Below are 54074 nucleotides of genomic sequence, written 5' to 3'. Positions count from 1 at the left end.
CGGGCCTGAGGTGTCGGGCCTGAGGTGTCGGGCCTGAGGTGTCGGGCCTGAAGCGTCGGGCCTGAAGTGTCGAGCCCCCAGGTTTTGGGCCTGAGGTGTCGGGCCTGAGGTGTCGGGCCTGAGGTGTCGGGCCTGAAGCGTCGGGCCTGAAGTGTCGAGCCCCCAGGTTTTGGGCCTGAGGAGGTCAGGCCTGAAGCCGAAGGGTCAGCAGGAAGAAGAGGCCGGCCAGGGCTCCGGCCGACCAGCGGACCAGGCGGGGATGCTCCGCCTGTACGCCCACCAGGGCCACCGTGAACACGACCAGACCTGTGAACCCGAGTCGTGTCTGCACCAGCTGGGACACGCAGAATTCGATTCCTATGCCTACCAGTTGAAAGAAGATCATGGTTCCCACCCCCGTCCACTTCAGTGAATCGATCAACTAACTGTCCAATTGGACTGGTTGCCTTGAATCTGGTCTGCCCTATCTCTTTGATCCCTTAACGAGTCAGTCCACTTCAAGCTTTTCGGCGGCCGAATCCAGCCGCCAATGTGACTGGAAGCGGTTTGTCCGTGAGGTGAGCGAGGTACGGTCGCGGTGTGACGGAAGAACGCGGCGACGGAGGCGGAACGGAGTTCGAGCGCGTCATGGAGACGCTGCGCGCCCGGATCGCCGACGGCACGTACGCGGTGGGATCCCAGCTGCCCCCCCAACGTGAACTCGCCGAGGAACTCGGGGTCTCACGCGACACCGTGCAACGCGTGGTGCGGGAGATGAACAGCGAAGGCTGGATCAAGTCCCGTCAGGGCAGCGGAACGCGTGTGGTGAAGAGCCCGATACACCTGGGCGCGCCGCAGAAGGAGGCACCCAGGGTGCGTGCGGCCCTGGGCCCCTTCATCGCGCGCGCCTTCACCCAACCCGTCGTTCAGTTGGACGTGTTCACCCTCACGTCCGAGTCCCTGGACACTCACATCCGCCTGCAGGCCGAGAGCATCCGCCTCGGCACGGTGCGGCCCGACCGCATCGAACTGCGCATGCTGCTGCCCTCGGAGTCCCTTGTGCTTCCGTATCCGCGCGCCAAGGAGCCGGAGGACGGTGCGGAGCCTCAGGATCCCGGCCGACTGGAACGCCTGCACGGGCAGCTCCAGGAACGGCTGCGCGCCATCACCCGCCGGCACACGATGTCGCTGCGTGCCGCACTGCGTGATCTCCAGGGTGAAGGTCTGGTGCCGTCCGTACAGGTGGAGATCCGGCACGTACCGCTGGCCCCGGCGTTCAAGCTCTATCTGCGCCCCGGGGCCGAGGCGTTGTTCGGGCCGTACGAAATAGTGCGGCGACCTGTCCTGCTGGACGACGGCATGGAGGTCGACGCCACGGACGTACTCGGTCTGGGGGCGACCCTGACCCGTCACGTCAACGACGAGGGTGATCCGGACTCTCCAGGTTCTGTGTTCATGGAGAGCATGCAGGCCTGGTTCGACTCCTGCTGGCGCCTGCTCGCGGAAGCGCCCTGAGGGGACTGGCATTCCAGCGGGCCTCCAACGGAGTAACGCCGAGGAGAGATACAACTCTCTTTCAAGTAGGCACAGATTCCGCGGTTGGTTCTGCCGTACCCGCGGGTGGGCACTAAGGTGTGCTCACCCCGGTCGGGGCGCATGAACATATGCGATGGCGCACAGTTATTCAGGAGTGACCCGTGGGCGTTCCGCCGATGCCGGGACCGCCTGGCCCACCTGCTCTGGAAAGGGCGGCGGACGCGGCGTACGACGACTTCGTGCGCTATGCCAGGGCGCTCGGCTCGTTCGGCCGAGGACACCACAACCTGAACTACATGGTGCGGCCGCTCACGGAGGACGAGTCCCGTCTGGTGGCGTGCGACGACGGGGCGCCGGTGACGGTGCGGGCACGGATTCCCTCGGCGCTGCCCGTGGTCATCAGGACATGGCAGGACGAGGCGGAGATCCTCAACACGGTCAGCGGTGTGCTGCCACACGTTCCGCGGTGCCTGGTCAAGCACGCGGACGTGACCATCCTCAGCTATGTGGACGGCGTTCCGCTGTCGAGGGTCTGCCCCAACGGCACCTACGTGGACCCGGACCTGGTCGCCGCGCTCGCGGAGCTCCTCGCGGACATGACGCAGGTGCGCAGGCAGCATCTTCCTCCGCTGCCGGCGTCCTGGCCCCGGTCCAGCCGGGACAGCAGAGCCTTTCTGCGGGCGTTGGCCTTCGCGGCGGAGGAGCAGATCCGGCAGCGCAACCGGGCCGAGTTCGGCGGGCTCTTCGCGATGCTGGGCATCCCGGAAGACGCGATGGTGCGCTTCGCGGAACGGCTGCCGGCGCTCGTCAGCCGTCCCTTCAGCCTCCTCCACACGGACCTGCACCGGGACAACGTGATCGTCTCCTACGCCGGTGATCCCCCCTTGATCTGCGTCGACTGGGAGCTGGCGACCTACGGGGACCCGCTGCACGACCTCGCCACGCATCTGGTGCGGATGGAGTATCCCGATCACCAGTGGCCCGCGGTGATCGAGGCGTGGCGCGAGGCCATGGGAAGGCGGCGCCCCAAAGCCGTGCACGGTCTCGACCGCGACCTCAAGCACTACCTGGCGTTCGAGCGCGCCCAGTCCGTCTACCCGGATGTGATGCGGGCCGCCTCCTCGCTCGGTGACTCCTTCGACCAGCAGAGGCTGGACACCGCGACCCGTGCGGTGCACCGGGCGCTGCTGGAGGCCGAGGCGCCACTGCGGCTCATGAGCGTGCCTGACGAGAGCGAGATCGAGCGCACCCTCTTCCGCTGGAACGAGTCCCGTGGAGGCCTGAACAACCGCGAGCGGTCGGTCTCGCAGATCGTCTGGGAACGCGACCACCGCGTACCCCCGCATCCGGAGTTCCCCGCTTCGGCTGTCAGCAAGGCACTGTTCGAGGAGGGGGCGGCGGCCGCGGACCGTGTGTTCAAGGGAACGGCTCATCTCAACACGGCCGTGCGGGTGCCAGAAGTGACGTTTCCCGTCATGGTCCGCCGAAAGGTCGGCGCGGCGAACGCCCGGGAGCGCCGGTTCCTCAATGAGCACGCCGTCCTGGAGGCCATCGAGCGGTCAAACGTTTCCCCGCGGGTCCCGGGTGCGAGTCCGCGGGTGCGTGCCCCGCGCGTGCTGGCCCTGGGCACCAGTGGACTGAAGGAACAGTTCACCATCCATTCGTACGAAGGGTCGGCCGACGAGTTCCGGCCACCGGAGCACCCCGCGGACGGACTCCGGCCGCACGAGGCGGACGACCTCGTGGATCAGCTCCTGGCGCTCACCTTCGTCGACTGCGAGCGGCTGGACCCCGAGCTCCGGGGGTGGGATTTCTACCGGGGCCTTCGCGACGAACTGGTCCGCATGGTGAACCACCTGCCCAAGGCCACCGGTGACTTGGCGCGGGAACTGGGTCTGCCCAACGGCTACCGGCTCGGTGAGATCCTGGACCGCCACACCCTGGTCCCGCGTCGGCCCGTGTTGCTGCACGGCGATCTCAACCCGTGGAACCTCGTGCGCCAGGACAACGGCGGTCTGATCCTCATCGACTGGGAGATGGCGATCGTCGGTGACCCGCTGTACGACCTGGTCCGCCACATGCACCTCACCCCCACCCGTCCCGAGATCCGCGAGCGGCTGTTCTCCCGCTGGGATCGGCTGCTGCCGGAGGAGTGCACCAAGGGCTGGCGCGAGGACTGGCGCGTGTACCGCTGGATGGAGGTCGTCCGTTCGGCCTACGTGGATCTCGACCGTCTGGTGACCGGTGACAGTCTGGACGCCCCCAACGTCCGCCGGGCGGTGGACAGCTACGCGATGACCTTGGCCGAGGCCACGGCGGCGCTGGGACTGTCGGGGAAACTGACGGCGAATCCCTATCTTGCCCGCGCCCTGCCGCACGGGGACCGTGGAGGCCGACGGACAGCCGGGGTCTCCGCGGACTTCTGACCCTCCGCGGTCGTCCGACTGCCGTCGGCCCCGAGCCGACGCTCTCTCACATCTGCAACACCCCTGGGTCGGCGCTCTCTCACACCTGCAACACCCCTGAGCCGGCGCTCTCTCGCACCTACAACACCCCTGAGCCGGCGCACCCCTGAGCCGGCGCTCTCTCACATCTACAACACCCCCTGAGCTGGCGCTCTCTCACACCTACAACACCTACGACACCTCCAGCACCACCTTCCCCACCAACCCCCGCCCCTCAACAGCCGCGTGCGCCTGTGCCGCCCGTCTCAGGGGGAACACCTCACCGATCACCGGCCGCAGCCGCCCCGCCGCGGCCGCGGCGTGGACGTCGGACGTGAAGCGTCGCAGGTCGGCGGGGCTGAACTGGACGTCAGCGATGCCGAAGAGCTGGATCTCCCGGCGGGCGGCCTCCTCCGTGTCGAGGGGGGAGAAGCCGCCCGACGCCGCCCCGTGGGCGGAGAACCGGCCGCCGTCGGCCGTCAAGGGCAGGGCGGCGGCTCCCAGGTCGCCGCCCACACCGTCCAGGACGACGTCCGCCCCCTCGACGGCCCCGCCGAGCATCTTGCGGGCGGCGGACACCCAGTCGTCCCGGGTGGCGTCCACCACGTCGTCCGCCCCCAGGTCCCGTACCAGGTCGAGTTTGGCGTCTCCGCGGGCCACACCGATCACCCGCGCCTCGCGCTCATGGGCCAGTTGGACCAGCAGCGTGCCCATGCCGCCGGAGGCGCCGAGGACCAGTACGCGGTCGGTGGGGCCCACGGCGGTCAGTTCGAGCAGGCCGGTGGCGGTGACGCCGTCGTGGACCAGGGCCGCCGCGCTGCGCAGGTCCAGGGCGTCGGGCACCAGCGTCAGCGCCGACACCGCCGCCACGGCCCGCTCCGCATAACTGCCCGTGACATAGGACGTGACCCGGCGCCCCAGCCACTCGCCGGGAACGCCGGCCCCCAGGGCGCCGACGACACCGGACACGCCACCCCCGGGGATGTACGGCGGAGCCACCCGGAACCATTCCCGGCCCCACCCCGTCCGCACCTGCGTCTCCACGAAGATCGTGTCCACGTACGCCACGTCGATCACGACCTCCCCCGGCCCCGGAACCGGATCGGGAAGCTCCACGGGAACCAGGACCTCGGGGCCGCCGAACTCCTTCACCTGCACTGCACGCATCGGAACGCTCCTCGAAGTCGGAAAGAGGTATGGCCGAACGCCGGACAGTCTTCGACCTGAAGCCTGGTTGAGGTCAAGGAGTGCCGAGGAGGGTCAAAGGAGGTGCCGGGGCGTGCGTAGGCTCGGGGTATGGGTGAGATCGGACTGCGCGAGCGCAAGAAGCAGCGGATGTACCAGGCTGTCTCCGACATCGCGATCGGACTCTTCCTGGAGAAGGGGTTCGACGCCGTGTCCGTCGCGGAGGTGGCCGCCGCCGCTGAGATCTCCAAGCCGACCCTCTTCCGGTACTTCCCGGCCAAGGAGGACCTGGTCCTGCACCGGTTCGCCGATCACGAGGACGAATCCGCGCGCGTGGCCGCACACGGGCCGTCCCCGTTGACGGCGCTGCGCCGTCACTTCCTCGACGGGCTGGAGCGCCGCGATCCCGTCACCGGCCTCAACGACGCCCCGCAGGTCCTGGCCTATCACCGCCTCCTCTACGGGACGCCCTCCCTGGCCGCCGGGATGTTCAGATACCTGGAGCGGTCCGAAGCCGCGCTCGCCGGGGCGCTCGGCGGCGACCTCGGCGCCCGCCTCGCCGCCGCTCAGATCATCGCCGTACAGCGCGTCCTCGCCCTGGAGAACTGGCGGCGGATCGCCGACGGTGAGGCCGTCGAGCAGGTGCGCCCCGACGCGGTCGCCGCGGCCGAGGAGGCGTTCGCGCAGCTGGGGGTGGGTCTTCCGCGCTATGCGTAGCCCCTGGGGCCGGGTGACCGACAGGGAGAGCTACTGAGTAAAGAATGTTACTCGGTAACGTTATTCGGTATCCTTGGTCGAGTGACGTCTACCGACCCCGCCCTCGCCCGATCCCTCACCCATGAACGCGCCCACCACGACGCGTGCCGTGCCGGCCTCGCCGCGATGGTCGACGGCGCCGAGGAGCAGGTCGTCACCGGCGAGGACGTCTCCGCCTCCGGTGCCGACGCCGAAGTCCTCGGCCGGCAACTGCGCGGCCAGGCCAGGGATCTGCGCGAACTCCCCGAAGGCCCGCTGTTCTTCGGCAAGCTGGACTTCGCCCCCGGGGGCGGTGAACACGCCGGGCAGAGCTACCACATCGGCCGCCTGCGCATCACCGAACACCCCGCCGCCCCACCCCTCGTCGTCGACTGGCGCGCCCCCGTCTCGCGCGCCTTCTATCAGGCGAGCGCCCGCGATCCGCAGGGTGTGTCCGTGCGCCGGCGCTTCGGCTGGGCGCCGGGGAGCAAGGGGGACTCGGCAGACCTCACCGGTCTGGAGGACGAACACATCGGAGGGGGCCGACCGGAGCGGGACGGCGACCGGGACGGGGACGGCCGCCGGGATCGGGACCATGAAGGCCCCTCGGTTCCGGAGAGCCGCATTCTCACGGGCGAGATCGAGCGCCCCCGTGTCGGCCCCATGCGGGACATCGCCGCGACCATCCAACCCGAGCAGGACCACCTCGTCCGCGAAAACCTCGCCACGTCCGTGTGCGTACAGGGCGCCCCCGGCACCGGCAAGACGGCCGTCGGCCTGCACCGGGCCGCGTACCTCCTCTACACCCACCCCCAGCGCATCCGCCGCGGTGGACTGCTGATCCTCGGCCCCAACCCCACCTTCCTCGCGTACATCGCCGAGGTGCTGCCCGCCCTCGGCGAGACCGCCCGTCGCGGAGCGACCGGTTGGAACTTCCGGCAGTCGACACTCGAGAGCGAGATCGCCCGACACCCCGTCACGACGCGCGACGACGAGCACGCCGCCGTCGTCAAACACGACGCGCGGATGGCGGAGGTGCTGCGCCGGGCCCTGTACGGGAACATCGGCAGGTACGCCGACCCCCTCGTCGTGCCCGACGGTTCGTACCGGTGGCGGGTGCCGGCCGAGGAACTGAACCGCATCGTGGACGCCGTACGGGCGGAAGAACCCCCGTACGGCATCGGACGCGAGCGGGTACGGACGCGGGCCGTTCGCCTTCTGCGGGAACAGGCCGAATGGCGCGCCGGACCCCAGACGAACGCATGGGCGCGGAAGGTCTCCGGATCCCGTCCGGTCGGCACGTACGTCGACGCGGTCTGGCCCCGGATGCGGCCCGAGGAGGTACTCGCTCGGCTCCTCACCGACGCCGAGGCGCTGGCCGGCGCCGCGGACGGGCTGCTGGACGCCGACGAGCAGAAGGCGATCCTGTGGACCGAGCCGCCCCGCTCGTACAAGTCGGCCCGGTGGTCGGCCGCCGATCTCGTCCTTCTCGACGAGGTCGCCGGGCTCGTCGAACACCCGGAAGGCCACAGCCACGTGGTCGTCGACGAGGCGCAGGACCTGTCGCCGATGGAGTGCCGGGCGATCGCGCGCCGGGCTCCTTTCGGATCGCTCACGGTGCTCGGGGATCTCGCGCAGGGCACGACACCGTGGGCGGCCCGGGAGTGGGGCGAGCTGCTCGGGCATCTCGGGAAGCCGGATGCGGCCGTGGTGCCGCTGACGATCGGGTTCAGGGTGCCGGAAGCCGTCGTAGGGCTGGCCAACCGGCTGCTGGCACGGCTCGACGTGCGCGTACCGCCGGCTCGCTCACTGCGCCGGGACGGGGAGCTGACGGTCCGCGCGGTTCCCGACGCCCGGGACGTACTGCCCGCGACCGTCGACGCGGTGCGCGGCGCGCTCGCGCACGAGGGGTCCATCGGCGTCATCGCGGCCGACCCGGACGTCGGGGGGGTGCGCGCGGCGCTGCGCGCCGCCGGGATCGAGGCCGCGGGGCCCGAGGAGCTGGGCGCACGTGTCGCGGTGGTGCCGGCCACGCTCGCCAAGGGGCTCGAGTACGACCATGTGGTGGCCGTCGAACCGGCGGCCGTCGCCGAGGCGGAGGCGCGCGGCCTGCACCGGTTGTACGTGGTGCTCACCCGGGCCGTGTCACGGCTGGAGGTCGTACACGCGCGGCCCCTGCCCTGGTGACCCGGCGGCCACCGGGGCGAGGACCGGCCGTGTGACCCGGCGGCCACCGGGGCGAGGACCGGCCGTGTGACCCGGCGGCCACCACGGCAGGGGCCGCAGGCCGGCCTCAGGAGCGGGTCAGGGGGTGGCCGCCGCCTCCAGAACCGGGATCAACTGCTCCTCCTCGTAGGAGAGATGGGCTTCCAGCTCCTCCGTCAGGCGCACCACCTCGGGGAGTGCGCGGGCCGGGTCCGCGGGCCGCTCGCCGACCACCCGGCGCAACTCCCCGACCAGCACCGCGATCCGTTCGTGTTCGACGCGCAGCCGGTCCAGGACCGGGGTGAGGCCGGGGCGGCCGTCGGCGAGGACACGGAAGAGACCGAGGTCCTCGCCGGCGTGGTGCCGCTGCAGGCCCTGGCAGAGGGAGAGGCAGTTGACCCGGAGCTGGGCGCCGAGGGAACTGCCCGAGGCGGCGAACTCCTCGCGGATGAGCGCCAGTTCGCGCCGGAAGGCGTCGTGGATGATCCTCAGTGCCTCGCCCGTCGAGCCCGCGTTGACGTGCGGCGGACCGTCCCGCGGGATCTCGCGGAGCGCGACGACGGGGATCACCCGGTCCGTCTTCGCCTGGTACTGAGCCCATCCCTGATCGGCCTCCACCGCGCGGGCGAAGAGCCGGTCGCGCTCGGAGCCCTTGAGGACGACCGCCTCGGCGTCGTAGGTGAAGACGCCGCTCTCGACCCGCACGCGCGGGTGGGCGACGAGGTTGCGGTACCAGTCCGGGTGCCGGTGCGCGCCCCCGGCGGAGGCGATCACGACGACGCGGTCGCCGCCGTCGGGGTAGTAGCCGACGGGGGTGGTGTGCGGGTTTCCGGTGCGGGCGCCGGTGGTGGTGAGCAGAAGGAGCCGGGCTCCCTCGAAATATCCGCCGACTTTCCCGTGGCGGGCGCGGAACTCGTCGATGATTTGCTGATTGAAGGGGTTGGGCATGCGTCGCTTTCTTTTGTTTTCGGGCAGGGTGAATTGCCGCGGGGCGTTTTGGGGCGCAGCGCGGTAAGGGAATGCGGGAGAGCGCGCGGAGTTCCGGAGGAAGCGGACGCGCGGTGCGGTCAAGAGGTGACGCCAAGAGGTGACGCCAAGAGGTGACGCCAAGAGGTGACGCCAAGAGGTGACGCCAAGAGGTGACGTGAAGAAGGGGGTGGTCGGGGTGGGCGGGGCTCTACCCCGCCTCGGCCTCACTCGGAGGCCGGGCAACCAACTCGCTCACGGCACAAGGCCGACCCGGCAGTCATGGGCGCAACGGTAATGCCGTAGGCACGTCGAGGCAATCCCGTATCGAGTGAAATACGGGATTGCCTCGGCGGATTTCCTTGCTGTCAGTCGTCGAGAACGGCGATTTCGAGTCGGCCCAGCCGGTCCGGCTCCGCGAGCACCTCGATTTCGGTGATCAGACCGTCCGCGATCGTGAAGACGAGCACCACGGAAAGCCGGCCGCGCGGGGCCATCGCCAGCCCGATCGTCCCGCCGACGGCGGGCAGGGGCTCAACCTCGGCGTGCAGGACGCGCTCAACCTCGGCTGGAAGCTGGCCGCCGCGGTCAACGGCTGGGCACCGGAGGGGCTGCTGGACAGCTGCTACGCCGAACGGCACCCGGTGGGCGCCCGTGTGCTGGACGACACCCGCGCGCAGATCACGCTGCTGGGGACCGATCCGGGTGCGACCGCGCTGCGGGAGCTCCTGTCGAAGCCGATGGACTTCGAGGAGGTGAACCGGTACGTGACCGGGATGATCACCGCGGTCGGGGTCCGCTACGACTTCGGCGAGGGCCATGAACTGCTCGGCCGACGGCTGCGGGACGTGGGGCTGAAGCGGGGGCGCCTCTACGAGCTGATGCACGGTGGCCGCGGGCTGCTGCTCGACCAGACCGGCCGGCTCTCGGTGGCGGGCTGGGCGGACCGGGTCGAGCACGTCGTCGACGTCAGCGAGGAACTGGACGCGCCCGCGGTGCTGCTGCGGCCGGACGGCCATGTGGTGTGGGTCGGTGAAGTCCAGCAGGATCTGGTCGGCCGGCTGCCCGAGTGGTTCGGCGCTGCCACCGGCTGAGCGCGCGGAGCCCCTTTGTGGCGCGGCCCGCGGGCATCCCTTCGTGGCGCAGCGCACTTTTGCAAGCGGGTGCTTGCAATTGTTAGCGGAAGTGCGGCAAGGTGGAGGCATGGCATCGCTCAACGTCGGCAATCTCGGTGAGTACCTGCGCGAGCAGCGGCGCAACGCGCAGCTGTCGCTGCGGCAGCTCGCCGACGCCGCCGGGGTGTCCAACCCGTATCTGAGCCAGATCGAGCGCGGGCTGCGCAAGCCGAGCGCGGAGGTGTTGCAGCAGGTCGCGAAGGCGCTGCGGATCTCCGCCGAGACGCTGTACGTGCGAGCCGGCATCCTCGACGCCGAGCGGGACCGGGACGAGGTGGAGACACGTGCCGTCATCCTCGCCGATCCCACGCTGAACGAGCGGCAGAAGCAGGTGCTGCTCCAGATCTACGAGTCCTTCCGCAAGGAGAACGGATTCGAGATCACGCCGGACCTGGCCCAGGGCATGGCCCAGAACGTGACCCAGGAGATGGCGCAGGACGAGGCACAGGGCATGGCAGAGAACATATCGGGCACCCAGCAAGCGCCGGACACCGCCGTCCGGGGCCCCCGCACGGCCGACGGCAGCGATGCCGATCCGCAGCAGACCGCCAGTTGACGAGAACTACGGGCAACACCGCCGGCCCCCGAGCGGGCCTGCCGGTCTCGCCGCGGAACACCAAAACCCTCAGCTGAAAGCGACCGGAGGACCATCACCATGGCCATCACCGACGACATCCGCAAGGCCGCCACGGACCCCACCCCGCTGTACTTCCTGGCCGGCACCGCCGACCTGGCCGTCCAGCAGGCGAAGAAGGTCCCCGGCCTCGTGGAGCAGATCCGCACCGAGGCCCCGGCGCGGATCGAGACCGTGAAGAACATCGACGCGAACACCGTCCAGGAGAAGGCCGCCACCCGCGCGAAGGAAGCGCAGGAGACCATCCAGGCCAAGGTGACGGAGTTCATCAGCACCCTCGACACCGACCTGAAGAAGCTCGGTGAGTCCGCTCAGGACTTCGCCCTGCGCGGTGTCGGTGTCGCCGCCGAGTACGCCGTGAAGGCGAAGGAGACGTACGAGAAGGTCGCCGAGCACGGCGAGCAGACCGTGAAGACCTGGCGTGGCGAGGCCGCCGAGGAGATCGAGGAACTGGCCATCGCCGTCGAGCCGAAGGCCGAGCCGGTCGAGGTCAGGTCCGAGGAGAAGCCGGCCGCGGCCGCCTCCGTGCCCGCTCCGGCCACGAAGCCCGTGGCGAAGAAGGCCCCGGCGCGCAAGGTCACCGCCAAGAAGCCGACGCCGCCCGTGAAGTAGCCGCCCGTGAAGTAGGAGACGACGAGACTCTTCGTCTCAGGACTACGGATCAGGCCGAACGGTCGGGCCGAAGGGCAGGACGACGGGCCGGGCACTCTCAGAGTTCCCGGCCCGTTCTGCGGGTACGGTGGCCGTAGAGATGAATCGACTCGGGCGGTGGGCATAGTGCTGTTGACGGCATTCGGCGGCTTCTTGTCGCTGATCTTCCTTGCCATGCTGGTGCTCGCCGTGGTGGCACTGGTGATGGCCGCGGTGGCCCGCGAAGACGCGTACCGCGCGGCCGACAAGCAGAACAAGATGTTCTGGCTGATCATCCTGGGCATCACGGTGGCGGTGAACCTGCTGGTCCCGATCATCTTCCTGCAGATCGCGGGGCTGGTCGCCACGATCGTCTTCTTCGTGGACGTACGCCCCGCGCTCCGTCAGGTCTCCGGCGGTGGCCGGGGCCGCGGCGGCAGCAGCAGCGACGGCCCGTACGGCCCCTACAACGGCGGCCGCTGACCACCGGAGGCCGCAGGACCGACCCTCGGGCGGACACGGGACAGTCGGCCACCGGCGGTCAGTCCTGCGGGTGCGACGGTTACGCGGGCCGGGCCGTCGGACGGGCCCGACCGCCACGCGGCCGTACGGCGGTTACGGCGTCCGGTCCAGCAGGAGTACCGCCACGTCGTCCGTCAGCTCTCCGCCGTTGAGGTCCCTGACCTCGTTCACCGTCGCCCGCAGCAGTTCCTCGCCCGCCAGGCCCTGGGCGAGCCGGCGGCGGACCAGGTCCACCATGCCGTCCTGGCCCAGCCGCTCCCTGCCCTCGCCGATGTGACCCTCGATCAGGCCGTCGGTGTAGAGCATCAGACTCCACTCGCCGCCCAGCTCCACCTGCCGGCGCGGCCAGCGGGCACCGGGGAGCAGGCCGAGCGCCGGGCCGCCGTTCTCGTAAGGCAGCAGCTCGGCGGGCCGGCCGGGGCGGGAGAGCAGTGGGGACGGGTGACCCGCCAGGCAGAGCCCGGCGCGGCGCCCGTCCGGTGCGATGTCCACCGTGCACAACGTCGCGAAGATCTCGTCGTTCTCGCGCTCGTGCTCCAGGACCTGCTGGAGGGTGGACAGGAGTTCGTCGCCGCACAGGCCCGCGAACGTCAGCGCCCGCCAGGCGATGCGCAGCTCCACGCCGAGCGCGGCCTCGTCGGGCCCGTGCCCGCAGACGTCGCCGATCATGGCGTGCACCGTGCCGTCGGGCGTACGGACGGTGTCGTAGAAGTCGCCGCCGAGCAGGGCGCGGGAGCGCCCTGGGCGGTAGCGCGCGGCGAAGCGGAGCGAGGAGCCCTCCAGAAGAGGGGTCGGCAGCAGGCCGCGCTCCAGGCGGGCGTTCTCCTGCGCACGCAGCCTGGACTCGGTGAGTCGCCGCTCGGCTTTGTCGGAACGTTTCCGCTCCACCGCGTACCGGATCGCGCGGCTCAGCAGCCGGCCGTCCAGCTCGTCGCGGAACAGATAGTCCTGGGCGCCGACGCGCACCGCCTCCGCGCCCCGCTCGGCGTCACCGGAGGCGGTGAGCGCGAGGACGGCGTGCCGGGGTGCGAGCCGCAGCACGTGCTTGAGCGTCGTCAGCTCGTCGTCGCTCTCGGTGGCCGCCCGGCCGGGGGCGGGCAGCGCGAGGTCGAGCAGGATGCAGTGGACGTCGTCGGTGAGCAGCCGCTCGGCCTCGGTGAGGTTGCGGGCGGTACGGATACGGATCGGCTTGCCGGCCGCGTCGAGCATCTCGGGCACGCTGAGCGAACCCGCCGGGTCGTCCTCGATGACCAGCAGGGTCAGGTTGGTGGTGCTGTCGACAGGGGTCGTGGCGGCATGGGGCGCCGGTACTGCCCCGGCCGGGCCGCCGGTCGCTTCTCCGGATGGGCCGCCGGGTGAGAACGCGCCTTGAGCCTGACCGCTCTCCGCGGCCGGGATCGCTCTCTGCCGCGGTATGGGTACGGGCATCGTGTGGGTTCCTTCCCTCCCCCCGAGGGCGTGGTGGGGCGAAGGTCCTCGACCCACCGACGGGGACCATAGCGGTAGCGGACGCCGCAACGGAATGGTGTGCGTCGCGGTGTCCGGCAGGCGGCCACCGTCATATGCCGCATCCTGTACCGCACTTGGACAGGATGCGGTTGTGTCCGGGATGACGAACGTCACGTCCGCGTGGTTGCGGCGATGTACAACCGTGGGGTGGGTCACGTGCGGTGCATCACGACGGTCGGGGCGCTTTTCCGGGTTGATGGTGATTTGGTCGCCCAGGTCGATCGGTCGGCCCGATACGCCCCGGCTCCGTACGCCCCGCCCGGTCACGCGTCCGGCCGTACGACCCCCAGTATCGGCATGGACCCGGCCCCCGCGATCGTCACCGTCCGGCCTGGCCGTGGTGCGTGCACGATCGCGCCGTCGCCGATGTACATCGCGACATGGCTGGCGTCGTCGAAGTAGATGATCAGGTCGCCGGGGCGCATGTCCTTGACGTCGACGTGGGGGAGTTGCTTCCACTGCTCCTGCGAGGTGCGCGGAATGCCGTGGCCGGCGGCGGCCCAGGCCTGTGAGGTCAGCCCCGAGCAGTCGTACGAGCCCGGGCCCTCGGCGCCCCACTCGTACGGCTTGCCGATCTGGTCGGTGGCGAACTTCACCGCCTTCTTGCCCTGCTCGGACGCCTTGCCGCTGATCTCGGCGAGGACGCCGGAACTCAGCCAGGCCGTCTGCGCCTTGTACGCGGCCTCCTCCTCGAGCTTCGCCAGCCGCTCCTTCTCCTTCTTCCGGAGCTGGGACTCCAGCTTCTCGGCGGCGGCGATCTGCTTCTTGATCTCCTTCTGCGCCGTGGCCTTGGCCTGGCGGTTGGCCTCCAGCTTCTGCCACTGCGCGGAGGCGTCCTTCGCGTACTGCTCCAAGTCCTGCTGCGTACGGGCCATCTCGGCGAGCAGCCCCTTGGTCGCGTGCTCGCCCTGGAGCACCCGCCCGGCGCCGTCCAGGTACTGCTGGGGGTTGTCGCTCAGCCACAGCCGCATCTCGGGCGGCAGGCCGCCGCCCCGGTACTGCGCGCGGGCCGCGGCACCCGCGCGGTCCTTCAACTCGTCCAGCTTCTCCTGACCCTTGACGATCTCACGGGCCAGGTCGACGATCTCGGCCGACTGCTGCTTGGCCTTCTCCTCGGCGGCGTTGTACGCGTCCGTGGCGACCGCCGCGTCGTGGTAGAGATCGTCCAGCTTCTTCCGGATCGCCTCAAGGTCCTTGCCGGCCGGAGAGGTTGTCGGAGTCGGTGTCGGAGTCGGTGTTCGCGTCGGCGCTGGTGCCGGGCTCGCGTACGCCACACCCGGTGCTGACAGCACCGCGCAGGCGCAGGCCACAACCATGGCCGCCGTGGTCAGGCTCCGCTTGCCGGATCCCATTGCTCCGCCCCCAAACTGATTTACCGTCAGTAACTTACGGACGCCTGGGGGATCGTGCCATGTCGGCGCGCAATGCGACAGAGGTGGGCAAGAACTCCCCTCCCCCCGGCCCGCCTCCGCGAAACGATCTCCCCGCCTGTGTGACGAGCCAGTCACGGAGTTCGTTCCGTGCAGCTCACGGGCGTGCGGTGGCCACCCCTCCACCGACGAAGCACGCCCGCGAGACCCCCGGCGTCAACCGCCCGCGCGACACTCCGGCCTCGCACACCCGTGTGTCCCGGTTCGTCGTACCCCAGCCTTCAACGCCTGTGCCTCGCCCGGGTGTCCGATGCGAGTGCGGCGCTTGACGCCCGTGGGTCATCCGGACGTCGCACACCTGTCCCCCGCCTCCGCGCCCGGCGTCTACGCGAAGGGCCCGCGGGGCGCCAATGCCTCCCAGCGCACCGTGACTTCGCCCTGGCGCCAGCGGGGTATTGCGTCCGTCACCGGCCAGTCCGCCGTCAGGTCGCGGACCGTGCGTATCCAGCGCTGCCGCGCGCCGTACGAGGCATAGGGCGCGGCGGCGGCCCAGGCGCGGTCGAAGTCGCGAAGGAACGCGTGCACGGGCTCGCCCGGGATGTTGCGGTGGATCAGGGCCTTGGGCAGGCGCTCGGCGAGGTCGGACGGGCGGTCCAGGGAGCCCAGGCGGGTGGCGAAGGTGACCGTGCGCGGGCCCTCGGGACCGAGGGCGACCCAGACGTGCCGGCGGCCGATCTCGTCGCAGGTGCCCTCGACGAGCAGCCCGCCCCGGGAGCCGGGGCCCGCCGGTGCGAGGCGCCCGCACAGGCGCTGCCAGACCTCTGCGACCTGCTCCTCGTCGTACTGGCGCAGCACGTTCGCCGCGCGGATGAGCGAGGGGCTGCCCGGTACCGGAACCTCGAAGCCGCCGTGCCGGAAGACGAGTCCCTCGCGCTCGTACGGCCGGGCCGCCGCGACCCTCGCCGGTTCTATCTCCACGCCCGTCACGCGGGTGCGGGGGGCGGCCCTGCGCAGGCGGGTCAGCAGCTCGACCGCGGTCCAGGGAGCCGCCCCGTATCCGAGGTCGACCGCCACCGGGTCGGCGCTTCTGCGCAGCTCGGCGCCGTGGATGGCCGCGATCCAGCGGTCCATGCGGCGCAGTCGGTTGGGGTTGGTGGTCCCGCGCGTCACCGTACCCACGGGGCGGGACGCGGCGCGGGTTGTCATGCGTACGAGAGTAGGCGGCCGGGAGGGAGCCCGTGCGGGCCTGTGGATAACCTCCGGCAGCCCTCCGCCGACCTGTGGAAAAGAAGGGAAGAGAGCCGCGCACGCAGCTCGCCCTCGAACGGTTGAGCGACTCTCGGTAATGATTCGGCAAAGGGGTGCGGGAGGGAAATGGAGCGGACCGCTCCGGCGTTGCTCCTCTTTGGAGGGTGCCGTGCGTCCTCCGACCGGCATGCCCGCAGCAAGGAGGAACGCCACGTGAGCCAGTACGTCAGCAGGCTCGGGCGACGCTCCCCGGCGGCGCCCTCACGGCTCAGGCTGCACCGCAGGCCCCGTCGCGTCGCGATGCTCTCCGTCCACACCTCGCCGCTGCACCAGCCCGGCACCGGCGACGCCGGCGGCATGAACGTGTACATCGTGGAGCTCGCCCAGCGCCTCGCCGCGATCAACATCGAGGTCGAGATCTTCACTCGGGCCACCACGGCCGCCCTCCCGCCGACCGTCGAACTGGCCCCCGGCGTCCTCGTCCGGCACGTCGACGCGGGCCCGTACGAGGGCCTCGCCAAGGAGGACCTGCCCGCCCAGCTGTGTGCCTTCACGCACGGCGTCATGCAGGCCTGGGCCGGGCACCGACCCGGCTACTACGACCTCGTGCACTCGCACTACTGGCTCTCCGGCCACGTCGGCTGGCTGGCCGCCGAACGCTGGGGCGCGCCCCTGGTGCACGCGATGCACACCATGGCCAAGGTCAAGAACGCCGCGCTCGCCGAGGGTGACGCCCCCGAGCCCGCCGCCCGCGTCATCGGCGAGACCCAGATCGTGCGCGCCGCCGACCGTCTCATCGCCAACACCTCCGAAGAGGCCGACGAGCTCGCCCGCCACTACGAGGCCGAGCCCGGCAAGGTGGCCGTCGTCCACCCGGGCGTCAACCTCGACCGCTTCCGCCCGGCCGACGGCCGCGCCGCCGCCCGCGCCCGCCTCGGGCTCCCGCGGGACGCGCTGATCCCGCTCTTCGCGGGCCGCATACAGCCCCTGAAGGCCCCCGACGTGCTGCTGCGCGCGGTCGCCGTCCTCCTGGACGAGCGCCCCGAGCTGCGCGGCAACATCGTCGTCCCCGTGGTGGGCGGCCCCAGCGGTACCGGTCTCGCCAAGCCCGAGGGGCTGCAGAAGCTCGCCGCCCGGCTCGGGATCGCCGATGTCGTGCGCTTCAGGCCGCCCGTCGACCAGGAGCAGCTCGCGGACTGGTTCCGGGCCGCGTCGGTGCTGGTCATGCCCTCCTACAGCGAGTCCTTCGGGCTGGTCGCCATCGAGGCGCAGGCGGCCGGCACGCCGGTGCTGGCGGCCGAGGTCGGCGGGCTGCCCGTCGCCGTGCGTCACCAGGAGACCGGATTCCTGATCCCGGGGCACGATCCCGTCGCCTACGCGCGCGTGCTGCGTGATTTCGCCGACGACCAGGCGCTGTCGGCCCGGATGGGCGAGGCCGCCGCCCGGCACGCGCAGCGCTTCGGCTGGGACACCGCGGCCGCCGCCACGGCGGACGTGTACACGGCGGCCGTACAGGCCCACCGCCGCAAGGTGCGCGCCCACCAGGACTGACGCGCGCACCGCCCGGGGTCCGGTCCGCCGGACGCCTGACGTACGCTCCCTCCATGGCTGACGCAGCGTCGATCATCGAGCAGGTCCTCACCGAGGCCGAGCTGGAGTGGGAGAGTCCCAAGGCGGGCTCGTACGTCGTGAAACTGCCCGGCACCCGCAAGCTCTCGACGACCGTCTCGCTGATCGTCGGCAAGCACTCCCTGTCGCTGAACGCCTTCGTGATCCGCCACCCCGACGAGAACCGGGAAGGCGTCCACCGCTGGCTCCTGGAGCGCAATCTCAAGCTCTATGGCGTGAGTTACGCGGTCGACCCCCTGGGGGACGTGTATCTGGTCGGCAGACTGCCGCTCGTCGCGGTCACGCCGGACGAGATCGACCGGCTGCTCGGCTCGGTCCTGGAGGCCGCCGACGGCGCTTTCAACACTCTCCTTGAGCTCGGTTTCGCCTCCGCGATCCGCAAGGAGTACGCCTGGCGTGTGTCCCGCGGCGAATCGACCCGCAATCTGGATGCGTTCACCCACCTGACTCGGCGTCCCGTGGGCTGAATTCCAAGTCCAGTCCAACTAGTAGCGCATGACCCCTTCCGGGTCGGGGGTCTCAGTGGCATGCTCACCGCCGACGCAGATCTGAACGTCATTCACATCCATGGAAGCCAATGGAATGCGATGGAAGGCGGGCGGGTATGAGCAAGGAGTACGTGAGCATCACCAGACGGGGCCTGCTCGGCAGTGCCGTAGCCGTGGCGGCCGCCACGGTGACCGGCGGACCGGCGACGGCCGCGACCGCCGTCGCGCGCCCCCATGACCCAGGCCAAGTTCCCGCCCTCTGGCGGGAGTTCACCCGCACCCCCTTCACTCACCCGCAGATCCCGTACGTCGGCAGGGCCGGCTGCCGGGGCGGGGCGGCGCGCTTCCCCCGCCGCCCCGTCGTGGCCGACGTCCGCGCCTACGGCGCCGTCGCGGACGACGGCACCACGGACTGCGCGCCCGCGATCAACCGTGCCATCGCCGCTGCCGGAAGGGCCGGCGGTGGCACGGTGCTCATCCCGCCCGGCACCTTCCGCATCGACGGCCTGATCCGCATCGGCCACTCGAACGTCGTGCTGCGCGGCGCCGGCAGCGACCGTACGAAGCTGTACGCGACCAAGAACCTCACCGAGCTGATCGGCGTCTACGGCTCCCGCTACGGCGGCGACAAGTCGTCCTGGTCCTGGGCGGGCGGCCTCATCTGGCTCGCGCCCACGGCCCGTTGGGACTCCCTCGTCGCCGCCATCAAGGACAAGGCCTGGCCGTTCGAGGGATGGACCGGCAACAAGCGCGACGAGTGGGGGACCCTGACGGCCGTCGCCCCCGCCACCCGCGGCTCCTGGTCGGTGACGGTCGCCGACCCCCGCCCCCTGAAGCCGGGCCGGCTCGTCCTCCTGCGGCTCGCCGACGACGCCGGCCACACCCTCCTGGAGCACATGGCGGGCGGCGGCCCCGGTCCCGAGGCGTACTACTGGGACGACAAGACCAAGCTCACGAGTTACGTCCCCTACGAGTGGCCCGTACGCATCGTGCGTGTGCGGGGCAGAAAGGTCACCCTGGAGCGCCCGCTGCCCCTCGACGTACGCCCCGAGTGGGACCCGCGTCTGACCACCCATGTCGAGCCGCTGACCGGTTCGGGCGTCGAAGGCCTCACCCTGGAGGCCGTCGAGACGCCCCAGTCCCCGCATCTCCTCGACAAGGGCTACAACGGGGTCGTCCTCCAGTGCGCGTACGACTGCTGGGTCGACGACGTGACGGTCCGCCACGTCGACAACGGCTTCGGTCTGGTCGCGGCCTCCGCCTGCACCCTGCGCCGCACCCGTGTGGCGGGCCGCGGCTCGCACCACCCGTACTTCTGCCGCGAGGGCTCGCACGACAACCTCGTCGAGGACTTCACCATCGAACAGCGCACGGTCCCGGCCCCGCCGAACACCCAGCTCCACGGCATCAACGTGGAAGGCCTCTCCTCCTACAACGTCTGGTCGCGCGGCGACCTCCAGATGGGCACCTTCGACTCCCACCGGGGCCTGCCCTTCGCCAACGTCCGCACCGACATCACCGTCGACAACAACGGCCGCCACGGCGGCGACGCGAGCGCCGGTCCGCTCTTCGGCGCCCGCTTCACCCACTGGAACGTACGGGTCACGAACGGCCGCGCGGGGTTGATGAAGATCGACGGTCTGGCGCCCTGCTCCGCCACCGTCGGCCTCAACGAGGTGACCGAGTTCGACCAGATCGACGTCCCCGACTTCACCGGCGACCTGCACTCCCGTCTGGAGCTGTACGGGACGACGGACGTCGTGCGCCCACGCAATCTGTACGAGGCCCAGCGGGACCTCTGATTCAGCCGAGCGTGTCGTACCCGACGAAGGTGAACATCCGCTCCCCGGACGGCAGCGGCCGGGGCTCACCGGCGTACCGGTGGGCCCCGACGCCGAATCCGAGCGCGGGGTCCGAGACCCACAGCCGCTCGAACCCGCGCTCCTCCAGCCAGCCGCAGACGCGCGGGACGAGGTCCGGTGCCTTGCGGTGCCGGGTCCACACGAGCGTGCCGCCCGGCCCGCACAGCAGTGCGCAGAAGCCGGCGGTGCGCTCGACGTCCTCGTCGGTGAGATTGCCGAGGACACCGCAGAGCACGACGAGGCCGGCCGGGGCGAGGTCCTGGTAGTGATCGGTCGACGCGGCGTCCCCGACGACGACCTCGACCCCCGACAGCCCCGCGGCCCCGGCCGCGCGCGCCGCCTCCTCGGCGTTGCGCCCGTCCAGCTCGACGAGCCGCGCGCGGACATCGCTCCGGCGGGGGTGCCCGGCGAGCACGCCGATCAGGTCGCGGCCCTGCCCGGCGCAGACGCTGACGGCCGTGAGGGGTCCCGGCGGAGCCTCGTCGAGGGCGAGCCGGATGCGTTCCCGGACGAGGGCCAGTCGCCGGCCGAGGTAGGAGTCGGGAGTGTCGTACGCGTCGTGCCACGTATGCCAGTCCATGTGCGGAGCGTACCCACGGGGGTCACGCAGGTCCCGAGCGCGCGTAGCGCCCCGGAGTCACCCCGACCAACTTCTTGAAGTGCCGGTTGAGATGGGACTGGTCGTAGAAGCCGGTCGCCGAGGCCACCTCGCCCGGCGGACGGCCGTCGAGGAGGAGACGGCGGGCCCGGTCGACGCGGCGGGACATCAGGTACTGATGGGGTGCGATGCCGTAGGCGCCGCTGAACGCCCGTACCAGATGGGCGGGATGGGCGTGCACGAGCCGGGCGGCCTCGTCGAGGCCGATGCCCTGGGTGAGGTGTCCGTCGAGGAGTTCGCGCAGGGTGCGGGCGAGGGTGGGGGAGTTGCGCGGGGTGGCGGCGGGGTTGCTGGGCCGCAGATGCGTGCGCAGCCGCTCGGCGATGAGCGTCAGTCTGCTCTCGGCCTCCAGTTCGTCACCGGGGTGACCGAGCGCGGTGTGCAACTGGCCGACGCGCAGCCGCAGTACGGGGTCACGCAGGTCGGGCCCGTCCACCGCGGACCCGATGAGGTCCTCGCCCAGATGCGTGCCGTCGAGATAGACGACGCGCTTGCGGAAGCCGTGCGCGGTGACCGGGGAGCCGTTGTGCGGGACGTGCGGCGGCAGCAGGGACACCGTGTCGTGCGGTGTGCCGTGCTCATGCCGGTCGAGGTCGTACCGTACGGCCCCGTCGTCGACGATGAGCAGCGTCCAGGCCTCGTGCACGTGCATCGGATAGGCGTACTCGGTGAAGCGGGCGTGGAAGACCTCCGTGACACCCGGAACACGCGGGCGCCAGGCGGAGACCTCCGGCTGAGCGGCCATGCAAAGAACGTACAAGACGGCGTCGTACGGCGGTCGGCAGTCTCGACGTATGAACAGCGAACCGATCCGCTTCGACACGAAGATCGTCGTCCTGCTGCGGGACGACCTTGAGCCCTGGCAGCGTCTGAACGTCACGTCCTTCCTGGTCAGCGGTCTGGGTACACAGGTCCCCGAGGTGATCGGGGAGCCGTACGAGGACGCGGACGGGGTGCCGTATCTGCCGATGTTCCGGCAGCCTGTGCTGGTCTTCGAGGGGACGAAGGAGGTCCTTGTGGCGGCACATGGCAGGGCGCTCAGCCGTGTGCTGCCCCGGGCCGTCTTCACGTCGGATCTCTTCGGCACCGGCAACGACCGGGACAACCGGGCGGCGGTGCGGGCTGTCGCCACGGCTGGGCTGGATGTGGTGGGGCTGGCTGTGTACGGGCCTCGGAACGCGGTGGACAAGGTGGTGAAGGGGGCGCGGATGCATCCGTGAGGTCGGACGACGGCGAGGTCGTGGGCCGTCCTCAGGTGCCGGAAGGGTCTTCGCCCCGTACCCGGCGGCGTCAGGCCGCGCTGACCTCGGGCTTGGCGACTGCCGGGCCTGCCTCCACCGCCGGTTCCTCCGTGGGCAGCCGCCGCATCAGCAGGCCGTACCCGAGCCCGGCCACCGTGCCCACCAGCGCGCACAGACCCCACAGCCACTCGGCCCCGAACCGGTCGATGACCACGCCGGACATCAGGGGAGCGATCAGCGCGGCGAGTGACCAGGAGAGGGTGTACATGCCCTGGTAGCGGCCCCGGCCGTGGGTCGGGGAGAGCTGCACGACCAGGCTCGTCTGGGTGGGCGCGTTGACGATCTCGGCCAGGGTCCACACGCACACGGTGAGCGCGAAGACGCCGACCGACCCGGCGAAGGCGGTGAGCCCGAAGCCGTACCCGGCGAGGACCGAGGAGATCACGAGCAGCCGGCGCGGATCCCGGTGCTGGATGAAACGGGTGACCGGGATCTGCAGCGCGACGATGAGGACTCCGTTGACGGCGATCGCCATGCCGTAGTCGGCCGGGGTGAAGCCCGCTTCGCCCATCGCGACGGGGAGTCCCACGGAGCCCTGCTGGAAGATCAGGGCGACGAGGAAGGACAGTCCGACGACGCTCATGAAGCGCCGGTCGCGCAGCACGGTCCCGAGGCCGACGTCGTCCTTCGCCTCCTTGGCGTTCTGCACCGGCCGGGACTCCGGCAGCTTCGCGAAGACGAGGAGCGCGCAGGTCAGGGTCATGCCGGCCTCGATGAGGAAGCCCGCGAGGTAGCTGAACTCGGCGATGAAACCGGCGGCCATGGAGGAGACCGCGAAGCCGAGGTTGATCGCCCAGTAGTTGAGGGAGAACGCCCGGACGCGGTCCTCGGGCCGCACGATGTCGGCCATCATCGCCTGGACGGCGGGCCTGGAGGCGTTGCTGGCCATCCCGACCAGGAAGGCGACCGCGGCGATGCCCACCGGATGGTGCATAAAGCCGAGCAGCGCGACGGACGCGGCCGTCGAGGTCTGCGCGACGAGGAGCGTGGGCCGGCGTCCGAGCCTGTCGGCCATCACGCCCGCGCCGAGCGAGGACACGACACCGCCGAGGCCGTGCAGGGACGCCACGAGACCCGCGTACGAGGCGGAGTAGCCGCGGTCGAGCGTCAGGTACAGAGCCATGAAAGTGGCGACAAAAGCCCCAAGCCGGTTGACCAGGGTGCTGGTCCACAGCCACCAGAACTCGCGGGGGAGCCCCGAGACGGTCTCTCGGGCGGCGCGTCGCATGACGGCGAGTGGCATCGGTCGTCCCCCACGGATGTAAGCGGCTCATGTACTCATGGCAACTTACGAGCGGGAGGTCTCCGGGGGCCACTCAATTAACAGATGCCGTCAACTGTCCGCCTTCCGGGCAGGGGCGCGAGGGGACGAAGGCTTCCATTACGCTCGGACGTATGGCCGACGCACCGTACAAGCTGATCCTCCTCCGCCACGGCGAGAGCGAATGGAACGCGAAGAACCTGTTCACCGGATGGGTGGACGTCAATCTCAACGAGAAGGGCGAGAAGGAGGCAGTCCGCGGCGGTGAGCTGCTGGAGGACGCCGGCCTGCTGCCCGACGTCGTGCACACCTCGCTCCAGAAGCGCGCGATCCGCACCGCCCAGCTCGCGCTGGAGGCCGCGGACCGCCACTGGATCCCCGTCCACCGCTCCTGGCGCCTGAACGAGCGGCACTACGGCGCGCTCCAGGGCAAGGACAAGGCCCAGACCCTCGCCGAGTTCGGCGAGGAGCAGTTCATGCTGTGGCGCCGCTCGTACGACACCCCGCCGCCGCCCCTCTCCGACGACAGCGAGTTCTCGCAGGCGAACGACCCGCGCTACGCGTCGATCCCGCCGGAGCTGCGCCCCCGCACGGAGTGCCTGAAGGACGTCGTCTTCCGCATGCTGCCGTACTGGTACGACGGCATCGTCCCCGACCTCCTCGCCGGCCGCACGGTCCTGGTCGCCGCCCACGGCAACTCGCTGCGCGCCCTCGTCAAGCACCTCGACGGCATCTCCGACGCCGACATCGCGGGCCTGAACATCCCGACCGGCATCCCGCTCGCCTACGAGCTCGACGCCGACTTCAAGCCGCTCAACCCCGGCGGCACGTACCTCGACCCGGAGGCGGCCGCGGCCGCGATCGAGGCGGTCAAGAACCAGGGCAAGAAGAAGTAACGCGACACCGGTAAGCCCCCGACCTGCGGATTCTTGGCAGGCCGGGGGCTTTTTGGTGGGGCTGGGCCGTGCCGGGGCCGTCAGGCTAGACGAGACGGACGGTCACGCGGATGGACACCACGAAGGCCAGCGGCAGGGCGATCGCGGGGTGGACCCCGGACCACAGACTCAGCCCCGCCCCGCCGCCTCCGATGAGGCCGAACGGAAGTTCCCGGGGGGCGAGGTCGATGCGCAGGCTGCGCCGTGGCACCATGGACTTCTCCATGCGGTTCATGAATTCTCCCATGCTACGGATAATGACTGTGCCGAACGGAGAGGAGAGGTCGCCCGGGCATGGGCGGCCTCTCCGCTATATCGGTGCCAGGACCCTACTTGCCGCTCGCGGGAATTCACAAATCCGCAGCCTATGGAGGGTGCCCGCTCGTATCTACCCTCTCACTTTCCTTCGATGACTACGTGGCGGTCCGGCGTCACAAGGTAAGGGTTACCTTGCCTTGCGTTCAGAAAAAAACGGATTTCCATTGAACCGTTGAACCGCATCTCCGTCGAACCGTTGAACCGCATCTCCGCCGAAGCGTTGAACCGCATCTCCGCCGAAGCGTTGATGCGGATCTTCTTAGACGCTGCCCGGATGCGTGGGAGGGTGCTTGCCTTGGCGGTTTGGTTGGCAATCGATTGTTGGGTTGGTGATTCCGCTCCGCCGAGCAATGTAGTCGCGCGAAACGATGCCGGATCTAAAGTTCCGATTTGAGTTCACGGATCGCGAATCGCTGAACTTAGCTTTGTGTCGGGCAGTGAAGCTGTCATTTGATGTGTGGCGCTTGGAGGTTGAAACGGTAATCGCGCACTGTATCTTGGAGGCGTTACTGTGATTTGGTTTGCTGAAGCTAGGTTGCGGAACCTGGAAATGTAACTTCAACTTGGCTTCGCCAATCTCAAATCAGCGGTCCCCGAAGACTGCAGTGATTGCTTTGCGGGTGCGCTCCTGGCTAGACGGCATGAGGTGTGCGTACACACGCAGCGTCAGGCCAGGGTCAGAGTGGCCGAGGTACTCGGCCAGGGCCTTGATGTTCTCCCCGGCGTCCAGGAGCACCGAGGCGTAGAAGTGGCGGAGCGCGTGCATGCCGTTCTCGCGAGACTCGGCGTACGGCTGTCCACGCTCGGGCACCGGGATCACCCCGGCGCCGGCCAGCGCCCGCTTCCATGCCTCCTCGTTGAGCGACGTGCGCCAGACATGACCCCCGCGCGGTCCGGTGAAGATCAGTCGCTTGGTCACCGGGGGACCGTCCGCGACCTTCCACGGCAACGTGATCTCGATCGGAGGGAACTCCTTCATGTGCGTCCGGAGGGCGTCTGCGACGGGCCCGGGGAGGGGCACGTCCCGGAGCTTGCCACCCTTCGGCGGGGCGAACACGGCCTTGCTGCGGCTCAGCTTGAGCTGCTGGACCACGTGAAGCGTGTCCGATTCGAAGTCGATCGCGTCGACGGCGACGCCGAGAATCTCGCCCTGGCGGAGCCCGCAACCACCGCCCAGATCGACCATCGCTCGGAAGCGCTCGGGCATGGCCGCACGAACAGCGAAGACCCGTTCCGGCGTCCACGGGACGACGCGCTTGGTGTCGACGGTCGGCGGTCGGACCGAGCGAGCCGCACACGGGTTGCGGGGGAGATGCCCGTCATCCACGGCCGCGCTCAATGCAGCGCGCACGTTGGAGTAGATCGTCCGGGCGTAGGAGCCCCGGATGCCGTTCTCCTGTAGCTGCCGCACCCAGTCCCGGATGTGCGCGGGTTGGAAGGACCCGAGGGGGCGCGTGCCCAGGTACGGGAAGGCGTGCAGCCGAAGCTGCGACTCCATCGAGGCCTGAGTGTTCGGGTCAGCGCCCTGGGTGCCCACCCAGCGTTCGGTGTACTGCTGGAAGGTGATCCGGGCCGCGCGCGGGTCGATGTACTGCCCGCGCGCCATGTCCGCCTCGATGTGGGCGAGCCACTGATCGGCAAGTCGCTTCTGCCGGTCGGGAAAGCTCTTGGCCTTCTCCGTACCGTCCGGGCCAACGTAGCGCGCCCGGTAGCGAAGGCCAGAGCCGTAGCGGTCGCTCCGGACCTTTCGGACCTTGCCGTCCGGGCCAGTTTCGCTTTTGTACCAGCGGTCTTGGATGTGCCCGGCCATCAGGCAGCGGCCCCTTCCATCAGGGACTCGACCCAGGCCCTGACGTCGTCGGGGTCGTAGCGCAGGTGCCGGCCGACACGGAAGCCGCGGGGACCGGTGCGCTTCCGGCGCCACTGGTAGACCGTCTCGATCGGCACGCCCAGAAGTTCGGCGACATCCAGAGGAGTGAGGTAGCGCGCTGGAAGGGGGCGCGGCTCGTTGGGAACCCGCGCCACGGTAAGGCGCCGCTCAGCCATGGGTCGGTTCTCCTTCTGTTCCGGGGGCGGGTTCGAGGGATGCGGCAAGCCAGGCTTCGGCACTGCTGAGGCCGGTTCCGGCGAAGACCCAGTGCGAGAGGACGAGGGTCGTGTCGATGTCGCCCTCGGTTGCTGCTGCGGCTTGTGCGCGGCGCCATTCGGCGCGGGCGGTGCGGAGGGCGCCGAGGGTGGTCGAGTAGCGGCGGGACTTGGTGGAGAAGTGACCGCGGAAGCCGAGCATGTGGGCCCAGGCCCGGAGCCGGAGGTCTTCCAGGTCCTTGCGTGCGCCGAGGGTCCAGGCGGTGCGGATCAGTCGGCGTGCGTGGTCGGTGATGTCGAGCTGGGCGAGTTCGGCGAGGAACTTGAGGGGGCGGTCGAGAGCTCCCGTGGCGGTCTCGGCGCCCTTGGTGGCGTACTTGGCGATGTACGAGGCGACGGCCCGCTCGGTCAGCTCCTGGTCGCCGTCGAAGTCGGCGGATCGGATCGTGCGGACGTCGATCTGACGGCCGAAGGTGAAGGCGTGCGCGCGTCCGTCGATGAGCGGGCCGTCCACGCGAACGTGAGCAGCGGCGACGCTTATGGCGTCGGTGAGCAGTTCGGCGGTGGCCCAGGCCGGGGGCGGGGTGTCGCCGCCTTCGGGGCCGTCGATGCGGATGACGGCGTGGAAGTGGACGGCGCCGCGCTTCTGGTACTCGGCGACCTTGGCGAAGGACACGCGGGCGTACTGGCGGAAGGTGCGCTGTGAGAGTCCGGCGCGCTTGGCGACCTCCCGGCGGAGGTAGGTGGAGAAGCGGCGCCAGAGCGGACCGGCGTGGGCGTTCCAGAGGATGGCGGCTTCGTAGTCGTAGGTGTCCGGGTTGAGCGGGGTGCCGAGCGTGGCGTCGTCCTGGTCGTGGAGGACGCCGCAGCGGCAGCGGCGGACTGAACCGGCCGAGCCCGTGGGGCGGTTGTGGACGGGGCCGAAGCTGGGTGCGGTGAAGGTGGCGAAGACGCGGAGGTGTGAGGCGACGTGTTCCGGGATGCCCTTGCCGCCGCGCAGGCCGGAGGTGATCAGGTGGAAGGTGTCGCGGCGGTAGACCTCCGCGCAGGCCGGGCAGCGGGTCGTGCGGCGGTTGTTGCAGCGGACCAGGAGGTGACCGGCCGGGAGGCTGGAGGAGTCGAGGCGGTGGAGGACGTTGCCGATCTCTCCGGTGCGGGTGTCGACGTCGTATTCGGTGCGGTGGCCGTCGAGGCGGATCGGGGTCGTGCAGCCGCCGAGTCCGGAGAGCTGGCGGAGGATACCGGGCAGGGTGCCGTGCTGGGCGAGCTTGGCGAGTTCGGGCAGTGGGGGCGGGGTGGGGCGGGTGAAGATGGCGTTCTCCTTCTGGCTGGCTTGCTGCGCTGGTCAGGAGGGATGAGCCCCGGGGCGGCGGGATGCTTGGCCGTGTCGAGCCGCCCCGGGGCATCAGGCGCCGTTCAGCGCCGGTGGTGGTCGCGGAGCATCGAGCGCAGGACCACGGCGGCGATGGCGACGGAAATGGCCGTGACGGCGACGGCGGCCAGGAGCGCGGTCAGGACGACTCCGCCGACGAGGACGGCCGCGACCGCTCCCGTGCTGATGGAGATCTGCGGGAGCGTGCGTCGCACGGGTGCCGGATCGGCCGGGGTGTGGCTGTGTGCGGGCGGCGGGGTCGGGTTGTCGGGGTACTTGGGCAAGAACACAGCGAAGCTCTCCTTATCTACTCGTCTAGTCATGTGAGCCGTTGACAATGCCCACACCGGAACGCGTGCCGGAGTCAATGGCGGGGGCCATGAAGGTGTGCGAGAGCAGGAAGCCGAACAGGGCGATCACGACGACGATCCAGGTACGGACGCCGAGGAACTTGACCGCTCCCCAGGCGATGAAGCCGAGGACGACGACGAGCGGGAGGCTGACGGTCACGTGGTGCAGGTCCTTTCAGCGGACGGGGCAGCGGTGGGTGCGGGCGGCGAGTTCGGCGGCGGCGCGGCTGTCGTAGTCGGCGGAGAAGCCGCAGCGCGGGGCGGTGCAGGCGGCGGTGTGCTTCTCACGGCCCCGGTTGTCGTAGGACGTGCCGACCTGGACGGGGCCGATGCGGGTGACGTCACGGAAGCGCCGGTCAGGGGACATGTCGGATTCCTTTCAGAGGTGGGCGGCGATGGCTTCGGCCATGGGTGCGGGGACGCCGAGCCGGGCGCGGAGGGTCGGGGTGTCGATGACCGTTCCGGTGCGGGTGTGGTGTTCGGCGGCGACCTTGCGGGCGTGTTCGACCAGGGAAGCCGGGACAGTCACGGCAGGCGGAGCGGGGGGCGGCTCGGGAGCCGGTTGTCCGGGGAGCTCCGGGGCGGGATCGGGCGCCTCCTCCTGGTCCTGCTCGTCCTGGTCCTCGGTGTCCTCGTGCGGGGCCGGACCCGGGGTCGAGTGGGCGAGGAGTGTTCCGCCGAGGAAGGCGACCGCGGGCCAGCCCGCGACGAGGATGCGCAGCCAGGCCGGCACCTGGTCCAGGTCGAGGAGTCCGGCGGTGGCGACGTTCGCCCCGAGAGACGCAGTGAGCGCGATGACGAACCAGCACCACCCAGCCGCTTTCGCCTCGCCGGTCCGCAGTCGGCGCCAAGCGGCGACGAGCAGCAGGTCGACGGAGATGGGATACGCCCAGGCCTTCCATCCGTCCTGACCGGCCGCCGAGGCGACGTCGTGCAGGTGGGCGAAGGACAGCGCTGCGGCGATGAGCGCCTGGACGAGTACCGCGTCGACACGGGCCAGTTGGGCGCGCATGCTGCGGCTCCTTCCGGATTCAGGCATGGCAGGGGTAAGGAGTTGGCGCGAGGCGGTCACGCCGACCGGGATGGGGAGGGGCGAGTGTCAGTCGGTCACGGGACGCGGCTGGAGTACCGGGGCCGTCGCAGTCTCGACGGGCCGTACGGGCACGTCGGGCCGGAAGCGCTTGAGCGCGGACAGGTCGGGCACCAGGTGGGCCCACTCGCGGCAGATCTCGGCGGCGTCGCCGAGGGAGAGATACGGGGTGCGGATGCGGGACCAGCCGCCGGAGGTGTCACCGGCCACGGCCAGACCAGGCCGTTCGGGAGCGATGGCGCACGCAGCGGAGACGGCCTCGGGGGCGATGTCGCCCAGCGCCATCTTGGCGGAGGCTTCGTCGTTGACACGGTGGCAGACACGGCCGGTCAACTGGGCACGGAGCATGGTCGCCCCCTTGCCCAACTCGGCGCCGAAGCGCTGCCCGCAGACCTCCAGATAGATCCCGGCGGCGCGGCCGAGCTGGGCGAGACGGATGAGCTGGGTGACCATCTCGTCGCGCCGTTCCTCGTCCTTGCGCGAGGCGACAAGGAAGAGTTCAGCCACCTCGTCGACGAACAGCACGATGGGCACGGGGCGTTCGTGCTCAGGCAGTCCCCAGATGTCCGAGGTGATCTCCTCGTCGGGGGCGTCCGGCGCGATCCCCTGCCGGGCCTTGATCAAGTCGTATCGGTCCTCCATCTCCTTGACGAGCACGGGCAGCAGCTCGGCCGCCTGTTCCGGGTCGGTGGCCAGTGCCGAGAGCCGGGCGGCGAACGGCGCCAGCTCCACACCGCGCTTGCAGTCGATACCGACCAGGGCGACGGGTTGCGGGGCGAGTCCGGTGAAGAGATGCCGCAGGTACATGGACTTGCCCGACAGCGTTGCGCCGAGGGTCAGTTGATGAGGCACGGTCCGGTAGTCCCGTACGAAGGGAGTCGCGTCCTCCCGCAGCGCCACAGGCACCTTGAGGAACCCGCCATCGACCTTGCGCGGCATCCGTACCCGCCGCAGCACGTCGAAGCCGACGAGCCGCAGCTCGACCACACCGGGCTTGACGGTCGTGACGTACACGGCGTGGACGCCCCAGGCGTGCCGCAGCCGTTCGGCCGAGGCAGCGACGTCGGCGGGTTCCTGCCCGGGGGCGAGCCGCAGACGAAGCCGTAACCCGGTCGAAGTGGGCCGGATGATTCCCCGACGCGGCGGTACGGGGCGGATCTCACGTCGAGTGGTGGCCTTGACCGCCAGGACCCGCAGCCGGGAGGGAGCCACGGTCAGGCCGCAGGCTTCCATGACGGAGCTGTAGGAGCTGAGCAGCCGGGCCGTGGATATCGGCAGGCCGACCGTGGACCAGTAGACGCCGGGGTGCTTGGCCCGGGCGTAGGCAGCCCCGCCGCCGAGCGCGGCGAGGGGACCACCCACCTCCAGAAGCGTTGCCAGATCCGTCATCAGGCCGTGGCCCCCAGGGCCGCCGGGAACGCGGCCGGAGTGACGGCGGCGGAGCGGTAGGCGATGCCGTGCCGCTGCTGCCCGTTGAACACGCTCTCCCAGGGCCGGGCCACGAGCCCCGGCAGCGAGACCGGAGCGCCGAGCGCGAGCCCCTCGGACACCCCGCTCTCCGGAACGGTGACCTTGATGAGGGAGGACTCCCCTTCCTCGATGTAGACGACGCCGATCGTCATCAGGGCCTCGCCGGTGTTGATGTCCTTGGCGATCTCGCCGGTCTGCCGGTCGCGGACCTTGGGCTCGGGCGCCTCGGTCAGCAGGATCGTTGCGGCCGAGGTCTCCACACGGATGGTGCGCAAGAGTTCTTCCTATCTACTCGTCTATACAAGATGCAGTCTTCGAACCCGATCTCCGGGAACGATGACCACCCTGCCACACAACTTGCCCACTCGTCTATACGAGTATGCCTGTTGGCGTGTACGAGTTCCGGGAAGCGGCCCCGCGCACCACCGCAGATCACCCGCTCCTCACGCCGATCACGTCGCCGGGAGCTGGTACGACAGGACGTAGGCGTCCGCCGCCATGACCGTGTCGCAGACCTCCACGGCCCGCCCTTCGGTGTCGTACGCGGTGCGGATGAGGTGGATCACAGGTACGCCGGAAGCCAGCCGGAGCGTCTTGACCTCGGACGGCGAGGGCATCCGGGCCCGAATCTCCTCCTCGAAGTGGTCGAGGCGGTGACCGAGCTCCTCAAGACGGGCGTAGATGCCGCCGGGACCGGGATTGGGCTCGGCGATCGGGGTGTCCCGGGCGATGTCGAGCGGGAGATACGAGGTGGCGAACTCGACCGGACGTCCGTCGAGGAGATACCGGCGCCGGCGGGCGAGCACGCGCCGTACGGAGCCGAGCCGCGTGGAGATGTCCTGACTGGCCTTCTCCTCCTTCACCTCCAGGCTGTCCACCTGCGGATGACTGCCAGCAGCATCGGCCTCGACGATGAACGCGGACTTCCCCTGTTCGCGGTGGCGCCGGGCGAACCGGTCGGAGGCGAGCCGCCGCACGGGTGGCCGTGGTCGCACGAAGACGCCTTTCCCGTGCTCGGCATGGACGAGCCCCTCGCCCTGGAGGATGGAGAAGGAGTTCCGGACGGTCATCCGGGACACTCCGTAGTGCTCGACGAGCTCAGCTTCCGAGGGGAGCTTTTCGCCCTCCTTGAATCGCCCACGGTCGATGGCCTCGCGCAGCTGGTCGGCGATCTGCCGGAACACCGCACGATCGCTCGTGGGATCCAGATCGCCGAGCAGACTGGTCGGGAGTGAGGTCACGAGTACTCCTTTAGGTATCTAGACGAGTGGGCGAGTGTTGTTGCTACGGTGGAGAGCCTAGCCATCCGAGAAGGCCGAGGAACGTGACCACTGACCGCCCGCACTCCGTGAGCGTTGCCGGAGTCATTGTCGACGACCAGGGCCGAGCCCTGCTGATCAAACGTCGCGACAACGGTCACTGGGAACCCCCAGGTGGCATCGTCGAGCGGGAGGAAACCCTCCCCGAGGCCCTTCAGCGCGAAGTCCTCGAAGAAACCGGAATCAAGATCGCGCTTCCCGCGACCCTCACCGGCGTCTACAAGAACATGACGGGCCTGATCGTCTCTCTGGTCTTCCGCTGCGAGGCCGCCGACGGCACACCCACCACCGGGGACGAGACCTACGCGCTGCGCTGGGCCACCCGCGAAGAAGTCACCGACCTCGCCGACGAGGCATACGCGATCCGCGTCCTGGACGCACTCGACGCGGCGTCCCCGCCGGCCATCCGCGCCCACGACGGCGTGAAACTCGTCTAGCCCGAACCCGCTGCACATGGCGGCCTACCAGCACGAAGGAACTTGTATGCACGAGTATACGAGCACGGCGCGGGTATGGGGCCTCACTTGCCCAGGTTTCCCCGAAGAGGTCAGCAGGGCCCGACGCTGGACCCGCGACATCCTGCGCGGCTCACCGTTAGCCGAGGACGCCGAACTGATCGTGAGCGAGCTGAGCGCGAACGCGATCCTGCACACCGCCAGCGGACAGCAGTCGGGCAGCTTCCATCTGGCTCTCGCGGTCTCGTCGCAGGTGGTTGCCCTGTCGGTCACGGACGACGGCGGCACGGGGACGGCGCCGAAGGCCGAGCACGCCGACCACGACGCCACACACGGGCGAGGCCTGGGCATGGTCAGCGCGATCGCACACCGGATCGTGGTCCACGACAGCGAGGTCGGCCACACGGTCACCGCGGAACTCTTCACGAGCATCCGCCCGGGAGGCCGCCCGTGCTGACGTCGACCACTCCCGAGGGCTTAGCCGCGGCGGGGCAAGGCGGCGCGTACCGCTGCTGGGCCACGGCCTACCCGCTGCACGAGACCCACTCGATCCTCCTGGGATCACACGATGCGACAAGCCCCCGTCTCGCGGTGCGATGGCTTCGCGAACGCACGAGGAACGTCACGGACCAACTCGACATGGCATACGCCCAGCCTGGCCGCTACTGGCTCAGGGACGAGACCGAACACGAACGAGCCCTCGCCTACCTGACCACGGGCACGGCCTACCAACTCACCCTGCACGACGAGAACACGCGCTACGTCCTCGTGGCCTACCCGCCGGGAGCGACCCCGTGAACGGATACACCCGCGGCTTCTGGTGCGAATGCTGGACCGAAGACCTCACCAAGACAGAGCAGCCGACCTTTCACAGCTCGTTTGACGCCCACTCGGCCGGACAGGCAGACCGCTGGATAGCGATCGCACTGCGCACCATCACGCCAGCGCTGGACTCCAGAGCCTCCGACGAAGCCTGGGAATGGCTGTACGAGGGCCGCATCGAAACGAGAAGAGCCCTCCTGTGCTCGGAACCCTGCACGGTCACGATCAACCAAGGCGGCACACGCATCACTTGGACAGCCCGACCAGCGCTCTTCCTACCCCTGGCACACCGTCGACGCCTTGAACTCCCTGCCTGCGCATATGACTTCAAGCGCCACACCGAGTACTGAGTTACAACTTTCTCTACTGGTTCAAGCCCCGGCTGCGCTCCGCTCCGCCGGGCGCGCTCCCGGCTCCGCTCCGCGCGCCGCTCCTGCCTCCGGCCCGCTCCGCGCGGGCTGCGCCGACGCGCGCCCACACGTGGACAGGACCGAAGGCCATGAGGCGATCACCGCAGAGCACCGGCCACGGTCAAGACGATGCCTCCGGCGGGGGATCGGCCGGCACCGGGATGGAGGGGGCGCCGTTCCTGACCGCGGGTCCGTAGTGGCGAGCGCGGGGTGCTCCCATCCCGTACGCCATCGACCCAGGCAGAGCCGAGCAGACGCGGCCCATGGCGTCCAGGTCGTTCGTACAGTGGCGCGCTCCACCTGGACGCCATGAACCACGCCCGCTCCACGGTGTGTGGGTCGACGGCGTACGGGATGGGAGCTGGGGTGAGTGGTGGGTGAAGGTAGAAGGCGGGTGAGGCCGACTCTTCCTCAGCCAAGCTTGCCGAAGCTACCCAGAACAAAGAGGCAGAAGACAAGGAGAGCGCCGATGGAGACCAACCCGCGCTTCACGTAGAGACGACGTTCCTCGGCTCTACGTTCCTCCCGGTACTGATGCAGCCCCTGAGCCACTGCCCGCGCCATCTCATCTTCGTTCATCGTGCCCCCTGACTCTCGTGCCCCTCACGTGCCCAATCTATGGCCCGCAGGCCACACTTGGACCCGTGACAATCAATGATGGCAGCGGGGCAATCGACCCCTGGGCGCTCCTCCTGGAGACGGACTGGAGCAGCGTCGAACACTGTTGCCCTAACGTAGCCCCGGCGACCCCCGTCATTCTGGCAGGGCTGCTGGATGACGACGAGGATGTTCAGCGAACCGCCGTACACAACCTCAGTCAGGCCGTAACCCACCAGAACAGCATCTATGGCGCCACCGCCCCGGCCGCTCGCTTCGTCATCACCATCCTTGGCCACTCCCGAACGATGACCTCGGGGGTCTACTTCCACGAGGAGCGCCGCCGGCCTATTCGCGCGGCACTCCTGCAATGGCTAGGTGACCTCGTCGACGACGCGACGTACGACGAAGACGGCCCGGGAGAACCTGACGATGTCGCCGCGGTACGTGCCATCCTCCCGCTGATCTACGAGGCGGCGCGGCCGTACCTTGCTGATGCGGACCTTCTGATCCGGGAAGCTGCGGTGCACGCAGCTGCGATGACGCTCGCCGCGCCTGAGCTGGCCGTACACATCCCGGAGTTCGTGCCGCTGGTACGCACCACGCTAAGCACCAGCGAGTACCGGGGTTACCGATACCTCGCCAAGCAGTGCCTCGTGACATGGGGTGTAGAGCCCGGCCCCCTACCCGACCCACGGATCTCGGGTCCCGAACCGATGGATCACCCCTGGGCGGATGGCTACTCCGACGACCCGCCGTTCTGACCCCAGGAGGCATCTCGACGCACCAGGCGTCACCGACGGCAGTTCCGCCGAACTGATGTCCCTCCGCTTTCAGGCTGGCACCTGGCCGTGCCACTCTCGCGCCAGAACAGACGGGGACTCACGGGGAACCGGGGTCCGCAGGGGTGAACTCGCCGGACTCTGGCCAAGCCAGGGAATCCGCAGGTCACGCATGTGATTACCCACCCTCGCTCCTAAAGCGGTGGCTTCCTGGCAACCAGCGGCAGTGGCCAGCTAACGCAGGCCACGAGTGCGCTGCCGTCCTCGGTGAGGAAGAGCAGGGTGAACCGTGTCCGATTGTCAGGATCGATCAGCGCTGTGCGCACAGGCTGGCCATATTCCCTGATGAGCTGCACTGCTCGCTCCAGGCCAGGAGGTTCGAATCCGCGCATCCGCATGCGCTGAAGTCGGCGACTGAAGACTCCGGCATGCACACCAGTGGGTTGTACCCGTTCCTCCACCGAGTAGGGGGCGCCGCTGCGGAGGGCGGCCAGAGCTATCACGGATGCCTCGTCATCACCGATCAACACCGATTCCAGCACATGCCGTTCCATGGTCACCCCGTTTGGATCGTGCGGTACAGCAGCCAGGTACCGCAACCCTAGTAACCGCCCCCGCACGGTAGCGTCCCTCCGGGCCCGCCCAGCGGCCGGTATGACCCCGCTGACCGATCGCGCTAGAGCTACGGATCACAAGGTCACGCCACCCACCGGGCGGCTTGGCAACTGGCCGGACCGTCTCAGTTTCCGTCTCATTCAGCGCCGGTCACAGCCGTTCAGGCGGGGCCGCCGCCGGTGTCCGCTCTCACGACCGACCGCTCATGAACGCAGGTGAACGGCCCCGTCCGAGGGTCCCGGGAGCACCACCACAGTTGGAAAGCGTGATGGGATCACGGTGCCGGCCGCTTGCCTCGTGGAGGATGAGGGGGGTGGGGATCCACGGCCTGCAACATAGTCCCGAGGTGGCTCCCGGGGACCTTTGTGCCCACCCCCCTTGACCGCGGACCTCGAAGGTTCTCTGACCGGTCTCACTCCACTAGGCAAACTAGCAAGCAGCACTGACAACGCCCCGGCGCCAGGAGGACCGACCTACGAGGTCCCCATCAAGCGGCAGTCCACCTCAGCTCCCCAGGTTCGGCCATCCATCCCTGTTGGAGTAGCTCTCGAGGCAGTACCGGGTTGAGCGGTCCCACTCCTTCCCGGTAGCGAGTTCGTATGCCCGATCCGGCACGTACAGCAACCACTCCCCGTCAAACTCGGTGGCGGTGTACGGGGCGAACTTGTCAACGTCGAAGAAGACGCCTTCCCATACGGCTTGTCCTGCGGCGACGACAGCGCAACGGGCGTACAGGAACCCGTCGGCAGACTGTGGGAAGGGGCTGCCGTTCCGGCCCGTCATGTCGGCAACGGGAAGCATCCCGAATTTCTCTTGGTCCAGGCGGTAGAGAGCCTCGGCATGTCGTTCCGCGAAGCCGATGATGTCGGGGACGGAACGGCGGCCCAGCTCCTCGGCCAGGCGCTGGCAACTCGCCTGCGTGGATTTGCCGTTCAGGGTGGCTATCAGCGCCCAGAAGGCGGCCCATGTCATTCTCACTGGCGCAGGATGCCAGAGCCCTCTGACATCCACGGCTGACATCAACGAGGCCGGACGGCGGCATACAGCGGCACCCCTGGACGACCGTCGGACCAGCCAACGACCGCGCTAGGGGCGGGTGTAGATCGAACTCCTAATGCGGTGCTCATCTCGGTATGACGAGACGGAGCCAGTCGGCGAGCGCGGCGAAGTCGGCGTCCATGAGGCCCTTGGCCGGGTCGACGCGATGGAGCAACGACGGCCCAGAATGACTGGCATCGACCCACAGGCGGTCCATAGCGCTGATCTCGTCGTCGACCCAGATGAACGGTCGGCCGTTGGCCCACTCGACGAGGTGATGGGTCTTCCAGTGCAAGCCGCGCGGGCCCTCGTCGGCGTAGGAGGCTGGCCACTCCACCACGGGCAGCCTCGGCAGTCCGATGCGTGGGGAGATGACCTCGTTCGCCTCCTCCATCCAGGTCGTAGCCCAGACGAGATGACATCCCAGGGCGGTGAGGCGCGATCCAAGCTCAGGGTCGAGTCGCGTCAGCAGTGGGTTTCCTTGATCTCCAGACGTCGATGCGTCGGCGGCAGTGGCCTGTGGGCGCCCGGACGACGACCCGAACGGGATCAGTGGACCGTCGACGTCAAGGAAAACGAGGGGATGCTTCGTCGCGCTTGTCACGACGGCACGATAGCCCGGTGCAGCAGGGGAGCGGCTCCCTCATCGCTGGGCCGTCCCTGGGCCGTCCGAGGTCGCTCAACAGCAGCCAATGACGACCAACGACGACCAGCAGGCGCACGGGCCCACCACCCCTGACCAGCAAAAACCCAGCTCACCAAGATCCCCGGCAAGACCCAGGGCAAGAAGAAGTAACGCGACACCAGTAAGCCCCCGACCTGCGAGTTTCTCGCGGGGCGGGGGCTTTTTGGTGGGGCTGGGCCGTCAGCTGCTCGGCTGGGCCGTCAGGCGTCGTTGTCCCGGCGCCACTCGTAGGCACCGGGCGACGTCTCTACGACTTCGCGGGGGTAGACCTCGTGCACCTGGGCGAGCAGGTCGCGCTGTTTGCTGACCCAACCCGTCGGCAGCGAGAACAGCGGGACGGTGTCAGTGACTCCGGAGGCGGGTCCGTCGTGGGCCGACACCGACATCCGGTCGTGGCCGTCAGGCTTGAACTTCAACGACGGTGTCCGCCCCGAGGTGAGCCACATGGCGAATCGCCGGGTTTCCAGGGTCGCCAAGGTGTCGTCCCAGTCCTCCAGATCTTCAGGGAGGAGGGTCACCGAAAAGGTGGCGCTGAGGGACTCCGCCACGATGACGATCTCGCATTCGAGGAAGCCGTGGCCGAACAGGTTGCCGGGCTGTGAGCGTCCCAGAACGCGCACGGAGACGCTGTGCCCGCTGGTACCCGGCCGGTCGGCCAGGTGGATCAAGTCGATGACGTCGTCCGTCGAGTCCATGGATTCCCTCCCCGATGACAAGTCCGAGCCTCTTGCCGGACTGCGCACGGATGTCAGGGCCCGGGGTGCGGGCGGCGGTGGTAGACGCCGGCCACAGCTTTGCTCGTACGTTCCCGGCTGGAGGGCATGAGATGGGCGTAGACCCGTAGTGTCAGGCCTGGGTCCGAGTGGCCGAGGTACTCCGCGAGGGCCTTGATGTTCTCCCCACCCCGCCTACCTGGCGATAGCCTGCGGGCCAAACCAGGAAGGTGGGTCCAGTGGGCTTCGACGCGGAACGATCAGCGCGCATCGCCGCCATGCAGGAAACCGGCCGGCCCGTCTGGGAGGCCACCGGCGACACGGACGCACTGCAACAGTTCCTCAAGGACAACGGGTGCCACGGCGTGGAAGCGGTATTCGTGACCATGGGCCTGCTGAACTGCGATCTTGCCGAAGCCCAACGAGCCTTCTTCAACGCCCCATGCCGCGACGCCGAGCGCCGCTTCCACAACGACGCCATGGACCTGCTCGCAGAGGCCGCCGACCACGACGCCTGACAGCACAGCGGCCCAGCAGAGGCCCTTGACTCGGCCATTGAGACTCCACCGACCCGGCGGGGAACCAAATCTCTGCACATCTTGTGCACAGGATGCTTTCCGCTGTTCCATACAACGCTATGGCACAACGATCTTTCAGTGGCGAGCTCAAGCACCGTTTCAGCCCACACCCTACTCACGTTCCACGAACAACGTGGCAGCGGCTCAACCGGGCCAAAACAGACTCGGGGTGGCCGCTATTGGCAATCAACTTGTTCGGTTCCGTTGGCCTTTCTATTCTTTTCCTGTACTGGGCAATATCTGAATCGGGGGCTTACTCGGCTTACTTTTACTACGCAACCATCGGTTCGCTTCTTGTCGTGCTTCGGACGGGGCACGTGATGGTGTGCGTAGCCAGAGGTCAGACAGGCCAGCTGGCGCCAGAAGGCCCGGCAACCTCGCCTGGTGAGAGCCTGCGCCAACGGGGGAGACATACCTGACCTCTGATGCGCCCGGGGCCTCGCGCCGGTTGCGTGCCCGATCCGGAGGGCAGCCACAGGGAATCGCAGGGAATCGCGGCCACGAACCGTTCGGAACCAGGTCAGAGATTTACCAGGTCAGCCACCAGGCACATACGCGATCTTCCAAACTGGCGACGACCCCGGGCATGGAGTCCCGGGGCCGTCTCTGGGCCTGGAAAGGACGCTCAACGATGACCAGCGTTGACAACCGTCGACAGCTCGACAGCAGGTCAGAGCGTTCACCCAATGAGGGACCGCAGGTCAGGAAGCGGCCCCTTCACTTCTTCGGCTACTGAGCGCACCCAGCGGCGCTTGACTCGCCCATTAAAGCTCCGCCGACCTTGCGAATCCGGCCGTACGCCCTCGTCCATCAGGCTGGCTAGCCGCGCCCTATCGCAAGATCCGCTCGCGCCGCCGCATGAAGAGCGTTCAGGGCCGTGACCAGTGGAACCTCCTCGAGGGCGGCCTCCCCGTTGGCGGGATTGCGTGTCACTCGTAGTAGATCCCAGGCTTGCTGATTGACGACGTGGGCAGCAGTGGCAGCAGCTTCATCGCTCAACAGGATGAAGCTCTCGAAAAGGATCGATCGTTTGGCCTCGATCGCCTCCATCTCCGCCAGCGCACCGGTTGTGTCCTCCTCCCGGTCACGAGCCCGCAAAGCTTCCCTGGCGGCTCTCATGATCTCTTTGACGCATGAGATGTACTCGATGTAGGTATCGAGCTTCCTCTCATCCCAACGGGTAGTCATCGTGCGTCGGAACTTTGCCCGCTCGGCTATCGCCGTCGCTAGGTAGGACGTCAGGGCGCCGATGAGGACGCCGACCAAGGTGACTATCTGGGTGGCCATGCCGATCAAGCTACTGACCGCCGAAGCCGCGTGTGCCACAGCCGTGCCACATGGTGCGTTCAGTCACGGTCAACGATGGTTCACCGCAGTCGAGATACCCCGCTGGACGACGGACCTCGGTGCGTGGCGTGACCTGCCTGCCTTCGCTGTCCCGCACCACCAGGCTTACAAAGCAGAGGTCGCGTGTGCAAAGCGGCCAGGGGCGATGGTCTTCCGATGTCAGACCGCGGTGAGATCGTGTCGCGCATGGACACGATCTTCGACCTCCCCGAAACGAGTGCCCCCGAGCAAGCTGTCATCGCTCGCTTCCGGCTGAGTGGCGAAGAGTTCGGCGAGCGTGCCGAGCGCGCAGTGATCTTCCACGCGGAACGCGCCATGGTGGCCGCGGTCGGGGAAGCGGGAGTTGGGGAGGTGGATGGGGACGAGTTCGGTGGGGGTGAGGCCGTGGTGTACGCGTACGGGCCTGACGCCGAAGCCCTCTTCAAGGTCATGGAACCGATACTGCGTGGACTTCCGTTCAGGCCGGCGCATGTCGTCCTGCGTCACGGGGCTGCGAAGACAGAGCTTCATGTGGATCTGTGAAGGAGCGGGTACAGCAAGCCGTCGACTTCGCGGGGATCACGCCGGGCGCCGACAGATCCCGCACCTGCATACGAGGCTCGAAGGAATCGGCCTGGACGGCAGAACTCAAGCCCGGAGGCAGCAAGAAGACCGTTGGAGCAGCGTTTCTCCGGGCAGCTTCGGAGCCGCCGCGCGACTTCTTCGTCCACGACGTGCGCACCCGCTGAACGACAGCATCCATGGGCTCGATCATCAAGCATGACGCCGTACCGCGGCCACAGAGTTATATACCGTGCCAGACCCGTGCCAGACCCGTGCCAGACCCGTGCCAGATCGTGCGGGGAACCACGGGGAACACCGGGCACCAAGTCGGCGGTCAGCTGGGCGCCGGCACCACTCCACCACAGGTCGACCGGGCAACCCGTCCCAGAACACCTCGGCTTCCCAAGCTCGGTGTGCGGACGGTGCTGACGCAAACGATGGCCTCCGATACGGTCCCGAGCCATGGCGAATGGCAACGGTGTGCCGGAGAAGGTGGCGTGGATCCTGGTTCGGGACGACCGGGTGTTGGTGACGCGTAGTCACGGCAGAGATCGCTTCTACTTCCCGGGCGGTCATCGTGAGCCGGGCGAGTCCGACGGCGAGACCCTGGTGCGGGAGATCGACGAGGAACTGCAGGTGGCGATCGACCCCGGTTCCATGGTGCACTTCGGCACTTTCGAGATCGGCGAGGGCCATCCGGATCACGGCCCCTTCCGGATGATCTGTTACACCGCCGATCATCGCGGTGAGCTGACCCCGTCGAGGGAGATCGCCGAGAAGGCGTGGTTCCGCTACGCCGATCGGGACCGAGTCTCGGCCGTCGACGAGATGGCTTTCGACGCGCTTTACGAGGCCGGGCGGCTTTCCTGATCCCGTGACCGCTGTACAGCAGTGGAGTACAGCAAGCACCACGACCGCAGCCGAGCGTCAACAACCGACGATGGCCGACCGACCAGCCGACCAGACCTCAATGACCGCCCAGCCGAGCGCTCGGGACGAAGAGGTCGCTCCAGAGCTGTGCCACGTGGGTACCTGCCGTTTCCCCAGGTCTACGGATGGCCGACTCGTACGGTGAGCCGCATGTCATCGCCGCTGAGAGCAGACGAGTCAATCGCCAGCCAGGAAGCTTTCGTTGCCTTCCTGACGGGGCTCACGGAGGACTACCGTCAACGCGGGGAGAAGTGGGAGAACCCCACTCTGGAGCAGTTTCTCGAAGCGTTGGCTGCGTGGGTGGCAGACGCTGGGCCGTCTTGGTACGAGCGATATCAGGGCGAGACCTTGCCGCCGGGTGGCAACTGGACGTACTTCGCTCAGGCACTTATGGCCGCAACGCTCTACGAGTGACCGTCGTTCCGCCGTGTCTTCGAGGTGGCGCGAGTGCTCAGCAGCGGGTACATGGCTGGGCCGTCCCTGGGCCGTCCGAGGCCGCTCACCAGTGGCCAAGGACGACCAACGACGACCGCCAGGCGCTCTAGGACACCACTCCTGAGCTGCGAAAACCCGGCTCATCAAGATCCCCGACAAGACCCAGGGCAAGAAGAAGCAACCCTGCCCCGCCAAGCCCCCTGTCCGCGGTTTCCTCCGCGGGCAGGGGGCTTGGTCGTGTACCGGGGGTCCTGCCGGGTCCTCAGGCCTGGCGGCCGCATGCAGAAGGGGCCCCGTCGTGGTGACGGGGCCCCTCTGGGTGGGGCTACGTGATCAGCCGCACTGGCACGGGTTGCCCGACTGGCAGCCGCAGCCGCAGCCGGAGCCGCAGCCGCAGGCGCCGAACAGCGGGAGGCTTTTGATGTCGGCGGGCTGGTCGGTGTCGCGGTCCAGGGTCGGGTCGGGCGTGGCGGGAGAATCGGCCATGGTGTCCTCCTCAATGAGGCCTCAATGAGGCATCGAGGCCGGGGGCCTACGCCTATACGCCTAGGCGAGGCGCGGGTGCCTACCCCCATTGCATGCCCGCTCCACTGGGCGCATCAACGGCGCACTGAGGCTCGCCCGCGCCCCTGGAGTGAGACGGAAGTCCCCGGTACTCCCGGACCTCAGACGCCCTCCGCCCCCGTGACCGGCTGAATGTCGGGCTGGAGCTCGTCCGCGTGCTCACCCGTCACCAGGTACACCACACGCTTGGCCACCGACACCGCGTGGTCGGCGAAGCGCTCGTAGTAACGGCCCAGCAGGGTGACGTCGACGGCGGTCTCGATGCCGTGCTTCCAGCGGTCGTCCAGCAGGTGCTGGAAGAGCGTGCGGTGCAGCAGGTCCATCTCGTCGTCGTCCTGCTCCAGCTGGAGCGCCAGGTCGACGTCCTTCGTGATGATCACCTCGGCCGCCTTCGCCATCAGGCGCTGTGCGAGCTGGCCCATCTCCAGGATCGTGGCGTGCAGGTCGTGCGGGATCGCCCGCTCGGGGAAGCGCAGCCGGGCCAGCTTCGCCACGTGCTGGGCCAGGTCGCCGGAGCGCTCCAGGTCGGCGGACATGCGGAGCGAGGTGACGACGATACGCAGGTCCGTCGCCACCGGCTGCTGGCGGGCCAGCAGGGCTATCGCGCGGGCTTCGAGCTCGTGCTGGAGATCGTCGACCTTCTGGTCGGCCGCGATCACGCTCTCGGCCAGCTTCAGATCGGCGTCGAGGATGGCCGTGGTGGCGCGCCCGATCGCCGACCCGACGAGCCGGGCCATCTCGACCAGGCCGTCGCCGATCGAGTCAAGTTCCTCGTGGTACGCGTCACGCATCTGCTTTGTCCCTCTCTTACGTCACCTTGGGGCCCGGGGGCCGGGCTGCCCGCCGGACGGACCGCCGGACGGGCCCCGTGAACCCCACGCTCCCACGTTCCGGCCCGTACGCGTCCGTTTCAGTCACCCCAAATGAACCATCCCTGGCTCCTGGGTGAACTCTGGGCGACGAGTGTTCGAGGTCGCACTCCGATGGCTGTGGCCTGGCGTGACGACGTGCCTAACCTGGGGGCATGGACGTGAACGCGGCGGTCGCCGCAGCGGCAGCGATCGCCGGAGTGCTCACCGGTGTCATCGCCATGCTGGCGTTCCGCTGGAGCGAGCGCGACCAGAAACGCCCCACCCGCACATCTCTGCACACGGACCCGGTGCTTCCGCCGGGCGTCGACACGGTGCTCTCCGTGCTCCGGTCCTCGGCCGTCGTCCTCGACGAGGCAGACGCCGTCGTCAAGGCCAGCTCCGCCGCGTATGCCCTCGGGCTGGTGCGCGGAGGCAAGCTCGCCGTCGAGCCGATGATGCAGATGGCCCGCGACACCCGCCGCGACGGGGAAATACGCCAGGTCGAGCTGGATCTGCCGAGGCGGGGAACCGGACGGGGGGAGGCCCTGGCCGTCTCCGCGCGGGTCGCCCCGCTGGGCTCCCGGCTCGTGCTGCTCCTCGTCGAGGACCTCACCGAGGCGCGGCGGATCGAAGCGGTACGGCGCGACTTCGTCGCGAACGTCAGCCACGAGCTCAAGACGCCCGTCGGCGCGCTCTCCCTCCTCTCCGAGGCCGTCATGGACGCCTCGGACGATCCGGAGGCCGTCGAGCGCTTCGCCGGACGTATGCAGATAGAGGCCACCCGGCTCACCAACCTCGTCCAGGAGCTCATCGACCTGTCGAGGGTGCAGAACGACGATCCCCTCGAGGACGCCGAGCCGGTCCGCGCGGACGAGCTGGTCGCCGAGGCCATCGACCGGTGCCGCCACCAGGCCGGCACCAAGCAGATCACCATGGCCGCCGGCGGCACCGCCGACCTGAGCATCTGGGGGAACCGGGGCCAGCTGGCCGCCGCCCTCGGCAACCTCGTCGAGAACGCCGTCAACTACTCGCCCGCCCGCACCCGGGTGGGCATAGCCGCGCGCCGGGTGACCGCGCCTGGCGGAGACCTCATCGAGATCGCCGTGACCGACCAGGGCATCGGCATCTCGGAGAAGGACCGGGAGCGCGTCTTCGAGCGCTTCTACCGCGTCGACCCGGCCCGTTCCCGCCAGACCGGCGGTACAGGTCTCGGTCTCGCGATCGTCAAACACGTGGCCGCCTCGCACGGCGGGGAGGTCACGGTGTGGAGCTCCGAGGGTCAGGGCTCCACGTTCACCCTGCGGCTGCCGGAGGCTGCCGCGGCCCGCGACCGCGGGATCGACCACGACATGCCCGGACTCGACGATGAGGACGAGAACGGGCAGCCCGACGGGACGACCACCGTCGCATCCCCGTATGAACCGCTTCCCGCTCCGGAGGTCCTTCCGTGACCCGTGTGCTCGTCGTCGAGGACGAGGAGTCCTTCTCCGACGCCCTGTCGTACATGCTCCGCAAGGAGGGCTTCGAGGTCGCCATCGCGACCACCGGGCCCGACGGACTCGACGAGTTCGAGCGCAACGGCGCCGACCTCGTCCTCCTCGACCTGATGCTGCCGGGGCTGCCCGGTACGGAGGTCTGCCGCCAGCTGCGCGGCCGCTCCAACGTCCCGGTGATCATGGTCACCGCCAAGGACAGCGAGATCGACAAGGTCGTCGGGCTGGAAATAGGAGCCGACGACTACGTCACCAAGCCCTTCTCCTCCCGCGAACTGGTCGCCCGCATCCGGGCCGTCCTGCGTCGCCGCGGGGAGCCGGAGGAGGTCACCCCGGCCGCTCTCGAGGCCGGTCCCGTCCGGATGGACGTCGACCGCCACGTGGTGACCGTCTCCGGTTCCAAGGTCGACCTGCCCCTGAAGGAGTTCGACCTCCTGGAGATGCTGCTCAGGAACGCGGGCCGCGTGCTGACCCGTATGCAGCTCATCGACCGGGTGTGGGGGGCCGACTACGTGGGCGACACCAAGACGCTGGACGTCCACGTGAAGCGTCTGCGCGCCAAGATCGAGCCGGACCCGGGCGCGCCGCGGTACCTGGTCACGGTGCGTGGCCTCGGCTACAAGTTTGAACCCTAAGTCGCCAAACTGCTACGGTAAGTAACCCTCGCCGTCGGGTGGACGGAGAGGCTAAACGTCTGTGGAGCGTTGGTAAGACCTGGAACGATCCGGGCGCGATGCGGTGAAGCAGGAATCCCCTTGAGGGTGCGCCAAAAGTTCGAGCCGTAAAGCTCAGAACCGCCAAGGGCGGGAACCGATAACCAAGGTTCCCGCCCTAGATGTTTGCAGTGCCCGTCAGTGGCCGGAGGCCGACGCGGTGGCCGTCGCGCTCGCCGAGGCCGCGTCGGTGGGCGTGCCCGAGACGGAGTCGGACGGCGAGGTCTTCGGTGACTTCGAGGCCTTCGGCGACTTCGAGGAGGTCGCGGAGCCGGTGGCCGTCGCGCCGGGCGCCGCCGGGATGGTGGTGGGGCCCCACTTGGTGAAGTAGCTCTCGGCCGGGACGACGAACGCGCGCAGCTTCACGTCACCGGTCTTGCTGAAGGTGAAGGTGATCGGCTGGGCGTTGCCGTCCTTGACGGCCGCACCGGGGTTGCTCAGGGCCGCGGAGGCGTTGCCCTCGCCGCCCAGGATGACGTGGCCGCCGGCGGGGATGGTCAGCTTGCCGCCGCCCTTGGCGGGCGTGATCTGGGCGACGCCGTCGCCGCCGATCTTGACCGAGTCGAGGGTCTGCGGGGTGCGGCCGTTGTTGAAGACGGTCGCGGAGACCACCGCCGGGCCCGTGGACGTCGTGTCGGGCTGGGTGATGACGAGGGCGTTCTGGATCTTGATGTCGCCGACGCTGGTCGCCGCGTTGTCCGGCTTGACCCCCAGCGTCTGTGCGTTGTTGCCGGCGCCGCACGCGGCGAGCGAGGCGATCGAGAACGCGATGGCGGCGGCGGCGAGAGTGCCGCGTCGAAGGCTGCTGCTCACGGCGGCGGCAACTCCTTGAACGTGGGCGAAGCAGGGCGGCTCCGGTGTAAAGCCGCCCTAAGGGGTCTGTCAGCGGCCTTAGGTTACCGAGCCGTTCCCACGCCGCCGCACCCGACCCGCCCCTTGGCCCCCGCGAGCCCCGTTGCGGCGCTCGTGCGCCCCGGTCCTCGGGTGGTTCCGGTCCGCCTCATCAGCTACTTTGAGCTTCTGTTCGTCCGCCATTCACATAAGCGGCTGTACGAGTTGCCGTGAGAGTAGCGACGAGATCCGCTTGGGGTTTTCCGGTAAGGAATCCGCGGCGGTCCGGAAAATTGATCATCGGCAGATCGGTGCGGCCCGTGATCAATTCCGGATTCGTCTCGTACCCGACTCCGCTCACCGAACGGAGTAGCGGAAGTCGAGCTCCTGGAGCGGGACAAACCGGGATGTTCAGACCCTGGTCAGGAACGTCCGGTGTGTGTAACGTACGCGTTTCTCTTGCCCTGAACAGCCGCTCCCACCTGCGAATACCCTCTTCCGCTCCCCCTTCGCAGCACGTTCCTGTCGCGGTTGTCAAGCCCCGAGATATGCCCTGACCTGCGAAAACGCCATTCAGAAGACGCCGTTTCCGTGTTACCCTGGATAGCCACGGAAGGGGTACCTGTCACATGACGTTCAAGGTTGGCGACACCGTGGTCTATCCCCATCACGGGGCCGCGCTGATCGAGGCCATCGAAACTCGCCAGATCAAAGGCGTGGACAAGACCTACTTGGTGCTGAAGGTCGCCCAGGGCGACCTGACGGTGCGTGTGCCAGCGGACAATGCGGAGTTCGTCGGCGTGCGTGATGTGGTCGGTCAGGATGGGCTGGACCGGGTCTTCGAGGTGCTGCGTGCGCCGTACGCCGAGGAGCCCACGAACTGGTCTCGTCGTTACAAGGCAAATCTGGAGAAGCTCGCCTCCGGCGACGTCATCAAGGTCGCGGAAGTCGTGCGTGACCTGTGGCGTCGTGAGCGCGAGCGTGGACTCTCGGCCGGAGAGAAGCGCATGCTCGCCAAGGCCCGGCAGATCCTGGTGAGCGAGCTCGCCCTCGCGGAGAACACGAACGAGGACAAGGCCGAGGCTCTGCTCGACGAGGTTCTCGCGTCCTGACGCAGGCAGTCGTCGAGACGGTGGCCGCTCACCCGGCGGTCGTCCCGACGTCCACACAAGGCCGCACAGCTGCGCAATGAAATGCCGCGGTGCCCGATGACGTAATTACCGTCGCTCCACGCGATGGCTGTCGCCGGGCGCTGCGGCATGTTCGTACCCGGGTATGTTCGTACCCGCGCAATTTCGGAAACGTGTGGCATCGAATACGCCTGCGTCCCATGTGACGCCTGCGTCCCCGATACCCGCGTCGATACCCGCGTCCCCGATACTTGGCGTGCCGGGCCCGGACAGCTTGCTCGACCGGATGTCACGGAAGGGTCCGGTCAGGGCTCGCGCCCGGCACTGCCCCGAGCTCTCGGCTTCGCTCGAGCAAGGGGCACGCCCAGGCCATACCCAAGCACGCCGAGTACACAAACCTGACAGGAACCGATGTCTGACGATTCGCGCTCCTCGCTGTCCGGAGGCCGCACGGCGGCCGTGATTCCGGCCGCCGGACGGGGCGTGCGCCTCGGTCCGGGCGCCCCCAAGGCGCTTCGCGCGCTGAACGGTACCCCCATGCTCGTCCACGCGGTGCGCGCCATGGCAGCCTCCCGCGCGGTGTCGCTGGTCGTCGTCGTGGCCCCGCCCGACGGTGCCGCCGAGGTGAAGGCGCTGCTCGACACGCACGCGCTGCCCGAGCGCACCGACTTCCTTGTCGTCCCCGGCGGGGACAGCCGCCAGGAGTCCGTGAAGTACGGGCTCGACGCGCTGCCCCCCGGCATCGACATCGTCCTCGTGCACGACGCGGCCCGCCCGCTCGTGCCGGTCGACACGGTCGACGCCGTCATCGAGGCCGTACGCGACGGCGCGCCCGCCGTCGTACCCGCGCTGCCGCTCGCGGACACCGTCAAGCAGGTCGAGCCGGCGAGCGAGCCGGGGATGCCGGAGCCGGTGGTCGCCACGCCCGAGCGGGCGCGGCTGCGGGCCGTGCAGACGCCGCAGGGGTTCGACCGCGCCACTCTCGTCCGCGCCCACGAGACCGTCACCGACAACGTGACCGACGATGCGAGCATGGTCGAGCAGCTCGGGGAGCGGGTGGTGGTCGTGCCGGGGCACGAGGAGGCGTTCAAGGTGACGCGTCCTTTGGACCTCGTCCTCGCGGAGGCGGTCCTCGCGCGCAGGAGGGCCAACGATGGCTTCTGAGTCACCCGCACCGGTCCCCGTGGTGCTGCCGCAGGTCGGCATCGGTACCGACATCCACGCCTTCGAAGAGGGGCGGGAGCTGTGGTGCGCCGGGCTGCTGTGGGAGGGCGAGGGGCCGGGGCTCGCCGGGCACTCCGACGCGGACGTCGTCGCGCACGCCGCCTGCAACGCGCTGTTCTCGGCGGCGGGGCTCGGTGATCTCGGCGCCCACTTCGGGACCGGGCGGCCCGAGTGGGCCGGCGCGTCCGGGGTCACGCTGCTGACGGAGGCCGCGCGGATCGTCCGCGCGGCGGGCTTCACCGTCGGCAACGTCGCCGTCCAGGTCGTCGGGCCCCGCCCGAAGATCGGGAAGCGACGGGACGAGGCGCAGAAGATCCTCTCCGAGGCGGTCGGGGCACCGGTGTCGGTCTCCGGCGCCACGACGGACGGCCTCGGCTTCCCGGGCCGCGACGAGGGCCTGATGGCGATCGCCACGGCCCTGGTGGCCCGCACGCCCTGACGCGCGTCGGCCCCAGCGCCGGGGCCGGGGTGCCGGTGCCGGTGGTGTCGAGAGGGCGGTGGCCGCCCGCAGATGTCACGAATACGTCCTCCTTGCGAGGGAAGGTCGCGGGGCACTCCCCGGGGCCCACTACCCTGGAGTGGTGACCATTCGTCTGTACGACACCAGCGCCCGGCAGATCCGTGACTTCTCCCCGCTCAAGCCGGGTTGTGTCTCGATCTACCTGTGTGGCGCCACCGTGCAGGCCGCACCGCACATCGGGCACATCCGCTCGGGCCTCAACTTCGACATCATGCGCCGCTGGTTCGAGTACCGCGGGTACGACGTCACGTTCATCCGCAACGTGACCGACATCGACGACAAGATCATCACCAAGTCGGCGGACCAGGGCCGCCCTTGGTGGTCGATCGGGTACGAGAACGAGCGCGCGTTCAACGACGGGTACGCCGCGCTCGGCTGCCTGCCGCCCACCTACGAGCCGCGGGCCACCGGGCACATCACCGAGATGGTGGAGATGATGCGCGGGCTCATCGAGCGCGGGCACGCGTACGAGGCGGACGGGAACGTCTACTTCGACGTGCGGTCCTTCCCCGGGTACCTGCAGCTGTCCAACCAGGAGCTGGACAACCTCCAGCAGCCGTCCGGCGTCGGCGAGACCGGCAAGCGGGACCCGCGCGACTTCGCCATGTGGAAGGCCGTGAAGCCGGGCGAGCCGAGCTGGGAGACACCGTGGGGACGGGGCCGGCCCGGCTGGCACCTGGAGTGCTCCGCCATGGCCCACAAGTACCTGGGCACCGCGTTCGACATCCACGGCGGCGGGATCGACCTGATCTTCCCGCACCACGAGAACGAGATCGCGCAGGCCAAGGCCTTCGGCGACGAGTTCGCCTCGTACTGGGTGCACAACGCCTGGGTCACCATCGCCGGTGAGAAGATGGCGAAGTCCCTGGGCAACTCCGTACTCGTCTCCGAGATGGTCAAGCAGTGGCGTCCGATCGTGCTGCGCTACTACCTCGGCACCCCGCACTACCGCTCGATGATCGAGTACAGCGAAGAGGCCCTGCGCGAGGCCGAATCGGCGTTCGCGCGCATCGAGGGCTTCGTGCAGCGGGTCGTCGAGAAGGCGGGGGGCGTCGTCGAGCCCGCCGCCGAGGTGCCGCCCGCCTTCGCCGAGGCCATGGACGACGACCTGGGCGTCCCGCAGGCGCTCGCCATCGTGCACACGACCGTGCGACAGGGGAACTCCGCCCTGGCCGCCGACGACAAGGAAGCCGCCGTCGCCCGCCTCGCCGAGGTGCGGGCCATGCTCGGCGTCCTCGGCCTGGACCCGCTCGACGAGCAGTGGGCCGGCGAGGGTGACCGCGGCGAGGATCTGCACGGCGTCGTCGACACCCTGGTCCGGATGGTCCTCGACCAGCGGGAGGCCGCCCGCACCCGCAAGGACTGGGCCACCGCGGACGCCATCCGCGACCAGCTCAACCAGTCCGGCCTGGTCATCGAGGACGGCCCGCAGGGGCCGCGCTGGACGCTCGGCCCTCGCTGAGCGGCCCCCCTCGGGGCTTTCCCGGGGGCTCCTCGATGCCCCCGGCCTTGATCGATTGTGCCGCCCGGGCCTCCGGGCGGCACACTGCATATACGACACTTCAAGTGCGTACGCACGCTCGCCTCACACAGACAGGTAGGTCATGGCCGCTAACAACCGCCGCATGTCCGGCAAGAAGGGCGCGCAGGTCGGCAGTGGCGGCCAGCGACGCCGGGGCCTGGAAGGCAAGGGCCCCACCCCGCCCGCCGAGATGCGCAAGGGGCACAAGAAGAACCGCATCGCGGGCGCCAAGGCGAAGCAGATCGCACGCCGTCCCGCCCCGCGCGGGCGCGGCGGCAAGGGCACGTCCGAGATGGTCGTCGGACGCAACTCGGTCGTGGAGGCGCTGCGCGAGGGCGTGCCCGCGTCGATGCTGTACGTGCAGCAGTTCATCGACAACGACGAGCGGGTGCGCGAGGCGCTCCAGCTCGCCGGTGAGCGCGGCGGCATCCACCTCATGGAGGCCCCGCGCCCCGAGCTCGACCGCATGACCAACGGACTCAACCACCAGGGTCTCGTCCTCCAGGTCCCGCCGTACGAGTACGCGCACCCCGAGGACCTCGCGGCCGCCGCGTACGACGAGGGCCAGGACCCGCTGATCGTCGCCCTCGACGGCGTGACCGACCCCCGGAACCTGGGTGCCGTCGTCCGTTCCGTCTCGGCCTTCGGCGGCCACGGCGTCGTCGTGCCCGAGCGGCGCGCGGCCGGCATGACCGCCGGCGCCTGGAAGACGTCGGCCGGTGCCGCCGCCCGTACGCCCGTCGCCCGCGCCGCCAACCTGACGCGGGCCCTCGAGTCGTACAAGAAGGCCGGCCTCGTCGTGGTCGGACTCGCCGCGGACGGCGAGGTCGAGGTCGGTGATCTGGAGGCCCTCGGCGGTCCCGTCGTCATCGTCGTCGGCAGCGAGGGCAAGGGCCTGTCCCGACTGGTCGGCGAGACCTGCGACTTCCGGGTGCGGATTCCGATGCCGGGCGGCACCGAGTCGCTGAACGCCGGTGTCGCGGCGGGAGTTGTGCTGTACGAGGCCTCGCGCCGACGCGTCTGAGCGGACGTCCGAACGGATATCTGAACAGCCGTCTGAACAGACGTCTGAGCGGACGTCTGAGTGAGTCACCCCCGTGGGGCAATCGGGATGTTCGGGATGACCTTGACGCGGTCCGGACAGATCGGCGCAGTCAAAGCAGTGTCCTAAACACACATCACTCGGTTAGATGAGTGTGGACACCAGAACACCCCGCACACCCACGGGGGACCGGTCGTCGGGATTCGACGACGCTCCCGCGCTGAGCATGGTGAAGGTGCCGAGCGATCCGGCGCAGGTCATCGTCAATCATGCGAGCTTCCGCGTGCAGCTAGGCGGCGCGACGCGGAGCCCATCCTCGCGCGTCGCACGGCACTTGAGCGGCACCGACGACACCGCGCGGATCCCCGCCGTCGGTACGGCGGGCAGAGCGGGCGGCCCGGCCGCCGGGGCCCGCCGCCGCGCGCCCGTCGTCTGGAGCGGGCGGTCCGACCCCGACGACACCGGCGCCCACCGCCTTCTGCAGGCCGTGCGCAGCACCAGCGTGCGCCACGGCGCCGTGGACCCGACGGGCGACGCCGGCGCCACCCAGGTGATCCCCCGCCTCGACGAACACCTGGGCTACGCGGGCGACTTGACCGTCGAGACGGTCGAGGCGCCCCTCGTCGGCAGCCAGCGCGGCCACGACCACGACTCCGCGGGGACCCGGCTGCTGCCGAACATGCGCAGCGTGGACAGTGCCTACGACGAACCGCGCTACACGGGCGGGCAGTTCGCGGCGGAGGGCCCCGACGACGGCGACGGCGGCGGCGGCACACCGACCAGGCGGCACGGCTCGGACCCGGTCCGGCACGCCTACTACCCCGGGCGCCGGATGAACCTCGGCGTGGTGCTGCTCCCGCTCCGTGTCTTCCTCGGTTTCATCTCCATCTACGCCGGCATGGGCAAGCTCTGCGACCCCGTCTACTTCGACGGCGGCAAACGCGGCTCCATGGTCAAGTGGCTGAACACACTGCACCCTTGGGACGTCGCCGAGCCGCTGCGCCAGTTCGCGCTCCAGCATCCCGTCGGTTCCGGCCTCGTCATCGCCTTCCTCCAGGTCATCGTGGGCGTCCTCACGGTGCTCGGACTGTGGCAGCGGGTCGCCGCCGTGGTCGGCGCGATGCTGTCGGCCGCGCTCATCGTCACCGTCAGCTGGAAGACGGTCCCCGCGTACGACGCGCCGGACATCATCTACCTCGCCGCCTGGTCCCCGCTGATCATCGCGGGCGCCCCCGTCTACTCCGTCGACGGACGCCTCGCGGGCGAGGCCTGGCGCACGCTCGGGCCCCGCGCCGACATCTGGGAGCTGCGGCACCGGGTGCTGCGCCGCGGCGCGCTCGTCTCGGCCATCGTCGTCGGCCTCACGCTCCTCATCGGCTCGCTCCTCGGCGGCGCCGTCCGTGACGCCGACCGCGTGGTCGTGCCGGGACCGGGCGAGGCCCCGCGCAACGAGCTGCCCGGTTCCCCGCTTCCCGAGGAGCCCGGCACGCCCCAGCGGAAGGCCACCACTCCGTCGGCCTCGGCCAAGGCGCCCACCCACGGCAGCTCCTCCTCGCCGTCGGGTGCGGCCACCACGCCGGGTGCCGCGGTCCGCGAGACGGGCGGCACGGTCACCAGCGGCCCCAGCGAGACCCAGGGCACCGGACAGGCCCCGCCCCAGCAGTCCTCGCCGGTCCACCAGGCCCCGAGCACCAGCGCGGGCCCGACGTCCAGCGGCGGCAGCTCCAGCACCGGCGGCACCGGCTCGGGCGGCGGGACCTCCTCCGGCGGTTCGAGCGGCGGCGGTGGCACCTCCGGCGGCTCGGACAAGCTGGTCGGAGGTCTCCTCGGGTAACACGTATCGCCCCCGGCAGTACGAGGACGGGGCCCCGTACGAGCGCCACGGCCACCGCGATACCGACCGCGGCCGAGACGAAGTTCTGCACCGCCAGACCGGCGGTCTGCACGACGTGGCCCAT

The 54074-nt window shown here is 69.3% G+C and carries 60 protein-coding genes and 3 pseudogenes; 30 read left to right on the top strand and 33 right to left on the bottom strand.

From position 1 onward, the window contains the following. Positions 1 to 184: 184 nt before the first annotated feature. Positions 185 to 385: a hypothetical protein gene (locus tag ABZ656_RS06330; RefSeq protein WP_101404281.1), complete on the bottom strand. Its 201-nt coding sequence runs from the start codon at positions 383 to 385 to the stop codon at positions 185 to 187. Positions 386 to 579: 194 nt separating this feature from the next. Between ABZ656_RS06330 and ABZ656_RS06325 the strand changes: the two genes are divergently transcribed. Together ABZ656_RS06325 and ABZ656_RS06320 are read left to right on the top strand one after the other, a co-directional pair. After that, positions 580 to 1494, top strand: coding sequence for a GntR family transcriptional regulator (locus ABZ656_RS06325; RefSeq protein WP_360265111.1), 915 nt, complete (start codon positions 580 to 582; stop codon positions 1492 to 1494). A 317-nt stretch (positions 1495 to 1811) separates the two neighbouring features. After that, positions 1812 to 3941 carry an aminoglycoside phosphotransferase family protein gene (locus ABZ656_RS06320; RefSeq protein WP_360265140.1) on the top strand — a complete coding sequence of 710 codons (2130 nt, stop codon included), beginning with the start codon at positions 1812 to 1814 and terminating at the stop codon, positions 3939 to 3941. A gap of 210 nt (positions 3942 to 4151) precedes the next feature. On the opposite strand, the gene ABZ656_RS06315 is transcribed toward ABZ656_RS06320, so the two are convergent. Beyond that, the gene (locus tag ABZ656_RS06315; protein ID WP_360265108.1) at positions 4152 to 5126 is read right to left on the bottom strand and encodes a zinc-binding dehydrogenase; all 975 of its coding nucleotides are present in this window, start codon (positions 5124 to 5126) and stop codon (positions 4152 to 4154) included. Between the two features lie 129 nt (positions 5127 to 5255). On the opposite strand from ABZ656_RS06315, the gene ABZ656_RS06310 reads away from it, so the two are divergent. Both ABZ656_RS06310 and ABZ656_RS06305 read left to right on the top strand, forming a co-directional pair. Continuing rightward, a complete protein-coding gene (locus ABZ656_RS06310; protein ID WP_101404284.1) occupies positions 5256 to 5861 on the top strand; it encodes a TetR/AcrR family transcriptional regulator in 606 nt (201 codons plus the stop codon). A gap of 81 nt (positions 5862 to 5942) precedes the next feature. Beyond that, a complete protein-coding gene (locus tag ABZ656_RS06305; protein ID WP_360265105.1) occupies positions 5943 to 8066 on the top strand; it encodes an AAA family ATPase in 2124 nt (707 codons plus the stop codon). A gap of 117 nt (positions 8067 to 8183) precedes the next feature. On the opposite strand, the gene ABZ656_RS06300 is transcribed toward ABZ656_RS06305, so the two are convergent. Then, positions 8184 to 9032 carry a nitroreductase/quinone reductase family protein gene (locus tag ABZ656_RS06300; protein WP_360265102.1) on the bottom strand — a complete coding sequence of 283 codons (849 nt, stop codon included), beginning with the start codon at positions 9030 to 9032 and terminating at the stop codon, positions 8184 to 8186. A gap of 386 nt (positions 9033 to 9418) precedes the next feature. After that, positions 9419 to 9547, bottom strand: a complete 129-nt coding sequence (locus ABZ656_RS06295) for a hypothetical protein (protein ID WP_360265146.1) — start codon at positions 9545 to 9547, stop codon at positions 9419 to 9421. 24 nt (positions 9548 to 9571) lie between these two features. Here ABZ656_RS06295 and ABZ656_RS06290 point away from each other — a divergent pair. The 4 genes and pseudogenes from ABZ656_RS06290 to ABZ656_RS06275 form a co-directional block, all read left to right on the top strand. After that, a pseudogene (locus ABZ656_RS06290) lies at positions 9572 to 10144 on the top strand (FAD-dependent monooxygenase); the annotation flags it as partial. Between the two features lie 109 nt (positions 10145 to 10253). Beyond that, on the top strand, positions 10254 to 10781 hold the full coding sequence (locus ABZ656_RS06285) for a helix-turn-helix transcriptional regulator (protein ID WP_101404299.1): 528 nt from the start codon (positions 10254 to 10256) through the stop codon (positions 10779 to 10781). A 99-nt stretch (positions 10782 to 10880) separates the two neighbouring features. Next, the gene (locus tag ABZ656_RS06280) at positions 10881 to 11471 is read left to right on the top strand and encodes a hypothetical protein (protein ID WP_360265099.1); all 591 of its coding nucleotides are present in this window, start codon (positions 10881 to 10883) and stop codon (positions 11469 to 11471) included. Positions 11472 to 11636: 165 nt separating this feature from the next. Then, positions 11637 to 11972, top strand: coding sequence for a DUF2516 family protein (locus ABZ656_RS06275; protein WP_075026970.1), 336 nt, complete (start codon positions 11637 to 11639; stop codon positions 11970 to 11972). 132 nt (positions 11973 to 12104) lie between these two features. On the opposite strand, the gene ABZ656_RS06270 is transcribed toward ABZ656_RS06275, so the two are convergent. The 3 genes from ABZ656_RS06270 to ABZ656_RS06260 form a co-directional block, all read right to left on the bottom strand. After that, positions 12105 to 13439 (bottom strand): response regulator, encoded by a 1335-nt coding sequence (locus ABZ656_RS06270; RefSeq protein ID WP_101404301.1) that lies wholly within the window; start codon positions 13437 to 13439, stop codon positions 12105 to 12107. 344 nt (positions 13440 to 13783) lie between these two features. After that, on the bottom strand, positions 13784 to 14872 hold the full coding sequence (locus ABZ656_RS06265) for an NlpC/P60 family protein (RefSeq protein WP_101404302.1): 1089 nt from the start codon (positions 14870 to 14872) through the stop codon (positions 13784 to 13786). A 402-nt stretch (positions 14873 to 15274) separates the two neighbouring features. Continuing rightward, a complete protein-coding gene (locus tag ABZ656_RS06260; protein ID WP_180362435.1) occupies positions 15275 to 16096 on the bottom strand; it encodes a class I SAM-dependent methyltransferase in 822 nt (273 codons plus the stop codon). A gap of 255 nt (positions 16097 to 16351) precedes the next feature. On the opposite strand from ABZ656_RS06260, the gene mshA reads away from it, so the two are divergent. The 3 genes from mshA (at position 16352) to ABZ656_RS06245 (ending at position 20057) form a co-directional block, all read left to right on the top strand. Further along, the gene (mshA, locus tag ABZ656_RS06255) at positions 16352 to 17689 is read left to right on the top strand and encodes a D-inositol-3-phosphate glycosyltransferase (RefSeq protein WP_360265094.1); all 1338 of its coding nucleotides are present in this window, start codon (positions 16352 to 16354) and stop codon (positions 17687 to 17689) included. Between the two features lie 53 nt (positions 17690 to 17742). Next, positions 17743 to 18234: a YbjN domain-containing protein gene (locus tag ABZ656_RS06250; protein ID WP_360265091.1), complete on the top strand. Its 492-nt coding sequence runs from the start codon at positions 17743 to 17745 to the stop codon at positions 18232 to 18234. A gap of 137 nt (positions 18235 to 18371) precedes the next feature. Next, the gene (locus ABZ656_RS06245; RefSeq protein WP_360265088.1) at positions 18372 to 20057 is read left to right on the top strand and encodes a glycosyl hydrolase family 28-related protein; all 1686 of its coding nucleotides are present in this window, start codon (positions 18372 to 18374) and stop codon (positions 20055 to 20057) included. A 1-nt stretch (position 20058) separates the two neighbouring features. On the opposite strand, the gene ABZ656_RS06240 is transcribed toward ABZ656_RS06245, so the two are convergent. Both ABZ656_RS06240 and ABZ656_RS06235 read right to left on the bottom strand, forming a co-directional pair. Continuing rightward, positions 20059 to 20697, bottom strand: coding sequence for an SAM-dependent methyltransferase (locus tag ABZ656_RS06240; protein ID WP_360265085.1), 639 nt, complete (start codon positions 20695 to 20697; stop codon positions 20059 to 20061). A gap of 22 nt (positions 20698 to 20719) precedes the next feature. Further along, the gene (locus ABZ656_RS06235) at positions 20720 to 21520 is read right to left on the bottom strand and encodes an AraC family transcriptional regulator (RefSeq protein ID WP_360265082.1); all 801 of its coding nucleotides are present in this window, start codon (positions 21518 to 21520) and stop codon (positions 20720 to 20722) included. A gap of 49 nt (positions 21521 to 21569) precedes the next feature. On the opposite strand from ABZ656_RS06235, the gene ABZ656_RS06230 reads away from it, so the two are divergent. Further along, the gene (locus ABZ656_RS06230) at positions 21570 to 21995 is read left to right on the top strand and encodes a DUF2000 domain-containing protein (protein WP_360265079.1); all 426 of its coding nucleotides are present in this window, start codon (positions 21570 to 21572) and stop codon (positions 21993 to 21995) included. Between the two features lie 70 nt (positions 21996 to 22065). Here ABZ656_RS06230 and ABZ656_RS06225 read toward each other — a convergent pair whose 3' ends face one another. Further along, positions 22066 to 23319 carry an MFS transporter gene (locus ABZ656_RS06225; RefSeq protein WP_360265076.1) on the bottom strand — a complete coding sequence of 418 codons (1254 nt, stop codon included), beginning with the start codon at positions 23317 to 23319 and terminating at the stop codon, positions 22066 to 22068. 152 nt (positions 23320 to 23471) lie between these two features. Between ABZ656_RS06225 and ABZ656_RS06220 the strand changes: the two genes are divergently transcribed. Beyond that, complete coding sequence (locus ABZ656_RS06220; protein ID WP_101404310.1) at positions 23472 to 24233, top strand: phosphoglyceromutase; 762 nt, start codon at positions 23472 to 23474, stop codon at positions 24231 to 24233. A gap of 85 nt (positions 24234 to 24318) precedes the next feature. Here the strand turns inward: ABZ656_RS06220 and ABZ656_RS06215 are convergent, their stop codons facing one another. The 12 genes from ABZ656_RS06215 to ABZ656_RS06160 form a co-directional block, all read right to left on the bottom strand. Continuing rightward, the gene (locus ABZ656_RS06215) at positions 24319 to 24519 is read right to left on the bottom strand and encodes a hypothetical protein (RefSeq protein WP_360265073.1); all 201 of its coding nucleotides are present in this window, start codon (positions 24517 to 24519) and stop codon (positions 24319 to 24321) included. A 149-nt stretch (positions 24520 to 24668) separates the two neighbouring features. Next, a complete protein-coding gene (locus ABZ656_RS06210; RefSeq protein ID WP_360265070.1) occupies positions 24669 to 24941 on the bottom strand; it encodes a hypothetical protein in 273 nt (90 codons plus the stop codon). Positions 24942 to 25173: 232 nt separating this feature from the next. Further along, entirely contained in the window at positions 25174 to 26400 is a 1227-nt protein-coding gene (locus ABZ656_RS06205) for a site-specific integrase (RefSeq protein WP_360265067.1), read from the bottom strand. Then, complete coding sequence (locus ABZ656_RS06200; protein WP_360265064.1) at positions 26400 to 26636, bottom strand: helix-turn-helix domain-containing protein; 237 nt, start codon at positions 26634 to 26636, stop codon at positions 26400 to 26402. The genes ABZ656_RS06205 and ABZ656_RS06200 overlap by 1 nt, the downstream gene beginning before the upstream one ends. Then, positions 26629 to 27924: a replication initiator gene (locus tag ABZ656_RS06195; protein WP_360265137.1), complete on the bottom strand. Its 1296-nt coding sequence runs from the start codon at positions 27922 to 27924 to the stop codon at positions 26629 to 26631. The genes ABZ656_RS06200 and ABZ656_RS06195 overlap by 8 nt, the downstream gene beginning before the upstream one ends. Before the next feature lie 167 nt (positions 27925 to 28091). Then, on the bottom strand, positions 28092 to 28337 hold the full coding sequence (locus ABZ656_RS06190) for a SpdD protein (protein ID WP_360265061.1): 246 nt from the start codon (positions 28335 to 28337) through the stop codon (positions 28092 to 28094). A 25-nt stretch (positions 28338 to 28362) separates the two neighbouring features. Then, entirely contained in the window at positions 28363 to 28557 is a 195-nt protein-coding gene (locus ABZ656_RS06185; protein ID WP_010985162.1) for a hypothetical protein, read from the bottom strand. 15 nt (positions 28558 to 28572) lie between these two features. Next, the gene (locus tag ABZ656_RS06180) at positions 28573 to 28764 is read right to left on the bottom strand and encodes a mobile element transfer protein (protein WP_212726932.1); all 192 of its coding nucleotides are present in this window, start codon (positions 28762 to 28764) and stop codon (positions 28573 to 28575) included. A gap of 12 nt (positions 28765 to 28776) precedes the next feature. Then, entirely contained in the window at positions 28777 to 29409 is a 633-nt protein-coding gene (locus ABZ656_RS06175; RefSeq protein WP_360265057.1) for a DUF2637 domain-containing protein, read from the bottom strand. A gap of 87 nt (positions 29410 to 29496) precedes the next feature. Beyond that, positions 29497 to 30876 (bottom strand): FtsK/SpoIIIE domain-containing protein, encoded by a 1380-nt coding sequence (locus tag ABZ656_RS06170; RefSeq protein ID WP_360265054.1) that lies wholly within the window; start codon positions 30874 to 30876, stop codon positions 29497 to 29499. Further along, on the bottom strand, positions 30876 to 31232 hold the full coding sequence (locus ABZ656_RS06165; protein WP_360265051.1) for a hypothetical protein: 357 nt from the start codon (positions 31230 to 31232) through the stop codon (positions 30876 to 30878). The genes ABZ656_RS06170 and ABZ656_RS06165 overlap by 1 nt, the downstream gene beginning before the upstream one ends. 177 nt (positions 31233 to 31409) lie before the next feature. Continuing rightward, entirely contained in the window at positions 31410 to 32198 is a 789-nt protein-coding gene (locus tag ABZ656_RS06160; RefSeq protein WP_010985167.1) for a GntR family transcriptional regulator, read from the bottom strand. A gap of 107 nt (positions 32199 to 32305) precedes the next feature. Between ABZ656_RS06160 and ABZ656_RS06155 the strand changes: the two genes are divergently transcribed. The 4 genes from ABZ656_RS06155 (at position 32306) to ABZ656_RS06140 (ending at position 33903) form a co-directional block, all read left to right on the top strand. After that, on the top strand, positions 32306 to 32713 hold the full coding sequence (locus ABZ656_RS06155; protein WP_099946510.1) for an NUDIX domain-containing protein: 408 nt from the start codon (positions 32306 to 32308) through the stop codon (positions 32711 to 32713). Between the two features lie 46 nt (positions 32714 to 32759). Continuing rightward, positions 32760 to 33188 (top strand): ATP-binding protein, encoded by a 429-nt coding sequence (locus tag ABZ656_RS06150; protein ID WP_360265048.1) that lies wholly within the window; start codon positions 32760 to 32762, stop codon positions 33186 to 33188. A gap of 182 nt (positions 33189 to 33370) precedes the next feature. Continuing rightward, on the top strand, positions 33371 to 33529 hold the full coding sequence (locus ABZ656_RS06145) for a hypothetical protein (RefSeq protein ID WP_360265045.1): 159 nt from the start codon (positions 33371 to 33373) through the stop codon (positions 33527 to 33529). Further along, complete coding sequence (locus tag ABZ656_RS06140; protein ID WP_360265042.1) at positions 33526 to 33903, top strand: hypothetical protein; 378 nt, start codon at positions 33526 to 33528, stop codon at positions 33901 to 33903. Before ABZ656_RS06145 ends, ABZ656_RS06140 begins: the two co-directional genes overlap by 4 nt. 471 nt (positions 33904 to 34374) lie before the next feature. Here ABZ656_RS06140 and ABZ656_RS06135 read toward each other — a convergent pair whose 3' ends face one another. After that, positions 34375 to 34542: a hypothetical protein gene (locus ABZ656_RS06135; RefSeq protein ID WP_360265039.1), complete on the bottom strand. Its 168-nt coding sequence runs from the start codon at positions 34540 to 34542 to the stop codon at positions 34375 to 34377. A gap of 65 nt (positions 34543 to 34607) precedes the next feature. Between ABZ656_RS06135 and ABZ656_RS06130 the strand changes: the two genes are divergently transcribed. Beyond that, positions 34608 to 35324 carry a hypothetical protein gene (locus ABZ656_RS06130; protein WP_360265036.1) on the top strand — a complete coding sequence of 239 codons (717 nt, stop codon included), beginning with the start codon at positions 34608 to 34610 and terminating at the stop codon, positions 35322 to 35324. A 212-nt stretch (positions 35325 to 35536) separates the two neighbouring features. Here ABZ656_RS06130 and ABZ656_RS06125 read toward each other — a convergent pair whose 3' ends face one another. The 5 genes and pseudogenes from ABZ656_RS06125 to ABZ656_RS06105 form a co-directional block, all read right to left on the bottom strand. Further along, positions 35537 to 35896, bottom strand: coding sequence for a hypothetical protein (locus ABZ656_RS06125; RefSeq protein ID WP_360265033.1), 360 nt, complete (start codon positions 35894 to 35896; stop codon positions 35537 to 35539). 565 nt (positions 35897 to 36461) lie between these two features. Beyond that, on the bottom strand, positions 36462 to 36929 hold the full coding sequence (locus ABZ656_RS06120) for a DUF4240 domain-containing protein (RefSeq protein ID WP_360265030.1): 468 nt from the start codon (positions 36927 to 36929) through the stop codon (positions 36462 to 36464). A gap of 151 nt (positions 36930 to 37080) precedes the next feature. After that, positions 37081 to 37599 (bottom strand): HAD domain-containing protein, encoded by a 519-nt coding sequence (locus ABZ656_RS06115; protein ID WP_360265027.1) that lies wholly within the window; start codon positions 37597 to 37599, stop codon positions 37081 to 37083. 281 nt (positions 37600 to 37880) lie between these two features. Beyond that, the gene (locus tag ABZ656_RS06110; protein WP_360265024.1) at positions 37881 to 38375 is read right to left on the bottom strand and encodes a DUF5959 family protein; all 495 of its coding nucleotides are present in this window, start codon (positions 38373 to 38375) and stop codon (positions 37881 to 37883) included. A 53-nt stretch (positions 38376 to 38428) separates the two neighbouring features. Beyond that, positions 38429 to 38581 (bottom strand): annotated as a pseudogene (locus ABZ656_RS06105) (integrase); the annotation flags it as partial. Positions 38582 to 38632: 51 nt separating this feature from the next. Between ABZ656_RS06105 and ABZ656_RS06100 the strand changes: the two are divergent. Then, positions 38633 to 38911, top strand: a complete 279-nt coding sequence (locus ABZ656_RS06100; protein WP_360265021.1) for a hypothetical protein — start codon at positions 38633 to 38635, stop codon at positions 38909 to 38911. 879 nt (positions 38912 to 39790) lie between these two features. Here ABZ656_RS06100 and ABZ656_RS06095 read toward each other — a convergent pair. Further along, positions 39791 to 40258, bottom strand: coding sequence for a hypothetical protein (locus tag ABZ656_RS06095; protein WP_360265018.1), 468 nt, complete (start codon positions 40256 to 40258; stop codon positions 39791 to 39793). 246 nt (positions 40259 to 40504) lie between these two features. Here ABZ656_RS06095 and ABZ656_RS06090 point away from each other — a divergent pair, with 246 nt between their 5' ends. The 3 genes from ABZ656_RS06090 (at position 40505) to ABZ656_RS06080 (ending at position 42205) form a co-directional block, all read left to right on the top strand. Next, complete coding sequence (locus ABZ656_RS06090) at positions 40505 to 40840, top strand: hypothetical protein (protein WP_360265015.1); 336 nt, start codon at positions 40505 to 40507, stop codon at positions 40838 to 40840. Between the two features lie 483 nt (positions 40841 to 41323). Further along, the gene (locus ABZ656_RS06085; RefSeq protein ID WP_360265012.1) at positions 41324 to 41731 is read left to right on the top strand and encodes an NUDIX domain-containing protein; all 408 of its coding nucleotides are present in this window, start codon (positions 41324 to 41326) and stop codon (positions 41729 to 41731) included. 210 nt (positions 41732 to 41941) lie between these two features. Next, positions 41942 to 42205 (top strand): hypothetical protein, encoded by a 264-nt coding sequence (locus ABZ656_RS06080; RefSeq protein ID WP_360265009.1) that lies wholly within the window; start codon positions 41942 to 41944, stop codon positions 42203 to 42205. A gap of 354 nt (positions 42206 to 42559) precedes the next feature. On the opposite strand, the gene ABZ656_RS06075 is transcribed toward ABZ656_RS06080, so the two are convergent. Beyond that, positions 42560 to 42712 (bottom strand): hypothetical protein, encoded by a 153-nt coding sequence (locus ABZ656_RS06075; RefSeq protein ID WP_167552125.1) that lies wholly within the window; start codon positions 42710 to 42712, stop codon positions 42560 to 42562. 179 nt (positions 42713 to 42891) lie between these two features. Then, entirely contained in the window at positions 42892 to 43581 is a 690-nt protein-coding gene (gene phoU / locus ABZ656_RS06070) for a phosphate signaling complex protein PhoU (protein ID WP_067371613.1), read from the bottom strand. Positions 43582 to 43814: 233 nt separating this feature from the next. Here phoU and ABZ656_RS06065 point away from each other — a divergent pair, with 233 nt between their 5' ends. Then, positions 43815 to 45092, top strand: a complete 1278-nt coding sequence (locus ABZ656_RS06065) for an ATP-binding protein (RefSeq protein ID WP_360265004.1) — start codon at positions 43815 to 43817, stop codon at positions 45090 to 45092. Then, positions 45089 to 45769: a response regulator transcription factor gene (locus tag ABZ656_RS06060; protein WP_009340348.1), complete on the top strand. Its 681-nt coding sequence runs from the start codon at positions 45089 to 45091 to the stop codon at positions 45767 to 45769. The genes ABZ656_RS06065 and ABZ656_RS06060 overlap by 4 nt, the downstream gene beginning before the upstream one ends. Before the next feature lie 216 nt (positions 45770 to 45985). Here ABZ656_RS06060 and ABZ656_RS06055 read toward each other — a convergent pair whose 3' ends face one another. Beyond that, positions 45986 to 46660, bottom strand: a complete 675-nt coding sequence (locus tag ABZ656_RS06055) for a DUF461 domain-containing protein (protein ID WP_101404317.1) — start codon at positions 46658 to 46660, stop codon at positions 45986 to 45988. A 647-nt stretch (positions 46661 to 47307) separates the two neighbouring features. On the opposite strand from ABZ656_RS06055, the gene ABZ656_RS06050 reads away from it, so the two are divergent. The 6 genes from ABZ656_RS06050 (at position 47308) to ABZ656_RS06025 (ending at position 53950) form a co-directional block, all read left to right on the top strand. Then, the gene (locus ABZ656_RS06050; protein ID WP_003953493.1) at positions 47308 to 47790 is read left to right on the top strand and encodes a CarD family transcriptional regulator; all 483 of its coding nucleotides are present in this window, start codon (positions 47308 to 47310) and stop codon (positions 47788 to 47790) included. Between the two features lie 429 nt (positions 47791 to 48219). Then, on the top strand, positions 48220 to 48972 hold the full coding sequence (ispD, locus tag ABZ656_RS06045; RefSeq protein WP_101404318.1) for a 2-C-methyl-D-erythritol 4-phosphate cytidylyltransferase: 753 nt from the start codon (positions 48220 to 48222) through the stop codon (positions 48970 to 48972). Beyond that, a complete protein-coding gene (gene ispF, locus ABZ656_RS06040; RefSeq protein ID WP_101404319.1) occupies positions 48962 to 49471 on the top strand; it encodes a 2-C-methyl-D-erythritol 2,4-cyclodiphosphate synthase in 510 nt (169 codons plus the stop codon). Before ispD ends, ispF begins: the two co-directional genes overlap by 11 nt. A 142-nt stretch (positions 49472 to 49613) precedes the next feature. Further along, positions 49614 to 51014 (top strand): cysteine--tRNA ligase, encoded by a 1401-nt coding sequence (gene cysS, locus ABZ656_RS06035; RefSeq protein ID WP_101408003.1) that lies wholly within the window; start codon positions 49614 to 49616, stop codon positions 51012 to 51014. A gap of 142 nt (positions 51015 to 51156) precedes the next feature. After that, positions 51157 to 52098, top strand: a complete 942-nt coding sequence (rlmB, locus tag ABZ656_RS06030; RefSeq protein ID WP_075026990.1) for a 23S rRNA (guanosine(2251)-2'-O)-methyltransferase RlmB — start codon at positions 51157 to 51159, stop codon at positions 52096 to 52098. A gap of 172 nt (positions 52099 to 52270) precedes the next feature. Then, positions 52271 to 53950, top strand: coding sequence for a DoxX family protein (locus ABZ656_RS06025; RefSeq protein ID WP_360265134.1), 1680 nt, complete (start codon positions 52271 to 52273; stop codon positions 53948 to 53950). Between the two features lie 31 nt (positions 53951 to 53981). Here the strand turns inward: ABZ656_RS06025 and ABZ656_RS06020 are convergent. Further along, a pseudogene (locus ABZ656_RS06020) lies at positions 53982 to 54074 on the bottom strand (potassium-transporting ATPase subunit KdpA); the annotation flags it as partial.

This window comes from Streptomyces sp. NPDC007095 (genome assembly GCF_040634475.1).
In the GTDB taxonomy this organism is placed as follows: Bacteria; Actinomycetota; Actinomycetes; order Streptomycetales; family Streptomycetaceae; genus Streptomyces.
This window is presented reverse-complemented; position numbering and strand designations above follow the sequence as displayed.

Bases quoted from the DNA above. Each gene is read 5' to 3' on its own strand.
- ispF (WP_101404319.1), top strand. From the start codon at position 48,962: ATGGCTTCTGAGTCACCCGCACCGGTCCCCGTGGTGCTGCCGCAGGTC.
- ABZ656_RS06240 (WP_360265085.1), bottom strand. From the start codon at position 20,697: ATGGACTGGCATACGTGGCACGACGCGTACGACACTCCCGACTCCTAC.
- ABZ656_RS06270 (WP_101404301.1), bottom strand. From the start codon at position 13,439: ATGCCCGTACCCATACCGCGGCAGAGAGCGATCCCGGCCGCGGAGAGC.
- ABZ656_RS06280 (WP_360265099.1), top strand. From the start codon at position 10,881: ATGGCCATCACCGACGACATCCGCAAGGCCGCCACGGACCCCACCCCG.
- ABZ656_RS06145 (WP_360265045.1), top strand. From the start codon at position 33,371: ATGGCATACGCCCAGCCTGGCCGCTACTGGCTCAGGGACGAGACCGAA.
- ABZ656_RS06200 (WP_360265064.1), bottom strand. From the start codon at position 26,636: ATGGCTGAGCGGCGCCTTACCGTGGCGCGGGTTCCCAACGAGCCGCGC.
- ABZ656_RS06245 (WP_360265088.1), top strand. From the start codon at position 18,372: ATGAGCAAGGAGTACGTGAGCATCACCAGACGGGGCCTGCTCGGCAGT.
- ABZ656_RS06180 (WP_212726932.1), bottom strand. From the start codon at position 28,764: ATGTCCCCTGACCGGCGCTTCCGTGACGTCACCCGCATCGGCCCCGTC.
- ABZ656_RS06215 (WP_360265073.1), bottom strand. From the start codon at position 24,519: ATGGGAGAATTCATGAACCGCATGGAGAAGTCCATGGTGCCACGGCGC.
- ABZ656_RS06075 (WP_167552125.1), bottom strand. From the start codon at position 42,712: ATGGCCGATTCTCCCGCCACGCCCGACCCGACCCTGGACCGCGACACC.
- ABZ656_RS06080 (WP_360265009.1), top strand. From the start codon at position 41,942: ATGTCATCGCCGCTGAGAGCAGACGAGTCAATCGCCAGCCAGGAAGCT.
- ABZ656_RS06050 (WP_003953493.1), top strand. From the start codon at position 47,308: ATGACGTTCAAGGTTGGCGACACCGTGGTCTATCCCCATCACGGGGCC.
- ABZ656_RS06260 (WP_180362435.1), bottom strand. From the start codon at position 16,096: ATGACAACCCGCGCCGCGTCCCGCCCCGTGGGTACGGTGACGCGCGGG.
- ABZ656_RS06065 (WP_360265004.1), top strand. From the start codon at position 43,815: ATGGACGTGAACGCGGCGGTCGCCGCAGCGGCAGCGATCGCCGGAGTG.
- ABZ656_RS06090 (WP_360265015.1), top strand. From the start codon at position 40,505: ATGGACACGATCTTCGACCTCCCCGAAACGAGTGCCCCCGAGCAAGCT.
- ABZ656_RS06110 (WP_360265024.1), bottom strand. From the start codon at position 38,375: ATGGACTCGACGGACGACGTCATCGACTTGATCCACCTGGCCGACCGG.
- ABZ656_RS06150 (WP_360265048.1), top strand. From the start codon at position 32,760: ATGCACGAGTATACGAGCACGGCGCGGGTATGGGGCCTCACTTGCCCA.
- ABZ656_RS06250 (WP_360265091.1), top strand. From the start codon at position 17,743: ATGGCTGACGCAGCGTCGATCATCGAGCAGGTCCTCACCGAGGCCGAG.
- ABZ656_RS06295 (WP_360265146.1), bottom strand. From the start codon at position 9,547: ATGGCCCCGCGCGGCCGGCTTTCCGTGGTGCTCGTCTTCACGATCGCG.
- phoU (WP_067371613.1), bottom strand. From the start codon at position 43,581: ATGCGTGACGCGTACCACGAGGAACTTGACTCGATCGGCGACGGCCTG.
- ABZ656_RS06315 (WP_360265108.1), bottom strand. From the start codon at position 5,126: ATGCGTGCAGTGCAGGTGAAGGAGTTCGGCGGCCCCGAGGTCCTGGTT.
- ABZ656_RS06235 (WP_360265082.1), bottom strand. From the start codon at position 21,520: ATGGCCGCTCAGCCGGAGGTCTCCGCCTGGCGCCCGCGTGTTCCGGGT.
- ABZ656_RS06205 (WP_360265067.1), bottom strand. From the start codon at position 26,400: ATGGCCGGGCACATCCAAGACCGCTGGTACAAAAGCGAAACTGGCCCG.
- rlmB (WP_075026990.1), top strand. From the start codon at position 51,157: ATGGCCGCTAACAACCGCCGCATGTCCGGCAAGAAGGGCGCGCAGGTC.
- ABZ656_RS06120 (WP_360265030.1), bottom strand. From the start codon at position 36,929: ATGACATGGGCCGCCTTCTGGGCGCTGATAGCCACCCTGAACGGCAAA.
- ABZ656_RS06125 (WP_360265033.1), bottom strand. From the start codon at position 35,896: ATGGAACGGCATGTGCTGGAATCGGTGTTGATCGGTGATGACGAGGCA.
- ABZ656_RS06170 (WP_360265054.1), bottom strand. From the start codon at position 30,876: ATGACGGATCTGGCAACGCTTCTGGAGGTGGGTGGTCCCCTCGCCGCG.
- ABZ656_RS06285 (WP_101404299.1), top strand. From the start codon at position 10,254: ATGGCATCGCTCAACGTCGGCAATCTCGGTGAGTACCTGCGCGAGCAG.
- ABZ656_RS06300 (WP_360265102.1), bottom strand. From the start codon at position 9,032: ATGCCCAACCCCTTCAATCAGCAAATCATCGACGAGTTCCGCGCCCGC.
- ABZ656_RS06175 (WP_360265057.1), bottom strand. From the start codon at position 29,409: ATGCGCGCCCAACTGGCCCGTGTCGACGCGGTACTCGTCCAGGCGCTC.
- ABZ656_RS06135 (WP_360265039.1), bottom strand. From the start codon at position 34,542: ATGAACGAAGATGAGATGGCGCGGGCAGTGGCTCAGGGGCTGCATCAG.
- ABZ656_RS06310 (WP_101404284.1), top strand. From the start codon at position 5,256: ATGGGTGAGATCGGACTGCGCGAGCGCAAGAAGCAGCGGATGTACCAG.
- ABZ656_RS06265 (WP_101404302.1), bottom strand. From the start codon at position 14,872: ATGGGATCCGGCAAGCGGAGCCTGACCACGGCGGCCATGGTTGTGGCC.
- ispD (WP_101404318.1), top strand. From the start codon at position 48,220: ATGTCTGACGATTCGCGCTCCTCGCTGTCCGGAGGCCGCACGGCGGCC.
- ABZ656_RS06095 (WP_360265018.1), bottom strand. From the start codon at position 40,258: ATGGCCACCCAGATAGTCACCTTGGTCGGCGTCCTCATCGGCGCCCTG.
- ABZ656_RS06230 (WP_360265079.1), top strand. From the start codon at position 21,570: ATGAACAGCGAACCGATCCGCTTCGACACGAAGATCGTCGTCCTGCTG.
- ABZ656_RS06085 (WP_360265012.1), top strand. From the start codon at position 41,324: ATGGCGAATGGCAACGGTGTGCCGGAGAAGGTGGCGTGGATCCTGGTT.
- ABZ656_RS06320 (WP_360265140.1), top strand. From the start codon at position 1,812: ATGGTGCGGCCGCTCACGGAGGACGAGTCCCGTCTGGTGGCGTGCGAC.
- ABZ656_RS06330 (WP_101404281.1), bottom strand. From the start codon at position 385: ATGATCTTCTTTCAACTGGTAGGCATAGGAATCGAATTCTGCGTGTCC.
- ABZ656_RS06220 (WP_101404310.1), top strand. From the start codon at position 23,472: ATGGCCGACGCACCGTACAAGCTGATCCTCCTCCGCCACGGCGAGAGC.
- ABZ656_RS06225 (WP_360265076.1), bottom strand. From the start codon at position 23,319: ATGCCACTCGCCGTCATGCGACGCGCCGCCCGAGAGACCGTCTCGGGG.